50 protein-coding genes (1 of these 50 running past the window's edge) are annotated in these 57671 nt (G+C 58.8%); 6 read left to right on the forward strand and 44 right to left on the reverse strand.

The window, feature by feature from the left end:
* Positions 1-132: 132 nt before the first annotated feature.
* The 16 genes from ABEV74_RS09470 to ABEV74_RS09545 all read right to left on the reverse strand — a co-directional run bounded on the left by ABEV74_RS09470 (position 133) and on the right by ABEV74_RS09545 (position 19237).
* Positions 133-1686, reverse strand: coding sequence for an extracellular solute-binding protein (locus tag ABEV74_RS09470; protein WP_430145549.1), 1554 nt, complete (start codon positions 1684-1686; stop codon positions 133-135).
* Between the two features lie 243 nt (positions 1687-1929).
* Entirely contained in the window at positions 1930-2964 is a 1035-nt protein-coding gene (locus ABEV74_RS09475) for a glycoside hydrolase family 88/105 protein (RefSeq protein ID WP_430145458.1), read from the reverse strand.
* Between the two features lie 29 nt (positions 2965-2993).
* Positions 2994-3830: a carbohydrate ABC transporter permease gene (locus ABEV74_RS09480; protein WP_430145461.1), complete on the reverse strand. Its 837-nt coding sequence runs from the start codon at positions 3828-3830 to the stop codon at positions 2994-2996.
* Positions 3831-3833: 3 nt separating this feature from the next.
* A complete protein-coding gene (locus ABEV74_RS09485; RefSeq protein ID WP_430145463.1) occupies positions 3834-4730 on the reverse strand; it encodes a carbohydrate ABC transporter permease in 897 nt (298 codons plus the stop codon).
* Positions 4731-4816: 86 nt separating this feature from the next.
* Positions 4817-6124 carry an ABC transporter substrate-binding protein gene (locus tag ABEV74_RS09490; protein ID WP_430145551.1) on the reverse strand — a complete coding sequence of 436 codons (1308 nt, stop codon included), beginning with the start codon at positions 6122-6124 and terminating at the stop codon, positions 4817-4819.
* A 116-nt stretch (positions 6125-6240) separates the two neighbouring features.
* Entirely contained in the window at positions 6241-7800 is a 1560-nt protein-coding gene (locus ABEV74_RS09495) for a response regulator transcription factor (protein WP_430145466.1), read from the reverse strand.
* Position 7801: 1 nt separating this feature from the next.
* Positions 7802-9559 carry a cache domain-containing sensor histidine kinase gene (locus ABEV74_RS09500; RefSeq protein WP_430145469.1) on the reverse strand — a complete coding sequence of 586 codons (1758 nt, stop codon included), beginning with the start codon at positions 9557-9559 and terminating at the stop codon, positions 7802-7804.
* Positions 9560-9586: 27 nt separating this feature from the next.
* Positions 9587-10606 (reverse strand): 23S rRNA (cytidine(2498)-2'-O)-methyltransferase RlmM, encoded by a 1020-nt coding sequence (locus tag ABEV74_RS09505; RefSeq protein WP_430145471.1) that lies wholly within the window; start codon positions 10604-10606, stop codon positions 9587-9589.
* On the reverse strand, positions 10603-11388 hold the full coding sequence (locus tag ABEV74_RS09510; RefSeq protein WP_062492917.1) for an ABC transporter ATP-binding protein: 786 nt from the start codon (positions 11386-11388) through the stop codon (positions 10603-10605). The genes ABEV74_RS09505 and ABEV74_RS09510 overlap by 4 nt, the downstream gene beginning before the upstream one ends.
* Positions 11389-11754, reverse strand: a complete 366-nt coding sequence (locus ABEV74_RS09515) for a cyclic-phosphate processing receiver domain-containing protein (RefSeq protein WP_213528480.1) — start codon at positions 11752-11754, stop codon at positions 11389-11391.
* On the reverse strand, positions 11751-12587 hold the full coding sequence (locus ABEV74_RS09520; protein ID WP_430145474.1) for a deoxyribonuclease IV: 837 nt from the start codon (positions 12585-12587) through the stop codon (positions 11751-11753). Before ABEV74_RS09520 ends, ABEV74_RS09515 begins: the two co-directional genes overlap by 4 nt.
* Before the next feature lie 6 nt (positions 12588-12593).
* Entirely contained in the window at positions 12594-13412 is an 819-nt protein-coding gene (gene mutM, locus ABEV74_RS09525; protein WP_430145476.1) for a bifunctional DNA-formamidopyrimidine glycosylase/DNA-(apurinic or apyrimidinic site) lyase, read from the reverse strand.
* Between the two features lie 38 nt (positions 13413-13450).
* Positions 13451-14263: a TIGR01457 family HAD-type hydrolase gene (locus tag ABEV74_RS09530; RefSeq protein ID WP_430145479.1), complete on the reverse strand. Its 813-nt coding sequence runs from the start codon at positions 14261-14263 to the stop codon at positions 13451-13453.
* Positions 14260-15378: a Gfo/Idh/MocA family protein gene (locus ABEV74_RS09535; protein ID WP_430145482.1), complete on the reverse strand. Its 1119-nt coding sequence runs from the start codon at positions 15376-15378 to the stop codon at positions 14260-14262. The genes ABEV74_RS09530 and ABEV74_RS09535 overlap by 4 nt, the downstream gene beginning before the upstream one ends.
* Positions 15379-15497: 119 nt before the next feature.
* Complete coding sequence (locus ABEV74_RS09540; protein ID WP_430145485.1) at positions 15498-16955, reverse strand: ribonuclease H-like domain-containing protein; 1458 nt, start codon at positions 16953-16955, stop codon at positions 15498-15500.
* Positions 16952-19237: a DEAD/DEAH box helicase gene (locus ABEV74_RS09545; RefSeq protein ID WP_430145486.1), complete on the reverse strand. Its 2286-nt coding sequence runs from the start codon at positions 19235-19237 to the stop codon at positions 16952-16954. Before ABEV74_RS09545 ends, ABEV74_RS09540 begins: the two co-directional genes overlap by 4 nt.
* A 240-nt stretch (positions 19238-19477) precedes the next feature.
* Here ABEV74_RS09545 and ABEV74_RS09550 point away from each other — a divergent pair, with 240 nt between their 5' ends.
* Complete coding sequence (locus tag ABEV74_RS09550) at positions 19478-20080, forward strand: nitroreductase family protein (protein ID WP_430145489.1); 603 nt, start codon at positions 19478-19480, stop codon at positions 20078-20080.
* 109 nt (positions 20081-20189) lie between these two features.
* Entirely contained in the window at positions 20190-20408 is a 219-nt protein-coding gene (tlp, locus tag ABEV74_RS09555; RefSeq protein WP_062492909.1) for a small acid-soluble spore protein Tlp, read from the forward strand.
* A gap of 101 nt (positions 20409-20509) precedes the next feature.
* Here tlp and rnz read toward each other — a convergent pair whose 3' ends face one another.
* Both rnz and metH read right to left on the reverse strand, forming a co-directional pair.
* Entirely contained in the window at positions 20510-21439 is a 930-nt protein-coding gene (rnz, locus tag ABEV74_RS09560) for a ribonuclease Z (protein ID WP_430145493.1), read from the reverse strand.
* A 167-nt stretch (positions 21440-21606) separates the two neighbouring features.
* Complete coding sequence (gene metH, locus ABEV74_RS09565) at positions 21607-25020, reverse strand: methionine synthase (protein WP_430145554.1); 3414 nt, start codon at positions 25018-25020, stop codon at positions 21607-21609.
* Positions 25021-25197: 177 nt separating this feature from the next.
* Between metH and ABEV74_RS09570 the strand changes: the two genes are divergently transcribed.
* Positions 25198-25743 carry a 1,2-dihydroxy-3-keto-5-methylthiopentene dioxygenase gene (locus ABEV74_RS09570; RefSeq protein ID WP_213528474.1) on the forward strand — a complete coding sequence of 182 codons (546 nt, stop codon included), beginning with the start codon at positions 25198-25200 and terminating at the stop codon, positions 25741-25743.
* Positions 25744-25828: 85 nt separating this feature from the next.
* Here the strand turns inward: ABEV74_RS09570 and ABEV74_RS09575 are convergent, their stop codons facing one another.
* The 4 genes from ABEV74_RS09575 to ABEV74_RS09590 all read right to left on the reverse strand — a co-directional run bounded on the left by ABEV74_RS09575 (position 25829) and on the right by ABEV74_RS09590 (position 27935).
* A complete protein-coding gene (locus tag ABEV74_RS09575; RefSeq protein WP_430145496.1) occupies positions 25829-26617 on the reverse strand; it encodes an HAD family hydrolase in 789 nt (262 codons plus the stop codon).
* 25 nt (positions 26618-26642) lie between these two features.
* Positions 26643-27149, reverse strand: a complete 507-nt coding sequence (locus ABEV74_RS09580; protein ID WP_062492904.1) for a hypothetical protein — start codon at positions 27147-27149, stop codon at positions 26643-26645.
* A 42-nt stretch (positions 27150-27191) separates the two neighbouring features.
* Positions 27192-27389 carry a DUF896 domain-containing protein gene (locus ABEV74_RS09585; protein ID WP_062492903.1) on the reverse strand — a complete coding sequence of 66 codons (198 nt, stop codon included), beginning with the start codon at positions 27387-27389 and terminating at the stop codon, positions 27192-27194.
* Between the two features lie 165 nt (positions 27390-27554).
* Complete coding sequence (locus ABEV74_RS09590) at positions 27555-27935, reverse strand: LysM peptidoglycan-binding domain-containing protein (protein WP_062492902.1); 381 nt, start codon at positions 27933-27935, stop codon at positions 27555-27557.
* 191 nt (positions 27936-28126) lie between these two features.
* Between ABEV74_RS09590 and lexA the strand changes: the two genes are divergently transcribed.
* Entirely contained in the window at positions 28127-28747 is a 621-nt protein-coding gene (gene lexA, locus ABEV74_RS09595; protein WP_062496813.1) for a transcriptional repressor LexA, read from the forward strand.
* 1434 nt (positions 28748-30181) lie between these two features.
* Here lexA and glnA read toward each other — a convergent pair.
* The 21 genes from glnA to ABEV74_RS09700 all read right to left on the reverse strand — a co-directional run bounded on the left by glnA (position 30182) and on the right by ABEV74_RS09700 (position 56397).
* Positions 30182-31510, reverse strand: coding sequence for a type I glutamate--ammonia ligase (gene glnA / locus ABEV74_RS09600; protein ID WP_062492900.1), 1329 nt, complete (start codon positions 31508-31510; stop codon positions 30182-30184).
* 35 nt (positions 31511-31545) lie between these two features.
* Positions 31546-31953: a MerR family transcriptional regulator gene (locus tag ABEV74_RS09605; protein ID WP_062492899.1), complete on the reverse strand. Its 408-nt coding sequence runs from the start codon at positions 31951-31953 to the stop codon at positions 31546-31548.
* Positions 31954-32016: 63 nt separating this feature from the next.
* Positions 32017-33267 (reverse strand): methionine gamma-lyase family protein, encoded by a 1251-nt coding sequence (locus ABEV74_RS09610; RefSeq protein WP_244863296.1) that lies wholly within the window; start codon positions 33265-33267, stop codon positions 32017-32019.
* 80 nt (positions 33268-33347) lie between these two features.
* Positions 33348-34649 carry a GTPase HflX gene (gene hflX, locus ABEV74_RS09615; protein ID WP_430145502.1) on the reverse strand — a complete coding sequence of 434 codons (1302 nt, stop codon included), beginning with the start codon at positions 34647-34649 and terminating at the stop codon, positions 33348-33350.
* A 27-nt stretch (positions 34650-34676) separates the two neighbouring features.
* Positions 34677-35663 carry an AAA family ATPase gene (locus tag ABEV74_RS09620; protein ID WP_213528261.1) on the reverse strand — a complete coding sequence of 329 codons (987 nt, stop codon included), beginning with the start codon at positions 35661-35663 and terminating at the stop codon, positions 34677-34679.
* Between the two features lie 111 nt (positions 35664-35774).
* Positions 35775-36431 (reverse strand): YdcF family protein, encoded by a 657-nt coding sequence (locus ABEV74_RS09625; RefSeq protein WP_430145504.1) that lies wholly within the window; start codon positions 36429-36431, stop codon positions 35775-35777.
* Positions 36428-36985, reverse strand: coding sequence for a ribonuclease FAU-1 family protein (locus ABEV74_RS09630; protein WP_062492895.1), 558 nt, complete (start codon positions 36983-36985; stop codon positions 36428-36430). The genes ABEV74_RS09625 and ABEV74_RS09630 overlap by 4 nt, the downstream gene beginning before the upstream one ends.
* A 196-nt stretch (positions 36986-37181) precedes the next feature.
* Positions 37182-37847, reverse strand: coding sequence for a peptidylprolyl isomerase (locus ABEV74_RS09635; RefSeq protein WP_430145506.1), 666 nt, complete (start codon positions 37845-37847; stop codon positions 37182-37184).
* 30 nt (positions 37848-37877) lie between these two features.
* Positions 37878-40580 carry a PBP1A family penicillin-binding protein gene (locus ABEV74_RS09640; RefSeq protein WP_430145509.1) on the reverse strand — a complete coding sequence of 901 codons (2703 nt, stop codon included), beginning with the start codon at positions 40578-40580 and terminating at the stop codon, positions 37878-37880.
* 203 nt (positions 40581-40783) lie between these two features.
* Positions 40784-41023 carry an RNA chaperone Hfq gene (gene hfq / locus ABEV74_RS09645; RefSeq protein WP_062492892.1) on the reverse strand — a complete coding sequence of 80 codons (240 nt, stop codon included), beginning with the start codon at positions 41021-41023 and terminating at the stop codon, positions 40784-40786.
* A gap of 6 nt (positions 41024-41029) precedes the next feature.
* Positions 41030-42022, reverse strand: a complete 993-nt coding sequence (miaA, locus tag ABEV74_RS09650) for a tRNA (adenosine(37)-N6)-dimethylallyltransferase MiaA (RefSeq protein WP_430145513.1) — start codon at positions 42020-42022, stop codon at positions 41030-41032.
* The gene (locus tag ABEV74_RS09655) at positions 42000-42797 is read right to left on the reverse strand and encodes a class I SAM-dependent methyltransferase (RefSeq protein ID WP_430145516.1); all 798 of its coding nucleotides are present in this window, start codon (positions 42795-42797) and stop codon (positions 42000-42002) included. Before ABEV74_RS09655 ends, miaA begins: the two co-directional genes overlap by 23 nt.
* Entirely contained in the window at positions 42794-44917 is a 2124-nt protein-coding gene (gene mutL / locus ABEV74_RS09660; RefSeq protein WP_430145518.1) for a DNA mismatch repair endonuclease MutL, read from the reverse strand. The genes ABEV74_RS09655 and mutL overlap by 4 nt, the downstream gene beginning before the upstream one ends.
* A gap of 16 nt (positions 44918-44933) precedes the next feature.
* Positions 44934-47711: a DNA mismatch repair protein MutS gene (gene mutS, locus ABEV74_RS09665; RefSeq protein ID WP_430145521.1), complete on the reverse strand. Its 2778-nt coding sequence runs from the start codon at positions 47709-47711 to the stop codon at positions 44934-44936.
* Between the two features lie 325 nt (positions 47712-48036).
* Positions 48037-49815 carry a putative amidoligase domain-containing protein gene (locus ABEV74_RS09670; protein WP_430145523.1) on the reverse strand — a complete coding sequence of 593 codons (1779 nt, stop codon included), beginning with the start codon at positions 49813-49815 and terminating at the stop codon, positions 48037-48039.
* 222 nt (positions 49816-50037) lie between these two features.
* Positions 50038-50601, reverse strand: coding sequence for an outer spore coat protein CotE (locus ABEV74_RS09675; protein ID WP_062492886.1), 564 nt, complete (start codon positions 50599-50601; stop codon positions 50038-50040).
* Between the two features lie 62 nt (positions 50602-50663).
* On the reverse strand, positions 50664-51674 hold the full coding sequence (locus ABEV74_RS09680; RefSeq protein ID WP_213528249.1) for an aromatic acid exporter family protein: 1011 nt from the start codon (positions 51672-51674) through the stop codon (positions 50664-50666).
* Between the two features lie 41 nt (positions 51675-51715).
* Positions 51716-52726: an ABC transporter permease gene (locus ABEV74_RS09685; RefSeq protein WP_430145526.1), complete on the reverse strand. Its 1011-nt coding sequence runs from the start codon at positions 52724-52726 to the stop codon at positions 51716-51718.
* On the reverse strand, positions 52719-53510 hold the full coding sequence (locus tag ABEV74_RS09690; RefSeq protein ID WP_430145528.1) for an ABC transporter ATP-binding protein: 792 nt from the start codon (positions 53508-53510) through the stop codon (positions 52719-52721). The genes ABEV74_RS09685 and ABEV74_RS09690 overlap by 8 nt, the downstream gene beginning before the upstream one ends.
* A gap of 61 nt (positions 53511-53571) precedes the next feature.
* On the reverse strand, positions 53572-54597 hold the full coding sequence (locus ABEV74_RS09695) for an ABC transporter substrate-binding protein (protein WP_430145531.1): 1026 nt from the start codon (positions 54595-54597) through the stop codon (positions 53572-53574).
* A gap of 282 nt (positions 54598-54879) precedes the next feature.
* A complete protein-coding gene (locus ABEV74_RS09700) occupies positions 54880-56397 on the reverse strand; it encodes a carboxypeptidase M32 (RefSeq protein WP_430145534.1) in 1518 nt (505 codons plus the stop codon).
* A 95-nt stretch (positions 56398-56492) separates the two neighbouring features.
* Between ABEV74_RS09700 and ABEV74_RS09705 the strand changes: the two genes are divergently transcribed.
* The gene (locus ABEV74_RS09705) at positions 56493-56810 is read left to right on the forward strand and encodes an iron-sulfur cluster biosynthesis family protein (protein WP_430145536.1); all 318 of its coding nucleotides are present in this window, start codon (positions 56493-56495) and stop codon (positions 56808-56810) included.
* 91 nt (positions 56811-56901) lie between these two features.
* Positions 56902-57501, forward strand: coding sequence for a beta-class carbonic anhydrase (locus tag ABEV74_RS09710; protein ID WP_430145538.1), 600 nt, complete (start codon positions 56902-56904; stop codon positions 57499-57501).
* Position 57502: 1 nt separating this feature from the next.
* Here ABEV74_RS09710 and ABEV74_RS09715 read toward each other — a convergent pair whose 3' ends face one another.
* Positions 57503-57671, reverse strand: partial view of a DUF309 domain-containing protein gene (locus ABEV74_RS09715; protein ID WP_430145540.1) — the final stretch only. 377 nt of this gene lie beyond the right edge of the window; the window shows 169 of its 546 coding nt (coding positions 378-546); its start codon lies beyond the right edge, outside the window; it ends in the stop codon at positions 57503-57505.

Raw genomic sequence — 57671 nt, forward strand, 5'->3', positions numbered from 1 at the left:
GAAAACTTTTCACTGTCCAGAAAATACAGAAATCCCGGCAATATCATCAAATAGACGGCCCTGTTGCGAACGATGCGGCGAATCAATTCGTCATTCATAGCGTGCAACTTCCTTTCGCGGGGCTATAACCGGCTACGGTTTGGACTGCTGATACGATTCCGCCAGCTCCGTCATCATCTGCTCGCCGCCCTGCTTTTTCCACCGTTCGATCTCCTTGGCAAAGCCCGCTTCATCCAGCTGGCCGAGAATGAAATTATAGGTGGCGTCGGTTATCATTTGCTGCAGCTCTATACCTTTCTCGCCCATCGTCGCGGAATCGAGAGCGGCGGCGGGATCGTGGATCAGGATTTCGTTATTGTCGAGCACCAGCTCCTCGGCCTTCGCCTTTACAGGCAGCGGATGGTACGCCTTCAGCATGTCGATGGTGCTTTCACCGCCAATTTGCAAAATTTCGTAAGGCTTCTGCTCGCGGTCGGTCATTTTCGTGTCGCTGTTTTTGACGACCAGCCCGTTCTCCAGCGTATAATGCTTGCCTTCGATGCCCCATTTCACCAGATTGGCCAGCTCGGGAGACATCAGCTGATCGAAGAAGGACAGAATCTGCTTCAGCTCCTCTTCGCTTTTGACGGCGGACTTCGGGAACAGCACGATATTGCCGTAGCCGGGAATCGACCAGACCCCGGCGGCGCCGTCCGGTCCCGCAATCCGGTTTACGACGTCGTATTCCGCGTCCGGATCGATCTCCGCCGTCTTCGCATGCAGGCTCTGCACGTCCGGCATGGAACCGATATAGACCCCCGCCCTGCCCGTAATGATCAGGTTCTGCTGATCGTCCTTGCTTGTAACCGGAAAATCTTTGTTGATCAGCCCTTCGTCGTACAGCCGTTTGAAAAATTTCATCGTTTCCATATAACCGGGATGCACAAATTCCGGTTCCAATCGATCGCCGTCCAAGCTCCAGTTGTTCGGGGTGCCGAAATAGGACGCGACCGTCTTGAAGGCGCCGTATATGAGATCGCTCCGGTCGGTCAGGCCGATCGTGTCGCGCTTGTTGTTTCCGTCCGGATCTTCTTCGGTAAATTTTTTCATCATGTTGTACAGATCGTCGATCGTCTCAGGCTCCGGTATGCCGAGTTTGTCCGCCCAGTCCTTGCGGTAGATGACGCCCTGCCGGGAAAGCGGCCTTTCCTGGTACAGACCGTAAATTTTCCCGTCGACGGCCGTGTTCTTCAGCACGTTCTCATCGAGCCGGGACAGATTCGGATATTCGTTCAGATAGGGGCCGATTTCCCAAAACTGCCCGTTGCGTATCGCGTCGCGGAATATGATATAGGTCGCCTGGTTTTTCATGTAAACGGCCTGGGGCAGCGATCCAGTGGCAAACGAAGCATTCAGCTTCTCTTCGTAGCTTCCGTCCGGCACCCATTGAATGTCGAGCTGCGTGTTCGTCTTCTCTTCCAGCAATTTCTCGATTTCGTCGTGCGGCACCTCCGGCGTATGCAGGTTGGTCATAATCTTGAGCTGGAAAGGTTCCGGCTTTGCCGTCCCTTCACCGATTTCTCCCGCTTCGCCCCGGCTTGCCGTGTCTCCGTTCGAAGACGTTCTCCCGTCATCCGAACCGCATGCGGCGAGCAGAGCGCCGAGAACGAACACGGTACAAAGCCATACGGCCGTTTTTTTCCACATCTTTCTCATCGTTTCATGGGACCTCCTTATCGCTTGGGGATGGTTTTCTCTCCCATCGTAAGCCGCCCCGTGCCGTTACGTATATAATCCGCAGCTCATCACCCGTCCTTGGCAGCCCGGATCGCAGCGGCGCCCGCCCGCGTTGTGAGATCATGATTATGGGCGTTACGCCTGTACAAAAAAAGCTCCATGCCTGCCGCCGGACCGGCGACAGGCATGGAGCCTGCGTTTAGATGTTCTCGTTCAATGATATACGCGGTTTTTCGATTGCAGCAATTCCGCGAAGAAGGCGAGCGCCAACCCTTGCCCCCATCCCTGAATCCGCTTGCGGGATACGTTCTTGTAGCCTTCCGTATCGTGCATGACGGCGGTGCCGGCCGATACGTTCAGCACCGCGCCGTCAGCGGTCACTTGCTTCAGCAGCCCGCCGATCGATTTCTGAATGTACTTGTTGTACAGCGTACCGAACGCGAACAGACTTGCCGCGATGCCGGCCGACGCCGACGTCTCCAAATACGACTCCTTATCGTTCAGCACCGTATGCCACAGCCCTTCGTCCGACTGCAGACGGACGAGCGCGCTCAGCTGGTCGCGCAGCGACCCTTCGATAATCATATAGGACGGATGCTGCACTTCGATTTCCCGCAGCGCCCTGGCCATCGTGAGCGCCGCCCACGCATTGCCTCTCGCCCAATAGACGGCCGACATATGATTTTTCGCGACGTTGTCCCAGCCGTGATAGTACAGATTCGTCACCGGGTCCTGCAGCAGCTCTTCGTGGCCGTGATATTGCTTGAGGCCGAAATCCCGATAATCAGACCGGTCGAGCAGACGGCCCATCCGAAGCAGAAAATAGCCGGCCATCATCATCGTATCGACCCACGCCTGCTCCGGAAACACATCTTTCTCTGAGTTGACCGTATGCTGCAGCACATCATCGCCGAACCGCTCGGCGTCATGGAGCAAATAGTCGGCCATCCGGACGGCGATGTCCAGATACTTGCTGTCCCCGGTCGATTTGTACAGCGTAATCAGGGAATGGCCGATCGACACGCCGTTGACGGACAGCTTCGGCAGCCCGTCTTCCAGCTTCTCGTCCACCCACTGCTGCAGCAGCTCCATATATTGGCCGTTGCCGGTCGCCTCGAACGCTTCGCAAACGCCGTAAAAGGCGACACCTCCCGGCCAGTCCCAACCGAAATCCATCCGGAACGTGCGGTCCACGATCCGGTCGATCGTTTCGCGAATTTCATTTTCGTCATAGACAAGTTGCGGCATCTCCTGTCCCTCCTCCTGTTCATCGGGGATCACTTCAATCCGCTTGTGCTGATCCCTTCTACAATATATTTCTGAAACATGAAGAATACGGCCAATACCGGCAGCAGCGTCACGATCGACATCGCGAACATCGCGCCCCAGTTCGAGATCGTTTCGCTGTCGAGGAACATTTTCAGCCCCATCGACACCGGATACAGGCTCGGACTGTTCAGATAGAGCACCGGTCCGAGCAAATCCTCCCATCGCCAATAGAAGGAGAAGATCGACGCCGTAGCGAGCGCGGGCGCAACGAGCGGGAGAATGATCCGGAAGAAGAGGCGGAACTTCCCGCAGCCGTCGATCGTCGCCGCCTCGTCCAGCTCCGACGGAATCGTGCGGATAAACTGGACGAGCAAAAAAATAAAGAACGGGATGCCGAAATATTGCGGCACGACGATCGGCTTGATCGAATTCAGCCAATCGAGCTTCGAGAAAATGACGTATTGCGGCACGAGCACGACGTCATGCGGCAGCATAAGCGTCACCAGCATCACGCCGAACCAGAACGAGCGGCCCGCGAATTTCAGCCGTGCGAAGCCGAAGGCGATGAACGCCGACGAGAACACGGCGCCGATCGTCGACAGCACGACGATTTCCAGCGAGTTCATCATGAAGTCGGCGAACGTTTGACCGCCGATGCCTTGCCAGCCGATTTTGTAGTTTTCCCATGTCCACGGGTCCGGCAGCAGCCGGTGCGCCGTCGTAAAAATCGTATTGCTCACTTTGAACGAGCTCATCAAGAGCCAAATGACCGGGTACAGCAACAGCAGCGCCAAACCGCCGACAACGAGGTGATAGACAGGCCATTTCAGCGATTTCCCCTTCATCCGTCAGCGCCCTCCCGATTCATAATGGACCCAGAATTTCGACGTTTTGAAGACGAGGGCCGTCAGCACGGCGACGATAATCAGCATAATCCACGCCATCGCCGAAGCGTATCCCATGTTGTTGTAGATGAACGCCTGCCTGAACAGATACAGCGAATACATCAGCGTGCCGTCAAGCGGACCGCCTTCGCCTTTGGAAATAATATAAGCCGGCACGAACGTCATGAAAGCCCCGATCGTCTGCATAATCGTATTGAACAAAATGATCGGACTGAGCAGCGGCAGCGTAATCTTGAAGAAGCGGATAACCGGGCCCGCACCGTCGACGCTGCTCGCCTCGTACATTTCGCCGGGGATGTTCTTGAGACCGGCCAGAAAAATGAGCATCGAAGATCCGAACTGCCAGACCGAAAGCGAGATCAGCATGACGAGCGCCGCGTCGGGATCGCCGAACCAGCGGATGCTGTCGAAGCCGAGCGCGTTCAGCAGCCGGTTGATGATGCCCTCGTCACCGAAAATGTTGCGCCACATAATCGATACGGCCACGCTTCCGCCGATGATGGAAGGCAAATAATAGACGGTACGGTAAACACCGACCGCCTTCGACGCGGTGTTGAGAATCATCGCGACGAACAAGGCGAACGCAAGCCGCAGCGGGACGCCGATGAATACGTACAGAAAAGTGACCCGGAGCGAAGTCCAGAACTTCGGATCTTCCAGAAACATATGCCGGTAATTGTCGAATCCGATCCACGAAGGAGCGGAAAAAAGATCATAGTCCGTAAAAGACAAATAAAGCGACGTGAATACCGGGATCAAAGTAAAGGCAAGAAAGCCGATAATAAACGGTCCGATAAACGTATAACCGGTCAACGTTTGTTTCCATGCGCCGGATTTCATCTATCCATCCACTCCTGTCGGAAAGGGCCGGGCGCGCCGGGAGGCGGACGGCGGCCGGTGGCCGGCCCCGCCGCCATCCCGAATCGCTACTTGTTCTTCCCAAGTACGGCGCTCGCTTCCTCTCTGAATCTCTTGGCTGCCTCTTCGGCCGTAATTTGGCCGAACTGGAGCTGCTCGTTGTAATTTTTCAATGCGGCCATCACTTCGGCCGCCCCGACCGGCGCCGGCGGATCGATCGGCGAGCTGTTCTTCTCGGCCCAGGCGACATACTCGAATACTTGCTGTTGGGCGGGCGTCAGATCGGCTTTGATGCCTTCCTTGACAGCGGCCGAAATCGGAACGCCGCGCTCTCCGAGAATCAGCTTGTGCGCGTCGATGCTGTTCGTCAAAAAGTCGATAAACTTTGCCGCTTCTTCCTTTACTTTCGAGTTTTTGCTGATCGACCAGAACATGCTCGGCTGGAGGTACAGCCCTTTCTCCATGTCCGGCCCCATCATGCGGCCGATTTCAAGCGGCCGGTTCGCAATTTGCTGCAGGGCGACGAATTGGTTAGACCATTGCCAGATGCCGACCGCCTGCTCTTTCACGACCGGATCGTCTTCCGGACCTTTCACTTGCGCCAGCATGTCGGGAGTCGGAACCGCTTTCGCTTTTACAAGCTCGGCCAAACGTCCGAAATATTCGACAAAGAGTGCGTCGTCCTCGTAGCCGAGCGCATTGCCCTCCGCATTGTAAAGCGTTTCGCCGTGCTGACGCAGGAAGTAGCCGAAGAAAATTTCCGCCCGCATGCCGGTGTCGAAATACAGCCCGGCGTCCTTCGCCTTCATCGCCATCTCGACATAGTCGTCCCAGTCATATTGCTCGGGGAACGAGTCGATGCCGGCTTTCTTCAGCAGCGCGGGATCGTAATGGAAGCCGAGCGCATTGACGCCGGCTGTGATGCCGTACAGGCTGTCGCCGATTTTACCCGAATTCAGCACATTTTCGTCGATATCGTCGACCTTGATTTGCACGTTTAGGTAAGGGGTTAAATCTTCCAGCTGGCCCTTGCTGCCATATTGGCTGATATACGAAATATCCATCTGAAATACGTCGGGCAGCCGGTTGGCGGCTGCTTGCGGCGACAGCTTCTTCCAGTAATCGTCGAACGCCGCGTATTCCGGCTCGATCGTCACATGCGGATTCAGCTCCTCATACTTTTCAATGACTTTGAGCGTGTAATCGTGACGCGGCTGCCCGCCCCACCAGGCGACGCGAAGCGTCACATCCTTCGGCCCTCCCGCGCCCCCGCCGTCTCCGGTCACGCCTTCCTGTTCGGACGGCTGTCCGCAGGCGCTAAGGAGAAGCGCGGACGCGGCGAGCGCCGCAAGCGCTTTTGTCGTACGTCTCACGATTTCCAGTCCCCTTTCTGCTATAAAAAGATAACCGCTTACAAGTCGATTATAGAAGGAGCCCAATTGTGACCGGAATCCAAATAACCGCTTTCTTTGTTTAAAAAACAGAGATCGCGTCATGGCGATCTCTTGTATTCGGAAGGCGTGCAGCCGGTATATTTTTTGAACACTTGACTGAAGTATTGGGGGTTGTCCCCGAATCCGAGCATTTCGGCGAGCTCGAACACTTTCACATCGTCCGTTCGTTCCAATATGTCGGTCGCTTTGCGGATTCGCGCTTTCATCACATAATGGGAAAACTTTTCTCCCGTTTCTTTTTTAAACAACTTCCCCAGGTAATCCGCATTCATGTACAAAATTTCGTTGGCTACCCAGTTGAGCGACAGTTCCGGATTTCCGAGATTTTCTTCGATAACGCCGATCATTTTGCCGATAATGGTGGAATGCCTGTTGCGCAGCGCCTTGTAGTTGTCCGACGTAATATTCCGCGCCGTCTCCGTTATGAACGAGCGGAGCGACTGCAGCGTCTGGAGCGAGTCCATCCTGGCGATCGATTGCAGGTAACGGTTCATCTCGCCGGCGTCGCCGCTCTGCCGCGCAATGGCGACGAACAGCGGAATCAGATAAGACTTGGCCATCGCCATATCCATCCGCATATCCGCCAGCGACTCGAACACGGCATCGAGCTCGGCCTCGACGTCGGCCCAGTCGCCGGAGCGTATCATCATGCACAGCCGTTCCTCGTCGATCGTGAAGTTCGCCCGGGTTCCCGCGTCGTCGCGGGCGATATCCCGCTTCGTGATAATGCTGCCTTCACCGAGATAGAAGCGGTAGTTCAGGCATTCCTGCGTTTCCCGGTACATATGGCGGACGCCGGTAATGTCGCCCGCCTCGCTGATCGCGATCGTCGCGTCGATTTTGTACAGCTCGACAAATTTGCGCTTCACCGAAACGATTTGCGCAAACAGCTTTTCCGGTACGGGCGGTTCCTTCACCAGCAGCAGGACATGCTTGCCGATCGTCGTGCTAAGCAGCAGCACGTCGTGCCCGAGCTCATATTCCGCAATGTTTTTGAAAGCGAAGAGATGCTCGTAGTCGTACATCCCTTCCAGTTGAATGAGCAGAAGACGCACCTGCTGGATTTCGATCGGCATGCCGAACAGCTGACCGTAATCGTCCCAATCGCTTCGCCGGTACGTTTTGTTCGTGACGAGCTCCTTCAGAAACTGCTCTTTCGCGTGCGGCAGCACTTTCATCAATTCCGTCTCCATATTGCGCAAAAATTGTTCGCGGCTCCGGCGTCTGTCCAGCTCTTCCCTCACTTCGTCGAGCGCCTGCCCGATCACCGCCTCGTTGCACGGCTTCAGCAAATAATGCTTCACCCCATAGCTCATCGCGCGTCTCGCGTAATCGAACTCATCGAAGCCCGACAGCATGATGAAGGCGATATCGGGATATTGCTCCGCCGCTTTCTCCACCAGCTGCAGGCCGTCCATCCCGGGCATGCGGATATCCGTAATGACGATGTCGGGTTTGTCCGCCTCGATCATGAGCAGCGCTTCCACGCCGTTGCGCGCCGTGCCCGCAAGCGCCGTCCCGTGCAACCGCCAATCGACGATATGGGAAATGCCGTCCAAAATGATGCGTTCGTCGTCGACGAGCAAAACGTTGTACATGTCACGATCCCTCCTTCTTGTACGGGAAACGGAGATGGACCCGCGTGCCGCTTCCCCGCTCGCTCTCCACCGTTAATCCGTACCGTTCGCCAAAGAGCAGCCTGATCCGCTCGTCGATATTCGCAATGCCGAGTCCCGATCCTTTCGGTTTCACTTCGCCGGCCTTCAGCCGGGCAAGGTATGAGCCGTCCATGCCGGGACCGTCATCTTCCACCGATACAAGCACATCGCTTCCGTCCAGCCGGGCGGAGACCCGAATGACGCAAGTGCCGATCATTTGCTCGACGCCGTAATGCACCGCGTTCTCGACGAGCGGCTGGATCGACAGCTTCGGAATTTGCGCGTCGGTCAGCGCTTCCGGCACGTCCAGCCGAAAATCCAGCCGTTCCTCGAACCGGATTTGCTGGATCGTAACGTAATGGGAGACGATGTCCAGCTCATGCCGCAGCGAAATGAGCGGCTCCTTCAGGCTGATCGAGCTGCGCAGCAAAAAGCCGAGCGATTCCACCATTTGCGAAATTTGGCGCTGGCCGTTCATTTTGGCCGACCAGTTGATCGAATCGAGCGTGTTGTACAGAAAATGCGGATTGATCTGCGCCTGCAGCGCCTTGAATTGCGTCTCCCGGATCATCAGCTGCTTGACGTAGTTTTCGTTCACCAGCTCGCGAATCCGCTCCACCATCATCCGGAAATTCCGGTGCATCTGTCCCGCCTCGTCCATCGCGATCATCTCGTCGCCATCGTCCATATCCTGCGCCTCGAAGCCGGCGAGCTGAACCCGCTTCATCTTTGCGTTCAGCCGTTCGATCGGCCCGGTAATCGACCGGACGAACCGCATGGCGATGAACGCCGTCACGATGAAGACGAGAACGAACACAAAGACGACCAGCTTGCGCAAGTCCATAATGCGCTTAAATATATGGTCGTACGGAATGAGCGTCATATAATGCCAGTCCATATGCGCCGATTTGACATAGGTTACAAAATAACGCCGGCCGTCGACGTCGGTTATCCGGTAGCCCCGACCGTTGCCGGGAGCGGGGCCGAGTTCGGACGGATCGTGCAGCGGCTCTTCGGGATAAACGAGACGGCCGTCGTCGCCCCATATCAGAAACTGCGATTGGCGGGTATCCATTCCTTGGGCATAATTTCGAAAAAGCGCTTTCATATCTACGCGAACCGCGAGGTATCCGAGCAAATCCAGGCTCAAATTGACGGCAGAGCGCACTTCGCGTCCGGCCGCCAGGGCGAAATCGGACGGATCGGGCGGAACCCAGGCCACCCCGCCCTGCTGCATCACCGCTTTTTCGCGAATTTCGCGCATTCTTGCATCCGTCAAAGCTTCCCGTTTGGAGCCGACGGCATATTCCTGGCCGTTCACATCGTACAGATGGAGCGACAGCACATACTTCTCCAGGGCGCCGAGCGTCACGAGCCGCTCCGTCGTCATCGTCGTGATGACGTAGCGCTCGTATTCGGCCGCGCCGTCCCGGATCGCGGACAGATTTTTCTGGATGAGCGGATCGACGACGACGTTGTACGACATTTCCTCGATCCGCTTCAGCTCGTTCTCGATGCCGAACGACGTCAGGCTGAGCGCCTTTGCGGACTGCTGATAGATTTCATCCTCGTACACCCGAAGGGCGTACTGCAAAAGCAGCAGCGAAAGCATGCCGACGGCCGTGACGACGGACGACACGAGCAGAAACATTTTGTGCTTGATCCGCATGTTCGGCAAAACCGATTTGAAGACGGGCAAACGCGCTCTCCTCCCCGCTCATGCTTGTCAGAGCTTTCTGGCCAGATGCAGCGTCACTTCGTCGCGGTTGTGAAACAGCTGCTTGGCCCGCAGCACCCGATAGGCTTGCGACAGTCTGGCCGTCGTTTCGCGAATCGTCTGGAACGGCTTGCGGTGCATCAGCTTCACCGTCACGATCGCCGTCGCCCCTTCCGCCAGCGCATCGGCGAGATTGAGCACCAGCTTGCTCATGAGCGCGGGACTCCAGCTCATGTCGCAGACAAGCAAATCGAAGGTGCCCGGCGCATAACGGACCTCTGAAGCGTTTTTGCGTTCGTAGACGAGACGTTCGTGCTTCAAGAGCGACGGATGAAGTTCGGCCGGATCGACGGCCGTCACCGAAAGGCCGCGCTCCAGCAGCAGCGACGTCCATCCGCCCGGAGCGGCGCCGATGTCGAGCGCCCGCCGGAACGAAGCATAGTCGAGTCCGAAGACGCGTTCCGCTTCGAGCAGCTTGAACTTCGCGCGGGAGATTTGTCCCTCTTCGCGCTGAAAGCGGATGGCGCCGCCCGGCCAGTCGGAAAGCATTTCGCGCGCGGTGCCGATGCCGGCGTACAGCCCCGCCGTGCCGGCGTAGACGGCGAACAGCAAATCCGCATTCCGCACCTGCGGGATGGCGCCGGTCTCTTCGAGCGCCGCGTCGATCGCTTCTTTGGAATCGATCGCGGCGTACGGGTACGGCGTCCCCGGCATTTTGCGGATATGCGCCGCGACAGTGCGGCCGGCAAGCCTCGGGGCTTCGGCTCTGACGAGCTCCCCGAGCGCGGCCAGATCTTCGGCATTCCCGCGAACCGGAAGCGTGAATTCGACAGGCTGCATATGGCGGAGGAAAATGGGCGGCTGTTCTTCAAGCTCCCGCGTCACCTCGTCCCGCTTCCGGGGCAGCTCGGCCAGAAACGTCTCGCCCGGCGCCAGCGGCTCGAACGAAGCGCCGGGAAACATACGCCGCAGCTCTTCCATCGCGTAAGGCGAGTAGCCCTGGTTGGCCGTACCGATCCAGCGCGTCACCTTCGCACTTCCTCCCCGGACGGCACTTTCAGCCACGGCCGGCCGTACGCCCATTCCACCTCGACCGGCAGTTCGTATGCGGCGGCGAGCCGCTCGGGAGTCAATACGTCTTGCTTCGGGCCGGCAGCGATCAATGATCCGTTATGAATAAGTGCGACATGGGTGAATACCGGCACGATCTCTTCCATATGATGCGTGACGTATACGAGCGTCATGTTCCGGCTGCCGAGGCGGTCCAGCTGCGCGAGCAGCTTCTCGCGCTCGAACAGGTCGAGACCGGCGCACGGTTCGTCCATAATAAGCAAAGCCGGGTCGGCCATCAGCGCGCGCGCCAGAAGCGCTTTTTTGCGCTCGCCCTGCGACAGCGTTCCGAACGGCTGCTCCGCCATCTCTCCCAATCCGACCTCCCCGAGCAGGGAGCAAGCCTTGTCCTTCAATTCGGACGGAATGTCCTGATAAAACCGGAGAAACGCGTATTCGCCGGTCGCGACCACTTCCCATACCGGGTCGGCCAGCGTCAACTTCTCGATAAGCGATTGGCTGATATAACCGATCCGCTTGCGCACTTCCCGGACGTCGCATTGGCCGTACCGGTATCCGAGCACCTCGACCGTGCCGGAAGTCGGAAACATATATCCGGTCATCATTTCGAGCAGCGTCGTCTTTCCCGATCCGTTGCGACCGAGAATGACCCAGTGCTCGTCCTTTCCGATATGCAGATCGACGCCGTTCAATATGACGCGGTTTTCGCGCCGGAGCGTCAGACCGCTCATCCTGATCATTCATTCATCCCTCGATTCCATTGTCATATTGCCATCTCGTCCGTGTAGGCCGGCCGCAAGAGACGGCGGCATCGGACCGTAATGAAGCCGGGTCGTGTCGGGAACGTGCCCGGCGAGCAGATGATACATTTGCCGGCGTCCCGATTCGCTCGACGTATGCAGGTAAATTTCCCGGGGATAACGCCCGGTTTCCACCATATGGCGCGCGACGTCGAGCCCGGTGGGACGCCCCCAGCCGAGATCGTAATCGAGCGACAAAATGCCGATCGGTCCGTCGTCGATCAGCATGATGCATTCTTCGGCGCTTCTCGCCAATACGAACCCTTTCGGACAGCTTCGATAATCGTCCAGAAAAACGTGAATCATCGTTCTCCTCCCCATTGGGCGAGCAGGGCGAGCTGGCTGCGGTGCGTGCCGTCCGCATCCGGCGGCGTCTCCAAAATAAACGGGACGCCGCGGAGTACCGGCAACGTGAACAGCCAGCGTAGTCCGGCTTCGCCGATATGGCCTTTCCCAAGCGGCGCATGCCGGTCCCGGCGGGAACCGCCCGGATAAGCCGAGTCGTTCATGTGAACCGCCTCGATCAGACGCCATATCCCGAGCTTGTCCGCCTTTTCCGCCCATTCTCCGTCCGGCTCCCCGTTCCACATGCCGCTGGCGAACAGATGGCAGCTGTCAAGGCAATAGCCGATTTGCTCCGGGTTCCGGCACAGCTCGCGGATGCGCGCCAGCTCCTCGAACGTCGTGCCCATAAACGCGTGGTCGCCCGCCTGATTTTCCAGCAGCAGCTTCGCCCGCCCCGTCCACCGGGATGTGACGCGATCAATGCATTCGATAATGTTCCGGTACCCTTGCAGCGGATCGGCTCCTTTGTAAATGCCGAAATGGATGACAATGCCGACGGAGCCGCAGCTGTCCGCAATATCCAGATCGTTCAGCAGCGACAGTACGGTGCGTTCGCGCTGTCTCTCGTCATCAGCCGCCAAATTGGTCGGATACGGCGTATGGGCGACGGATACGGTACCGCTCTCCATGCATAACTCCGCGCAGCGGCGGGCGTCCTGCCGATCGAACGTCTTGATCGCCAGGCTGCGGGGGTTTTTCGGGAAATACTGAAACGCTTTCGTCCCCAGAGCGGCAGCGGCGCGCGCGGCGGCCGCATAGCCGCCGCGAATGCTCAGATGACAGCCGAATCGCATGGCCGCTTACCTGTCCTTCTGGCAGGACGGGCAGTAAAATACTTTTCGCGACGACAGCTGCTCCTGCACGATCGTTCCGCCGCAGCGGAAGCAAGGCTCGCCGGGACGGTCGTAAACCTTGCAGCGGTCGTTGAATCCGCCCGTCAGACTGTCGCCGGCAAACAACGGCTGCTCCATATAGCCGCCGGCTTCCACCGCCTCGCGCAGCACGCTGCGCATCGCGGCGTACAGCCGGTTCCAGGAGTCGGGCGCAAGCTCCGGGATGCGCGCGTCGGGTCTTACGGAAGCGGCAAAGGCAATTTCATCGGCATAGCAGTTGCCGATTCCCGACAGTACGGTTTGATCGACCAGCGCCGCCTTGAGCGTTCCGCGTCTGCCTTTGAACCGTTCGCGGAACCGCTCCTCGGCAAGCCGCTTGTCGAACGGATCGGGTCCGAGATTCGCCAGCCGCTCATCCGCTTCTTTGGCCGTCAGCAAATGCAAATAACCGAGCCGCAAGCCGATGAAATACAGCTCGCTGCCGTCCGCGAAACGGAGCGTGACCTGAACCGTCCGATCCGGACGGTCCGCTTCCGTACCGTAATGCATCCATCCGCCGAGCATCAAATGGAGCAAAAGCCTTTTGCCGTTGTCCAGATGAAACAGCAAATGTTTGCCCCTTCGTTCGATATACCAGATCGTCCGTCCGGTCAGTTCCCGGTCGAACAGGTGGGCCGGAACGTTGATGGACTTTTCTCTCGTGACTTCCGCACCGGCAATCCGCTTTCCGGCGATTTTTTCTCCTAGCAGCTTTCGGTAAGTTTCCATTTCGGGCAGTTCCGGCATTGCTTCCTCTTCCTTCCTGTCATATCCGCTTGCTTCTCTTATCTCCGAATAAAAGCTGAAATATACGAGCGAAGCTCGTGCAAATCGCCGCAGACGGCGTCGGGCCTGCAGCCTGCCTGCCCGGCGTACGCTTCGAAGTTGTCTGCCGTCGTCAGCCCCGTCAACACGAGCACGGTTCCGCAGCCGGCAGCCTTGCCTGCGGCGATATCCGTCGCCAGGTTGTCGCCGATGACCCATGCGTCTTCAGCCGCCAGTCCGAGGTCACGCAGCGCGTAATCCATCAGGATCGCCGACGGCTTGCCGATCAGCACCGGCTCCTGCCCGCTTGCCGCGCGCAGCATCGCGCCGATCGAGCCGGCTCCCGGCAGCAAGCCGTCATCGGAAGGCAGCAGCAAATCAGGGTTGGTCAATATATACCGCGCTCCCGCAAAAATATGGCGAACGGCAGCGGCGATCCGATCGTATGTCAGCTTGCGGTCGATGCCCTGCAGCACATAGTCGGGGTCCCGTTCCGTCAGGACCAGACCCGCTTCTTCGGCCGCTTCCCGCAACCCGTCCTCGCCGATGACGAACACCCGCGCGCCGGGGCGCTCTTCCGCAATATACCGGGCGGCGGCCTGAGCGGACGTGCATACGTCCCGCGCCTGCGCCGCAATTCCCATCGCCTCGAGCCGGCGGGCGACGACGTCAGGCGATGCCGACGAATTGTTCGTCACGAAACGGAACGGCAGTTCCGCCTTCCGCAGATCGGCGATGAACGCATCCGCGCCGTCGATCCGCCGTGCTCCATGGTAAAGCGTGCCGTCCAGATCGATCAGCAGCCCTTTCGGCGGTGCGTCCGGCTTCTTCACGTCCGTTCTCCTCCGGTCTCCGCCGCGTCGTTCCGCTTCGAGGCGGCCAATATTCGCTCGATCCAGTATTCGACCGTCACCCCGTCGCGAATATGCGGCGCCAGATCGGGCCAGCGGTCCTCTCCGGCAAGCCGCAGCAGGAAGTGATGCAGGGCGGCAAAATGGGCGTCGACCGCAATGCCCATCGTCGCCTTCTCGCCGGGCAGCAGCTCGAGCGCATCGGGCTGCGGCGGCGCGGCGCTTCCGCCCTTCAACAGATGGATGTCCGGAACCGTCTGCCGCTCCAGATCGCATGTCAGGCTTCCCCTCGTCCCGACAACCCGGATTTCATAAGCGTCGGAGCCGAGAGCAATGCGCGACACTTCAAGCGCGCCGCTCACTCCCGATGCCGTTTCGTAATGCATCATCGCCCAGTCATCCACATCGACGGCGACGCGCCGGTCGGAGCCGGCCTCTGCCGCCCGCTCCTTGACATACGTTCGGGCGATGCCGGAAACGTCCGACAGCTCGCCGAACCAGTGACGGATGAGATCAAGCACATGAACGCCGAGATCGCTGATCGCGCCGCCCCCGGACAAACCGCTTTGCACCCGCCAACTGACGGGACGCTCGGGATCGAGGTAGCCCGAACGGCGATACGATATGTTGCACTGCAGCGGCTCGCCGATCACGCCGGCCCGCACCCATTCCCGGATGCGCATAACCGCCGGATGGTAACGAAACGTAAAGGCAAGCTGTTCGGCCGGATTCGCCTTCTCGATTTCCTCCAGCAGCCGGCGGGAACGGTCGTAGCGATCGGTCACCGGCTTTTCGCAATAGATGCTTTTTCCCCCGCCAAGGGCGGACATCACATCGTCGTAATGGACGGCGTTCGGCGTGCAAATATCGAATACGTCGACCCGCCCGTCGCCGGCCGCTTCCGCGGCGGACGATACCGTACGGCGGAAGCCTATCGCCTCCGCCTGCAGCCGGTGCCGGTCGGGGTTCCGGGTAACAAGCGTATCCAGTACCGGAAGCGCCGGCAAACGTTTGACGACAGGAAGCGCGCGCAGCGCCGTAATATGCGTCTTCGCGATGTTTCCGAAGCCTAACACAGCAAAATGAATGGATTTCAAACGGATTCCTCCTAAAACTTTTCGCAGAAAAGTCGCTTTTGTAAGTATAGGGCAAAACTATCGATCAAATGCCGCACCTGCCGTACCAGCCGCACCGCAACCATTCGCTAACTTTCTTGTCACTGCGCCGTCGGCTTTGCGGCCTGCAGTTTGCGCCGCAGCCGGTCTCTGCGTTTGCGCAGCGCCTCCAGCTCGGCCCGCTGCCGGCCGCCGCGGTGCAGCAGCGGATGGCGCTGTATCAGTTCAAAGGCGCCCTCCGCGTAGGCGAGCGCCGATTCGTAGTCTTTCATCTTATGCTCGTAAAACATCGCAAGCTCGATATGCGCCTCGCATGAGAACATCGCGCCGCTCGCGGCTGCTAGTGCGGCCCTCTGCCACAATAACACAGCCCGCCGCCAATTTCCAGCCTTCTTATCCCTTGCCGCCAGCGCGATCAGCGTCGAATATCCGATGTCCTCGTTTCCGCTCGCCCTCTCGAACAGCGCTGCCGCCGCCGCGGCATGGCCCATCCGTTCCAGCCACAGTCCCGTCCGCACCATTTCCTCCGGTTCGTCAGGAAACGGAACGGCCGTCCCCAGTCCGCCGCTCAGCAAATGTCCAAAACGGATCGCCAGACAGGCAAGGGAAAGCATATCCGATTCGTTATGGTGAAACACGCCCGCAAGCGGGCGCGGGTCGCCGTCCGCCAAAAACTGAAAATAGATCGACGGCGCTAGCGAGCCCGGAACGTCATCCCGGCGGACGATGCCGAGCCGCTCCTCTTCCACGTGGCTCAATCTGCACGAGGCCAGCGTATTTCGCCAGACGCTGCGGGACGGGTGAAGAAAATCGAGATGAAGCGGCGTCCACACCGTTCGCCCGAAGCCGTTCAGAATAAAGCGGCTTTCCAGCACCGGCCAGTCGAACGTCCGTCCGTTGTAGGTGGCCAAAAAGCGGAATCTTGGCAATAGCCCGATCAACCGGGCCAGCATCGCCCGCTCTTCCGCCGGATGGCGGATGAGCGATTGCTCGACGACATAGCTTCCGTTGTCCCAATAGCCGAGACCGATCATGAACGGCACATTGCCCGCACCGGCCCCGAGTCCCGTCGTCTCCAGATCGAGAAACAGCACTTCTTCCGCCCCGATGCCTTCATCCGATACGCCTGGATGAAAGGCGGCAAGCCCGCGTACGGACGTCTCCCATTCGCCCAGCCGGTGCGTTCCGTGATAATGCGTTGGCGGATAGCGGGTTTCGCGCAGCAGAAAGCCGCCCCACTCATTCGTCACCAGCTTGACGCCGAGCTCCGTCCAGGCGGGATGCAGCGGCTCGCCTTCGGCATCCGGACCGTCAGCGTCACCGGCCGCATCCGAAACCGGTGGGACGGCATCGGCCGCCGCTGCGGCGCCGGTTCCGGGCCTGCCGGGTCCCCCGCCGGCTTCGTTCCTTCCGGCCTCGGAAATGTCCGCAGCCCGCATACCGGTTCCGTCCGGGGCCGTCGCTGCGTTCCGATCCGCATCGGTATCGACCGCTCCCGCTTCCCTGGCCGCGGCCGCGAGTCCCCGCAACCGGTTCATCCGCTCTCTGAGCCCGCTCATACGGCAGCCTCCACCGCCTGCAGCAGCTCGAGCGCATGCGACTTGCCGAGCAGCCCGACCTCTTCGATCGGCCCGACGCATGCCGGGCAGCCGCTCAGGCAAGTACAGTTTCGAATGAGCGATTTTGCCTTCTCCAGCAGCTCGTCATGTACTTCGAACAGCCGCTCGCTCAGCCCGATGCCGCCCGGATAACGGTCGTAAAAATAAATCGTCGGCCGCTGCGTATGTACCGATTTCACCTGCGGCACGACGCGGATATCCTGCGGATCGCACATCAGATAGAGCGGCGCGATATGCACGAGCACGTTCGCGATGCCGAGCAGCGCGCACTGCATATCGTTGGCGCTCCGTCCCGCGGCCGCCTCTTCGCCGAACCAGAACCAGTAGCCGCTCGTATGCAGCTCCTCTTCCGGCAGATGGATCGGCCCGGAGCCGATATTTTCGTGCGTTCGCAAGCGGATTTTTTTGAAAATCGTCGGTTTGGCGTTGACGGTCACTTCGCCATATTGGCGGAACAGCCCTCCAGACGAGCGCTCCTTGTCCACATGCAGCACCTTGAGCTCAACCGCCAAATTCGCGTCCGTGAAATAATCGACGCTCACTTCGCGAACGTAGGCTTTCTTCTCCGGGTAATCGAGTTTTTCGACCTGGTACTGGACGCCTTCGTGAATGTAGATCGCTTCCTCGTGGATAAGCGTCGGCGCGCTGAACCGGTCCACTTCGCCGAGCACGCGGCTGCCATGCGTCGTATCGATAATGATAAAATTTTCCTGGGCCGCCGAGCGCAGCGATATGTTATGAGCGGGAAACGACTGCTCCATCCAGAACCAGCGGTCGTTCACCCGGTGCAGCACTTTCTCCTCCGCCAAAAATTCGAGCATATCCTCAAGCGGTTCCCCGCCGAACTGTTCCCCTTTCGCAAACGGCAGCTCGTAAGCCGCGCACTTGACATGGTCGATCAGCACGAGCAAATTGTCCGGATGGATCAGCGCCCGTTCGGGCGGACGGTTGAAGAAAAAGTCCGGATTCTGAATGACGTACTGATCGAGCGGATTGCTGCTGGCGACAAGAAACGTAACCGAGCAGCCGCGCCGCCTCCCCGCCCGGCCGGACTGCTGCCAGGTGCTCGCCACCGTGCCGGGGTAGCCGTTGAGCACGCAGGCTTGAAGCTGGCCGATATCGATGCCGAGCTCGAGCGCATTCGTACTGACGACGCCGCGAATTTCCCCGCTGCGCAGCCCGCGTTCGATTTCCCGTCGAAGCTTCGGCAAGTAGCCGCCGCGATAGCCGCGAATCGTTTTGTCGCCCAGCTTGTCCTTCACCAGCTCCTGCAAGTAGGTGAGCAGCAGCTCGACGCGTACCCGGCTACGGGCAAAGACGATCGTCTGTACCCCCTGTTTCAGCAGCCGCGCCGCCAGCTTGCGCGTTTCGAGCACACTGCTGCGGCGGATGCCGAGCTGACGGTTCACAACGGGCGGATTGTAGAAAATAAAATGCTTCTCTCCCATCGGCGCGCCGTTATTGTCGATCAGCGTCACCGGTTCGCCGATCAGCCGCTCCGCATGTTCCCGCGGGTTGTCGATCGTGGCCGATGCGCAAATAAATTGCGGATTTGAACCGTAAAACCGGCAAATCCGCTTCAACCTGCGGATTACGTTGGCTACATGGCTGCCGAAAATGCCTCTGTAAGCGTGCAGCTCGTCGATAATGACGTAACGGATATTTTCAAACAGCTTGACCCATTTCGTATGATGCGGCAGAATGGCGGAATGCAGCATGTCCGGATTGGTTACGACGATATGCCCGGCGTTGCGGATCGCCTGCCTGACCGTCGGCGGCGTATCGCCGTCGTACGTATGCGTCTTGATATCGGCGCCCATCAAATCCGCGAGCTGCTGCAGCTCCGATACCTGGTCCTGCGCGAGCGCCTTCGTCGGAAACATATACAGCGCTCTTCCGTCCGGCCGTTCCAGAAGCGACTGCAGGACAGGCAAATTGTAGCATAGCGTTTTGCCAGAAGCGGTCGGCGTCACCGTCACGACGTGCTCGCCCCTGCGAACCGCATCGAACGCTTCCCCCTGATGGGTGAACAGCGACTCGATGCCTTTCGATCTTAGCGCCCCGGCCAGTCTGGCGTCGAGACCATCCGGCAGCGGCACTGTTCGGGCCTCGCGGGCCGGTATCGTCTGCCAATGCGTCACATTGCTCATAATCTCGGGGTCTTGGCGCAATTCGTTCAGCCACTCTTCAAGGCTGGCCGCTTTCCCCGTCCAACGGTTCATAACCGTCCTCTCCCTTATACCTAGAAAGTAAGCGCTGGTTTCAAGTACTGTCCGTACATGCTATAATTGTAAGTTGCAACCTATGTTTCTTTCCATTTTACAGAATGCATGTTCGCGTTGCAATTCCCTTTTTCCGGCACACCCGTCATATCGGCGCGCAATCTGTCGCATCGTGCGCTTTCCCGGGAAAAGCGGCAAAACCGCAAAACAATCAAGATTTTGAATGAAAGGTGGACATCCATGAGCCAGACCGCTGAACAATCCATCGCTCCGATTGTAGCCCAATATCGTCATCCGGAACAGCCCATCAGCCCGCTTTTCGTCAATCGCTGGTCGTCCCGCGCGTTCGACAGCCGTCCGGTCGACCGCGAAGACCTGCTGGCCGTGCTCGAGGCGGCCCGCTGGGCTCCTTCCAGCTTGAACGATCAGCCGTGGAGATTTTTAATCGCGGAGACGAAAGAACAGCTGGAAAAATTCCATTCGTTTATCGCGCCGGGCAACCTGACCTGGTGCACGAAGGCGCCGGTGCTGTTGCTCGTTATGTCCAAGACGACGAGAGCGGATGGCCAGCCGAACCGCGCCCACGTCTTCGATACGGGCGCAGCCTGGGGTTACCTCGCGCTGGAGGCGGCGCGCAGAGGGCTTATTACCCGTGCAATGGGCGGCTTCGATGCCGCCAAAGCGCGCGAAACGCTCGGCTTGCCGGACGATCTGGAGCCGCGGATCGTGGTCGCGCTCGGCCACAAAGGCAATCCGGCCGACCTGCCCGAACAACTGCAGGAACGCGAGAAGCCGACTTCGCGCCTCACTGTGGACGAACTGATCTGGTCTGCGGCTCCTTGACACATTCCGTATAATCGGGTTATCACGGCAGCATCCTAATGCGGGGAACTGCCGTCCGGCTGCCGCCGGGCGGCGGCCCGAAAACGCGACGGACAGGAGGATGCTGAAAATGACGCCGAAACCTGACAATCGGGAAGACAACGTCGAGCGCTTGCAGCAGGCGGTCCAAAATACCGAGGAAAATTTGCACGAAGCGGAAGACTACTTGAACGAGTTTGCGGACGAAATATCTTCCGAAGAGCGCGACGCGATACAAGCGAAAAACGAACGACGTAAAAACAGCATGCAGAGCATGAAAAACGAAATTCGCGACGAAGCGAACGATTGATTTCTCAAGCCGAACGCCAAGTTCAGTAACGACAATCGAGCCTGAAGGCCGGATTACCGGAAGCTTCAGGCTCGATTGTTGTTGCTAGCGTCCATTTCGAATCATTCGGATCGGAACGGAATATCGATCTTCTTCAGATCGTAGGCTGCTACCGTTTCGGGAAACACCTTTCGCGCCTCGTTTTCGAGAGACGCCAGATCCTCCATCCGGTACCGGTGACTGAAATGGGTCATGACGAGCCGCTTCGCCCCCGCCTTCTTCGCCGTCTCCGCCGCTTGCCCTGTCGTGGAATGACCGTACTTCGCCGCTTTCTCCTCCATGCCGGCGGCAAAGGTCGCTTCGTGAACGAGCAAGTCCGCCCCTTCTGCTAGAAGAACCGCTTCCGGACACGGCTTCGTATCGCCAAGCAGCGTCACGACCCGGCCTTTGATAGGCGGGCCGACGACATCGCGCGACCGGACGATCGTGCCGTCAGGCAGTTCGACGTCTTCGCCCCGCTTCAGAGCGCCGAACAACGGCCCGAACGGCACGCCCAGCTGTTTCGCCCGCTCCGAGTCGAGCCGTCCGGGCCGATCCCTTTCCTCGATCCGATAGCCGAGACACGGAACGCGATGATCCAGCGGTGCGCATCGCACCGACCATGTGCCGTCGTCCCATATCGGCCCCGCAACGGCCTCGCGTATGTCCAGGCGGTATTCGAGATGCGTGCCTGTAATGGCGAATACCGCGTCCAGAAACGACTTGATGCCGGGCGGGCCGAACAGCGGGAGATCGCCGGCTCCTTCATGGTACGACCGGCTGCTGAGCAAGCCGGGCAAGCCGAACATATGGTCGCCATGCAGATGCGTGATGAAGACCGCCTCCAGCTTGTTCAGCTTGAGCGGCGTGCGCATCAGCTGATGCTGCGTGCCTTCGCCGGCGTCGAACAGCCAGAACGCGCCGCCCCGTTCGGGGAACACGAGAGCTGCGGCGCTGACGTTGCGGTCTTTCGAGGGGCGCCCTGCCCCCGTACCCAAAAACAGCAGTTCCATCAGCCGTTACCCCCTCGCTCTAGCTTTTGCCAAATGGACTTTTGTTATTTTACCATCTCTGCCCGGACAATAAAACGAAAGCGGGAAGAGGAGCCCGATCCTTCTTCCCGCTTTCTGCCGCTCTCGCCGCCGGCCCGCAGCTTCGCCGGCCGGACGGTCTTCATCCGTTACACTTTCTCTACGTTGAAATATTGCGCTTCCGGATGGGCGAATACCATGGCCGATACCGACGCCTCCGGCTCCATCATGAAGCCGTCGGTCAGACGGACGCCGATATCTTCCGGCTTCATCAAATCGAACAACAGCGCCTGATCTTCCAGATTCGGACATGCAGGATATCCGAATGAGACGCGGATGCCCTGATACCGGGCGCCGAACCGCTGCTTCATCGTCATGTCCGGCGGATCGGGGAATCCCCATACGTCCCGCATCATGTGATGAACGCGTTCGGCCAACCCTTCGGCCACTTCCAGCGCCACAGCCTGCAGCGCATGGGAACGCAAATATTCGCCTTTATCTTTCCATTCCGAAGACAGCTCGCGAATCCCTTGTCCGGCGGTAACGACGAGGAAGCCGACATAGTCCATCACGCCGCTGTCCGTCGATTTCAGAAAATCGGCCAGACAGAGATAAGGCTCCGTCTGCTGGCGCGGGAACGCGAATCGCTTCAACACCTTCGAATGATCGGCCGGATCGTACACGAGAATGTCGTCGCCCGACGATTGCGCCGGGAAAAACCGGTACATGGCGTGGGCGCGGATAATGCCGTTCGCGTTCGCTTCCCGGAGAATTTCGTCAACCGTTTCCTTCAATTCCACCGTTTTCGGATCGCCTTCCTGCAGCAGCTGCTCGACCTTCCCGCGCACGCCGAGATGGTGGCCGAGCAGCATCTGCATATTGACATACGGTACGATGTGCGAAATCGGCACGTCGCGCAGCACATGGCGTTCGAAATCCGGCGGCACGAACACCGGGGCGTCCTGCGAAATGTTGGAGCGGACGGCCCGCGTCTGCTTCGGCAGCGCCGTTTTCTCCTCCGCTCCGCTTGCAATCGCCGCCATGGCTTCGGCATGTTCCCGCTCCAGCAAGCTTCGCTGCTCGCGATCCATCAGCTTGTTGGCGATATCGAGTCCGTCCATCGCATCCTTCGCGTACAAGACGAGCCCGTCGTATTCGGGCGCGATTCTCGTTTTCGTAAACTTCCGCGTCAAGGCCGCGCCGCCGACAAGAATCGGTACGTCGATTCCCGCATTGCGCAAATCCTGCGCGGTAACGACCATCTGCTGCGCGGATTTGACGAGCAGTCCCGAGAGCCCGATCGCGTCGGCCTTCTCGGCACGATACGCCTCGATCAGTTGCTCCGGCGGAACCTTGATGCCCAGGTTGATAATCTGATAGCCGTTGTTGGACAAGATAATTTCAACCAGGTTTTTGCCGATGTCATGGACGTCGCCTTTTACCGTCGCAAGAATGATTTTCCCTTTGACGGACGTTTCGTTTTTCTCCATGAACGGCTCCAGATAGGCGACAGACGCTTTCATTACTTCCGCGCTCTGCAGCACCTCGGCGACGATCAATTCGTTATTGTTGAACAGTCGGCCGACTTCTTCCATCCCTTTCATCAGCGGGCCGTTAATAATTTCAAGCGGACTATATTTGGTTAGCGCTTCGTCCAGATCCGGAATCAGCCCTTCCTTCGTTCCTTCGACCACGTACGAAGCGAGCCGCTCCTCCAGCGGCAGGTTGGCCGCCTTTTCTTTCTTCGCCACTTTTTTGTCGCGGAACGCGGCGACGAACGCTGCCAGCGTTTCGTCGTTCGTATCGTAGATAAGCGCCTCCGCCAGCCGACGCTCCTCCTCGGGAATAGAGGCGTAACGCTCCAGCTTCTCCGTGTTGACGATAGCGTAATCGAGTCCCGCCTTCGTACATTCGTACAGAAAGACGGAATTCAGCACCTCTCTGCCCGCTTCCGGCAGGCCGAACGAAACGTTGCTAATGCCGAGAATCGTCTGGCACTCCGGCATCGCCTCCTTGATAAGACGAATGCCTTCGATCGTCTCCTTGGCCGAACCGATATATTGCTCGTCGCCCGTGCCGACCGGAAAGACAAGCGGATCGAAAATAATATCTTCCGGCTTCATACCGTATTTTCCGGTCAGCAGCTCGTAAGAGCGCTTCGCAACCGCCAGCTTGTCTTCGCGGGTAATCGCCTGTCCGCGCTCATCGATCGTGCCGACGACGGCGGCAGCGCCGTATTTGTGAATCAGCGGCACCACTTTCTCGAATTTTTCTTCGCCGTCTTCCAGATTGATCGAATTGATGATCGCTTTGCCTTGCGAATAGGTAAGCGCCACATCGATCACTTTGGGATCTGTCGTATCGATAACGAGCGGCACTTTCACTTTTTTGACAACCAGTTCCAAAAACCGCTTCATATCGGTCATTTCGTCGCGATCCGGGTCCTGCAGGCAGACGTCGATAACATGCGCTCCGTTCTTCACCTGCGCCCGTGCGATTTCGGCCGCTTCTTCATATTTCCCTTCCGCGATCAGCCGCTTGAATTTGCGGGAGCCGAGCACGTTGGTGCGTTCGCCGACCATATAGGGTCGGTTGTCCTTTTCAATATATACCGTCTCGATGCCCGAGACAGCCGGCGGATGCTCGCCGCGGCGCTTGCGCGGCTCGTACTTTGCGAGCGTTTCGGCCAGCGCCCGGATATGCGCCGGTGTCGTGCCGCAGCAGCCACCGGCGATATTCAGCCAGCCTTGTTCCGCGAATGCGGCCATCTTGGTCGCAAGCGAAGCCGGCGATTCGTGATAATGGCCGTTCTCGTCCGGCAACCCGGCATTCGGATAGCAGCTGACCGCCGATTTTGCGATTTCGCTGAGCGTCCGGATATGGTCGCGCATAAATTCGGGGCCGGTCGCGCAATTCAGCCCAATCGATATCGGATTCAGATGCTCGAGCGAAATATAGAACGACTCGATATTTTGTCCCGCCAGCGTCGTTCCCATCGGCTCGATCGTCCCCGAAATCATCACCGGCAGTTCGCGCCCGGTCGCGGCGAACGCCTTGCGGATGCCTATGCTTCCCGCTTTCACGTTCAGCGTGTCCTGGCTCGTCTCGAGCAGCAGCGCATCGACTCCGCCTTCGATGAGAGCCAGCGCCTGCTCGTAATAACTATCCACCAATTCGTCGAACGTGACGCCTCCGGTAACGGACAGCGTCTTCGTCGTCGGTCCCATCGCGCCGGCCACAAAACGCGGCTTGTCGGGCGTCGAATATTTGTCCGCGGCTTCGCGCGCAATCGCTGCCGCCGCCAGATTGATTTCCCGCGCTTTCTCGGGAATATCGTATTCGCTGAGAACGATAGCCGTAGCCCCGAACGTATTCGTCTCCACAATGTCGGCACCGGCTTCCAAATATTGCTCATGTATCGAGCGGATGACATCCGGCCGCGTCAGTACGAGCATTTCGTTGCAGCCGTCAAGCGCTTCTCCGCCAAAATCGTCAGCAGTCAGATTCGCCTGCTGGATCATCGTCCCCATCGCGCCATCAAGGATGAGAATGCGCTGCCACATCAATTGTTGTAAAGTCAGTTTCGACAAAATTGCATAACATCCTTCCCGAAAATCGTTAACCATTAGTGTACCAGATTAATGATAAGGTGAAAAGGTCATTCTGTCGACAACCGCGCCTTTTTGAACTATAATGATGAAGTATAAGGTTAATTTCATATAGGAAAAGAGGGAATGAACATGGCAGAGATTCGAATCCGCAACACGGGCGAGCGCATTTCGGGCGAAGAGAACGTGCGCGCCTTTCTGGAAAAGCAGGAAGTATTGTACGAGCATTGGAATACGGAAAAGCTGCCGGACGAGCTGAAAGAAAAGTTCGTTTTGACCGATGAGGAGAAAAATCAGATTTTGTCGGCATACGACGAAGAAATTCGCGATTTGGCCGAGCGCCGCGGCTATAAAACGTGGGACATCGTCGCATTGTCAGATGCTACGCCGAATCTGGACGAGCTGCTCAAGAAGTTCGAACAGGTTCACACGCATACCGAGGACGAAGTTCGCGCGATTACGGCCGGCAAAGGCATCTTTGTTATTAAGGGTACCGAGGATGTCGGATATTTCGATGTCGAGCTGGAAGCTGGCGACGTCATTTCCGTACCGGAGAAAAAACCGCACTTTTTCACGCTGATGGAAAATCGTCAAATCGTCGCCGTCCGTCTTTTCATCGAACCGGCCGGCTGGATCGCCGAACCGTACGACGATCCCGCGTTCAGCAAAGAAGCTTAAAAAGCGTCACGCAATGACGTAACAGGCAGGCGCACCCGCTTCCGGCAAACCGGAGCGGGTGCGCTTCTCTATTCTGGCCAACCGTTTACGCCTTTAACAACGGCAGCAGCTCTTCCAGATTGCGGATTTCGTAATCCGGCACAATATCGTCTGCGGGCACCTTGTTGTCGCGGTTAATCCAGACGCTCGTGATGCCTGCGGCGTTGGCTCCTTTAATATCGGTCGTCAGCTTGTCCCCGACCATGACGCAATCTTCAGGCTCGTGGCCAAGAAGCGCCAACGCATGGCGAAAGATGCTGACGGCGGGTTTGCCTTCCCCGAATTCGCCAGAAATGACAATGTGGTCGAAATACGGTGCCAACTCCGGTACGCCAGCCAGCTTCTCTTTCTGCAAATCCGGCGAACCGTTCGTCAGCAGCAGCAGTCTATAGGAGCCTTTCAACATGTCCAGTACCCGGAACGTTTCATCGTATACGAGCGGACGAGCACGCCGCTCAGCCGGGAACCGTTCCGCCAGTTCGGCGCCGAGCTGCTCGTCGTCCACGCCGAGCGCTTTCAGCCCGCGCGTCCACGCCTGCTTTCGATATGTCGGAGCGATCCGTTCCAGCTTGCGAAATTCGTCCTGTTCTCCTTCACTGAAACGGGCCCACAACCCTTCGAACGGGTTAATGCCGATCATTTTCGTAAACGGGAACGTCTCATACGATTCGTACAGCGCTCGCGCCTCGCGCCTGACCGCCTCCTCCAGCGCATCCGGATCGACACCGCGCTTCTCCGCCGCTACCCGGCATGTTGCCTGAAACGCTTCCGCCACGCTCCGCTCGTCCCACAGCAGCGTATCGTCAAGGTCAAATAAAACCGCTTGTTTCGCCATTTCCCTTACTCCCCCAAATCGTCACCTACAGTTGTTTCATTTCGATCTTATGCTGCTGCGCAAACGTAGACAGCCTGGCTGCCATCTCATCGGTCGGATAACGGTTCATTACCCGCGAGAACACCCAGTTTCCTTTTTTGTGTTCGATCACGACATAGCCCGGCTGCACCCGGATGCTTCGGATATCGGACGCTTGCAGTCGTTTGTCGCCGGTCCATTTGCGCGTTTGGACATAATCTTTGCCCACCGCCAGGTACGGCCGCCGGAAAAAGAACAGCACCGCAAGCAGCAAATACATAACGATGACGAGCCAGTAGAACGTCCCGTCCTCCTGCATTGCCGTATTCGCCTGGCCGAGAATCGCATAGAACACGGTCAGCATGACGATCAGCGCCGGCCCGATATAATTGCGTCCGACAAAACGTTCGGCCTGATCGGCTGCGGGCGTCATTGCTTTAAGCCCCTGTTTTTTTCTCGCTTTGTTCAATTGCGCGGAATTTTTGCGCACCTTGCGCTCCCACGTTCGCGACACGAATCATTTCCTCCCTGTTATGGATGAAGCGGTTTCGGCGTGCTAATGCTTGACCGAAGGCCGGTCCTCTTCGTCCGCCCACTTGATCGAATCGAGCTGATTGCGGAAATTGCGTCTGAAGTTCGCAAGATATTGCTGCCTGAGCTTGTCCCGTTCCACTATTTCCTCTTCGCTCAACCCGACGCTTTTCTGTTTGCGGGACAGCTCGTTGATCCGGGCGATCAGTTTCTCCACCTGCACTCACTCCTCTCCTGCTTCGCCGGAACTATCTATTACTTTGACATCTTCTTATATCCATTGTCAAGGCAGCGGGAAAGCAAGGGCAATTAAAAACGACCGGTCTTCACACCGGCCGAATATTCCGCAGGTCCGGAGTCAGGGAACCGTCTGTCCCAAGCCTGCGGCTCATCGCAGATCGGGCACGATCAGCGACATTCCCGGCACGATGTTGGACGAATCCAAACCGTTGCGCTTCTTCAGTTCATAAATGCGCCTTTGAATGTCGCCGTTCCCGTCCGGATGGGCCAGCGCGATGCTCCAAAGCGTGTCGCCTGGAGCGACGATAATCGTCTTCTCTCCCGCACCGGCAGGCTTCGGGGATACGCCGGAAGCGTCCGATACCCAGAATGAAAAAGCAATGGACAAAAACGCCAGCAGCGCCAGCGCGGCGAGAAGCCGGACGAAGCCCTTGCCAACGGTTGCCGTACCTGTCCGGGAAAGCGCTACGCAATTCTTTTTCCGATCTCTGTCATATATGCTGCGGTACGTTGTCGTATGAATCGTCATCGTTCAACACCCCAAACATTTGTTCTGTAATCAGAATATATCACGAACATATGTTTGAGGTCAATCGGTTTTCAGAACATTTGTTCCTAATTTTTTATGAAAATGCGAACCCATGTTTCTCGAACTTATGTTTGTACGAACTCGGGTTCTATGTTAGAATAGTAACCAAATCAACTAATGGAGTGATGACGGTGTCGAAGATTTCCAACCGCCAGCAGGCAATTCTTGAGTTCATCAAGAACGAAGTACGGGAGAAAGGCTATCCGCCTTCCGTCCGTGAAATTGGCGAAGCGGTGGGACTAGCCTCCAGCTCAACCGTACACGGTCATCTGGACCGGTTGGAGAAGAAAGGGCTCATCCGCCGGGACCCCACCAAACCGCGCGCCATCGAAATTCTCGATCAGGACGAGAACGAAATTCCGTTTCCGGTCGCCGTGGCCAAAGTCCCCGTTGTCGGGAAAGTAACGGCGGGCGTACCGATTACGGCTACGGAGAACATTGAGGACTATTTTCCGCTCCCCGCCCATTTCGTAGGGGATCATGAAGTATTCATACTTAATGTCGTCGGTGACAGCATGATCGAAGCCGGCATTCACGACGGCGATTACGTCATCGTCAGGCAGCAATCGACGGCCAACAACGGCGACATCGTCGTGGCGATGAACGAAGATGACGAAGCGACCGTCAAAACGTTCTATAAGGAGCGCGATCATATCCGGTTGCAGCCGGAAAACTCGACGATGGAACCGATATTGCTGAAAAACGTCACCATTCTCGGGAAAGTCATCGGCTTGTTCCGGGACATCCATTAATCGGACCGCCGTCCCTCATCGGCTTGTTTCGGGACATCCATAACCGGACCGCCGCTTTTATGCGGGAATCCCGTTTACCGATTTTTAAATCGGAATCACTATCGAACACCAGACAACCACCATCACCGCTTTGGACGGTAATGGTGGTTGTCTTTTGTTTCGCGCCCATCGCATGTTCGGCAAAGACAACAGGATGGCGACCAGGCTTCCGCTGTGCGTCCGATTGCGAACCTCGAAGGCCCTATTCGCCAGCGTCACCCCCACCGTACGACTGATTGTGACCTCCAAGGCCTTATTCGCTCGAACTATCCTCGCTGTGCGTCCAATTGCGAACTTCCAGGGCTTTATTCGCTCGCGCCATTGCCACCAATCCTGAAATTGCTTGCTTTACTCCGGCTCCGCGGCTGCTGGAATCTGAAAGATACAAGCCTTGTAAAATAAGAAAAACGCCTGACGGCGTCTCTGTCTAAGGACGATACTGTTTCGCTATAAATGCTTATATGAACAAAAGACGACATGGCGGCCAGGGCTCAATTCGCCCTCGCCCCGCTGTGAACTGCCACCTGTCCCGAAATTGCTTTACTCCGGCTCCGCGGCGGCCAGCATCCGGAAGATAGAAACCCAATAAAAGAACAAAGCTGCAAAAGTGCAACTTTTTCAGGGATAAAATAACCAAAACAGGAAAATTTCTGCGATAATGCAGTTTTTTTGATCCGTTCAAGCCAGACAAGCGAAAATCGCCAAAAATTACTGTATTTTGGCAGGATTTTTCGCTATAGTCATCTATTCGGGCCCAAATTCCTGTACTTTTGCAGCTTTTTCGCCAAAGCAATCTGCCGGGAGACAGAGGCGCTGAAGGCGAGGCACACCGACGGACGTGCGACGATTTGACGGAAGGCGAGGCACACCGACGGACGTGCGACGATTTGACGGAAGGCGCGGACAGTTAGGCAGGCAAATAGGAAGTGAGTTTTATACTTTCTTTAATGTTTAAGAGAAACTCCAAGCGGAGTCTTTCGAGAATTATCGGCCATGTTTAAGCGGAAGTATATGGTCATTAACGTCATTAACGCTAGTAAGGCCATTAACGCTAATTACGTCAGTAACGCTACACCAGTAACACCTTACGCCAGTAACGCCAGTAACGCCAATTACGCCAACAACTATCAACGGGCATTTTGTGAGCCAATGCAGGTTATCCCGCACCAACTCCAAAATGCCCGCAAATGGTAAATCCGCAATCCCTGATGTTGATTCCGTAATGCCTGCAAATCCGTATGCCAAACGTTAGTCCCGCAAACCTTACACGTTGACTCCGTATGCCAACGTTGATTCCGCAAACCCTAAACGTTAAATCAAAGTATGCCCAAACGGTGTTTCCTAAAACCCTAAACGTTGAACCCTTAATCCCTAGCGAGACATGGCATTAGACCATCAATACAACGTCAAATATTGATCGCGTTCCCACTGATGCACTTGCGTGCGGTACATATCCCATTCGATTTCTTTCAGTTCGTAGAAATGGGCCAGAGCGTGGTCGCCGAGAGCGTCGCAAATGACTTCATCGCGCAGCAATTCGGAGAGCGCTTCTTTCAAATCGGCCGGCAGACTCGGGATCCCTTCTTCGATCCGCTCTTCTTCGGTCATGACATAAATGTTGCGGTCGGTCGGCGCAGGCAGCGGCAGCTTGTTGCGGATGCCGTCAAGCCCGGCTTTCAGCATGACAGCGAGCGCCAGATACGGGTTGGCCGCCGGGTCGGGATTGCGCACCTCTACACGGGTGCTGAGCCCGCGGGATGCCGGAATCCGGATCATCGGGCTCCGGTTGCTTGCGGACCAGGCTACATAGCAGGGCGCTTCGTAGCCCGGAACGAGACGCTTGTAGGAGTTGACCGTCGGATTCGTAATGGCGGCGATCGCACGGGCATGCTTCAAGATGCCTGCCATATAATGACGCGCCGTATCGCTGAGACCGAGCTTATCGTCCTTGTCGTAGAACGCGTTCGTGCCGCCGACAAACAGCGACTGATGGCAGTGCATGCCGGAACCGTTCACGCCGTAAAGCGGCTTCGGCATAAACGTCGCATGCAGGCCGTGCTGGCGCGCGATCGTTTTGACAACCAGCTTGAACGTTTGGATCTGGTCTGCCGCTTTCACCGCATCGGCGTATTTAAAGTCGATTTCGTGCTGACCGGGAGCCACTTCATGGTGGGACGCTTCGATTTCGAAGCCCATCTCTTCCAGCGTCAGTACAATTTCGCGGCGGCAGTTCTCGCCGAGATCGGTGGGCGCAAGGTCAAAATATCCGCCCTGATCGTTCAGTTCGGTCGTCGGATCGCCTTTCTCATCGGTTTTGAACAGGAAAAACTCCGGCTCCGGTCCGACGTTCATCGCCGTAAAGCCGAGTTCTTCCGCTTCCCGCAGCACGCGCTTCAGAATGCCGCGCGGATCGCCGGCGAATGGGGTGCCGTCAGGCATATAAACGTCGCAAATCAGCCGAGCGACGCGGTCTTCCGTCACCCACGGAAATACGACCCATGTATCGAGGTCGGGATACAGATACATATCCGACTCTTCGATCCGGACATATCCTTCGATCGACGAGCCGTCGAACATCATTTTGTTGTCGAGCGCTTTTTCCAACTGGCTGAACGGGATTTCCACATTTTTAATCGTGCCCAGCAGGTCGGTAAATTGCAAACGAATAAATCGGACGTTCTGCTCCTTGGCAATGCGCATGATGTCCTCTTTCGTGTAGCTCAAAATATCATCTCCTTATGACTGGATTACCGCATCTCTTACCGCTTATAGAAGTGGGACAACTGGCCTTGGATCATGGACGCTTTGCCAGGTCGTTTCTCGAGCAGCTCCCGCTTCAACAACCGATGCAACTGCGGCTCGGACAGCTCGCGACGTTTGACTTCGGATTGCTCGCTCAGGACGGTCGCTTCTTCCGACTCTTTGGATACCGGATTCATGACTTGCTTGATGCCGGCAATGTTGACGCCCTTCTCGATCAACGCCTTGATCTCCAGCAGCCGCTCCACATCGTTAAAGGAAAACAGCCGCTGATTGCCGGCGGTTCGCGCCGGAACGATCAGTTCGTGCTGCTCGTAATAACGAATTTGCCGGGCTGTCAGATCCGTCAGTTTCATGACGATGCCAATCGGGAAAAGCGCCATATTTCTGCGTATTTCGTCACCCATGTCGCATCAACCTTCCACCTCGCGGAGTTATTAATCCCATTGTAACCCTTTGCACAAAATGTGTCAAGGTGTGTTAGGTTTAATCACAATTAATTCACGATTTACCATGTTGGACAATGCGGTCAGAACGCCGAATTTGACGTGAGCGTAAGTCAGACCGCCCTGCATATAGGCGATATACGGCTCGCGAATCGGCGCGTCGGCCGACAGCTCCAGACTGCCGCCCTGAATGAACGTCCCTGCCGCCATAATGACCGGGTGCTCGTAGCCCGGCATATCCCAAGGCTCGGGAACGACATGGGCGTCGACCGCCGCCGCCTGCTGAATGCCCTGCACGAAAGCGATAAGCAGTTCGGGACTGCCGAAACGGACCGCTTGAATCAAGTCGGTGCGCGGCGACTGCCAATCCGGCCTCGTATCGAAGCCGAGCATGGAAAACAGCGCAGCAGCGAACACGCTTCCCTTCACGGCTTGTCCGACCAGATGGGGCGCCAAGTAGAGCCCTTGATACATCGACCGCAGCGTCCCCAGCGTTGCGCCGACCTCGCCGCCGATGCCGGGAGCCGTCAGGCGATATGCCGCCGCTTCCACCGCCGCCGCGGTGCCCGCGACATAGCCTCCTGTCGGGGCAAGGCCTCCGCCGGGGTTTTTAATGAGCGAACCGGCAATCAGATCGGCGCCGACCTCGGTCGGCTCGCGCTCTTCGGTAAACTCGCCGTAGCAGTTATCGACGAAGACGAGCGCCTCCGGCTTCAACGCCTTCACCCGGCGGACCATCTCTCCGATTTCCGCCACGGTGAACGAATTCCGCCAGGCGTATCCGCGCGACCGCTGAATGCCGATCACTTTCGTTCGCTCCCCGATTGCCGCCGCGACGCCGTCCCAGTCGACTCCGCCGTCCGGCGTCAACGCCACTTCGCGGTAACGGACGCCCCAGTCCTGCAAGGAGCCTGTCCCGTCACCGGGCTTGCCGATCACCTGATGAAGCGTATCGTATGGCGACCCGGTAATATAGAGCAGCTCGTCGCCCGGCCGCAGCAAGCCGAACAGCGCACAGCCGATCGTATGCGTCCCGGACACAAAATGCGGCCGCACAAGAGCGGCCTCTGCGCCGAACACATCAGCGTAAACGAGATCGAGCACCTCTCTGCCCGAATCGTTATAGCCGTATCCCGTCGAACCGTTAAAATGAAAATCGCTTACACGATGACGGCGGAAAGCGCGGATCACTTTCCACTGGTTTCTCTCGGCGATCCGGTCGATTTCCCGGAACCTCCGTTCGGCCATCCGCTCCGCGTCATCGGCAAGCTTCATCAGACTTTCCCATACATGATCGTTCATTCGTTCCTTATCGCTCAATCCGAAATATCTCCCTTGCTCATTTCATTCCTTATTCATGGACGCTGCTCCAAATATTCATGAAGCGGTCCGCCCAAAACTTCGAAATCCTGCTTGTTCAGCTCCACTCTCAGCAGCAGCTTGTCCCCTGCCGTCTCTCTGTCGACCACTTCGCCTATCCGGTACGCGAGCGCGATCAAATCGCCGCGTTCCGCCGGCAGCGCAAACGTGCGGGTGTCTCCGGCCAGCTTGTCCTGAATCTTCTGGCGCAGCCGCGCGAGATCTTCTGCGTCGTAGGCGCTGATCAGCATCGTATCGCTGTCCGATGGCAGCAGCCCGAACGAAGCCGCCCCCGCCCCGCCGCATAAATCTTTTTTGTTGAAAATCGTTAGCTGCGGCTTGTCCGCGGCGCCCAGTTCGGACAAAATCGAGCCGACGACGCGCATCTGCTCTTCCCGCATCGGCGAGGAGCAGTCGATGACATGCAGCAACAGATCGGCTTCGTTTACTTCTTCGAGCGTAGCCCGAAACGCAGCCACGAGATCGTGGGGCAAATTTTGAATAAAGCCGACCGTATCGGTCAGCAGCACTTCCTTGCCGCTCGGCAACGTCAACATTCTCGACGTCGGATCGAGCGTGGCGAACAGCCGGTTCTCGACGAGCACATCGGCGCTGGTCAGCTCGCGCAAGAGCGTGGACTTGCCGGCGTTCGTATAGCCGACCAGCGCGACCTGAACGACGCCGTTCTTGCGGCGCCGTTCGCGGTGCAGCTTGCGATGGCGCACCACATCCGACAGCTGCCGCTTCAGGTCGGCGATTCGTTCCCGAATATGCCGCCGATCCGTCTCCAGCTTCGTCTCTCCCGGGCCCCGCGTGCCGATGCCGCCGCCCAGCCGTGACAGATTGCGGCCCTGACCGGACAACCGCGGCAGCAGGTAGCTCAGCTGCGCCAGCTCGACCTGAATGATGCCTTCCCGCGTCTTGGCCCGCTGGGCGAAAATATCCAGAATAAGCTGCGTCCGGTCGATGATTTTGGCGTCGAGCGCCTCCTCCAGATTGCGCACCTGGGCGCCCGACAGCTCCTGGTCGAAAATGAACGTATTCGCGCCGCGCTCATCGCCAATCGCCTTCAATTCCTCCACTTTGCCTTTGCCGACGAACCACTTCGAATCGGGCGCATCCCGATGCTGCGTCACGGTCGCCGCCACATCGACGCCGGCCGTTTCCGCCAGGTTCACGAGCTCCTGCAAGGAATGCTCCGGATCGGCGGAGCCGCGGCGAATTTCGGGAGTGATAAGCGAGACCAAGACGGCGCGGTCTTGCACAAGCGTATTCGTTTCGTAAGTCGTTTGTCGCATAGACGGCTCCTTTACATCCAGGTTTCGTTACGTTTTGGCATCCCATTTCAAATCTTCCGGACGCAGCGACATCAGCTCCTGCCGGCCCGGCACCCCGCTCGAATATTGTCCGAGCAGCCGGACGGCCTGATGCCGGATCGATTTCTCGATGATATTGCGGACGTAGCGCGCATTGCTGAACGCGTACAGCGACGCGCTCTTCTCCTGCATCAAATGCTGGCGCAATTTAAAAACCGCCTGCGGAAGCATATAATAGTCCCGCTCTTTCGCCATCTGTTCCGCGATCTGGATCAACTGGTCGATCGTATAATCGGGAAAATCGATCTGGATCGGGAATCGGGACGGCAGTCCGGGATTGGTGAGCAAAAAGCGCTCGATCTCGGCCGGATACCCGGCCAAAATGAGAATGAATTGATTGCGCTGGTCCTCCATCGCCTTTACCAGCGTATCGATCGCTTCCTTGCCGAAATCTTTCTCCCCGCCTCTGGCAAGGCTGTAGGCTTCGTCCACGAACAGCACGCCGCCAAGCGCCTTCTTCACGAGGTCGCGCGTCTTCTGGGCCGTATGACCGATATATTCGCCGACAAGGTCTGCCCGCTCCACCTCGATCAGATGGCCTTTGCTCAATACGCCCATCTTCTGAAACAGCTTGGCGACGATGCGCGCGATCGTCGTCTTCCCCGTCCCCGGATTCCCTTTGAAAATCATATGATAGACATGCGATCCTCCGGCAAGACCCGCTTCGGCCCGCATTCGGCTGACATGGAGAAGCGCGTAAATTTCATAGATAAGCGACTTGACGTTCTCCATGCCGACCATCGTTTCCAATTCCTTCTGAATTTCGGCATAGTGATCGCCTCCCGGCAGCGGTTTGACCGCCGGCAGCGGCTCGCTCTCCGCAGCCTGCGCCGCCGCGACAGCCGCGGCAGCCTCATGGCTGCGCAGAACCACGTTGATCTGGCGGGACGGTCTGGCGTTGCCGTTCTTCGTTCCCGAGATGACAGGTCCGTTCATCCGTTGTATCACCCATCCTTCGCGCGTCGCTGCTGGCGCCTCTCGCGAAGCCGGGACAGTCCCGGCTCGTAAACGCCGCAATAACAGTGTATTCTAGCGGCGTCTTTCATATTAGAAGTTTTGAAATGCGGGAACGGGAGAACCGAGCCCCCAGCTCATCAGCAGCTTGTCCACATGCCATTTCGTCAAAGCGAGCACTTCCCTCGATTCGTACCGGGCGGCGGACAGAACTCTGGATTTCACCGCGGCGACCGTCGTATTCGTATATCCCAAATAATCGGCAATATCGCCGGATCGCTTCGCATGAAACGTATGCGTAATAATCAGTGCGCTTTTCCAGCCTTGCTTATCCATTATTTTCTTGCTGTACAACAAGTTTTCGTAAGTGTTCGTCGCGTCGTTTTCCAGCCTGATATGTTCCCCGGGAATTTGCTGTTTCACCAAATAATTGCGCATGCCTTCGGCTTCCGTCAACGCAGCGCCTTCGTAGTCATAGCCGCCGGATACGATGATCCGGGATATGTATCCCGACTTGTACAAATCGACGGCGTGATCGAGCCTTTCGCGCAGCGCCGGGCTCGGCTCGCCGTCCCACAGCGCCGCGCCCAGCACGATGCCGACGTCAGCGGTCGGCATCGGCTTAGGCGGCTTGTATTCGTGGATCGCCCAAAATTGATAGCCGATCCAGAACGCGGCGATCGCCACCGCCCAGGCGGACAGGCGCAGCGTGACGTAAAGCGGTCTTCTTTTTTTGCCCCGCCGCTTCATGATTCGCTCAGTTCCCCTGTCCGTTCGCCGAGCAGCTTGCGATGCTTCAGGCTGAGCGCGAAATACCGGAACCGCCCGTTGCGGATCGCCGACAGCAAACGGCCGGCCGTCTTGCGCGCGAGTGCCGCATCTTTCCCGCTTACTTCGCCTTGCCGAACGGCGTCTTCCAGTTCATCCTCGTCCATCAGGTACACTTCGCCTGACGGCAGCACAACGACATCCAAATACAAATCGTCGAACCAGGGAACCTGCTGATCGGTTAGCCCTTGCGTCTTGCAAACATCGATATACCACTGTACGACGCGTCCCTTATCGTCAAACATCGTCGTCACGACAAAGTGTTCTCCCCGCGGAAAATGCTGCATCCACAAATACCCTTTGTCCGCCAGACAGAGGCGCCTGCCGTTGTACTCTTTCCAGAGCGGCTCGCGCAGTTCGTGGATGCGGTAAAACGTCACGAGTCCTTTGAACTCTTCGCCGTCGATGGCCAGGCACGTATAACTTTTGCGCAAGATACGCCGCCAGTTGGCCCGATCTGAAAATTTACGTTTCATACGGCACGTACCTCTCCATTTAGGATGCGAAAAAGTCCGCCACAAATCGGTGACAGTTCTTCTCGAAAACAACATTTATTCATGTGAAAAGCTTACCACATCTTCACGCCCATCTCCAGCGACCGAAAAAAAATAAACCGGGCCTGCGAAAGCTCCGGATAAAACGGGAAAGGAGCGCGTTGCCGCGCCCCTCTCGTCACTCCTCGATGATCGTGACTTTCTCGATCTTCACTTCTTCCAGCGGCTCGGTCTGCGCCTGATAGACGTCGCTCCAGCCGACAGGCGTCCGCGCCAGCTCCAGCACCGTCTCCATGCCGCTTTCGACTTTGCCGAAAATCGTATAGTTCGGCATCTGGTTCAAGTTTTCCATATCCGGCCCGGTTCCGATGAAAAACTGGCTGCCGCCCGTGTTCGGCTTGCCGGTGTTCGCCATGGCGACGATACCGGGCTCATAACGAAAACCGGTGTCCAGCTCGTCGGGAATCGTGTAGCCCGGGCCGCCGGTGCCGGTGCCGTCCGGATCTCCGGTCTGGATCATATACGACTCGATGATGCGGAAAAAGGGAAGACCGTCATAAAACCCTTCGCGTGCCAAAAATACAAAATTGTTGACCGTCGTCGGCGCTTCTTCGGCAAACAGCTTGACGGTGAACTCCCCTTTGTTCGTTTGGAAACGGGCTTTGTACGTCTTGTTCAGATCGATCGTCATGTCCGGCATTTTGTCCCATCGCATGACGCGTTCATTCGGCTCTTCGCCCGTGACGGCCGAATTTGCATGTCGGGCTTGTCCGCACCCGGTCAACAGCAGCACGAACGCCGCTGCCGCCCCGATTATCGGCACAAGCCGCATTCGGTGCATCATTCGGATTCCTCCGTATCCCTTATTCCCGCTTTATTGGCGCTCGCGGCTCTGTCTGCCGCCATTGCCGCGCTCGGGCGCATCGGCGGCCGGACCGGGCAGGTTGAGACTCTGCACGCTTCCCGTCCCGAATCCGGCTTCATCGGCCGGCGGCATCTCCGTTCCCGGCGCGTTGCCGCCGTCGGTGCCCTGTGCGTTACCGTCATCGGTACCCGGCGGCTCATTTCCGCCGCCGTCGGTTGGCGGCGGCGTTACGCTGCCGTCAGGCTGCTGTCCTCCGCCATTCTCGCCCGGAGTCTGCGCACCGCCATCCGGCGGCGTACCGTCTTGAGACGAACCGTCCTCGCCTTGTCCGGGAGCGGAAGCGCCAGGCGTATTCGTATTGCCGTCATCCGGCGGGACGTCCGCGTTCCCGTCGTCCGTATCCGGCAGCTCGACCGGCGGCTCCTCGGTGATCGGCGGTTCCGGCTCTTCCGGAACGATGATCTCTTCATCGACCTCGACGGTGAGCCGGTCGGACGGCGAACTCTCCAGATTGCTCTGCGCGTCGTATGCCGTAATGTAGTATTGATAAGCCATTCCCGGCGCGACGTTCGTGTCTTCGGCCCCCGTCGCGCCCACCATGTCGAGCAGCCGGACGAACTCCGAGTTCGAGACGGCTTTGCGGTACACGCGGTACACGATATTGTCGCCGTCAACACCGTTCCAGGACAGCTTCACCGACTTCGATTCGGCGTCGTAGTACGCGGTCAATCCGCCCGGTCGCGAAGGCGGCGCCGCCTCCTTCACCCCTTCGGGCTTGCCGAAGCCGGAACTCGGTACTCCCCGGAGCGCCTCGCTCATTACGGTGCTGAACATGGCGGCCGCGGTGCCGCTGCCTTCCTTCAGCACATGTTCCCTGTCTGTTTTATCATAGCCCATCCAGACCGCCGCCGTCCACTCCGGCGTGTAGCCGACGAACCAAATGTCGCGGTTCGCGCTCGATTCGAAGCCCGGAATGCCGTGCTGCGTCGTGCCGGTCTTGCCGGCCACCGGACGGTCGATTCGCGCCCGGCGCCCCGTGCCGCCTTCCTCCTGCACGACGGCCTGCAGCATTTCGGTCATATACCAGGCCGTCTCCTTGCTCATCAGCCGCTTCGGTTCCGGCGCCTTATATTCGTAAATCGTCGAGTTGTTGCCGTTCACGATTTTGCGGATCGCATGGGCGTCGACTTCCATGCCTTCATTGGCGAAGGCGCTGTATCCGACCGCCATCTGCAGCGGGGTGACGCCATAAGTCAAGCCGCCAAGCGCGATCGACAGATTACGGTCCGACTCGTCAAGATTGAAGCCGAGCCTGTTCGCGAATTCAACGCCCTTCTCGACGCCGATTTCGTTCAGCAGCCATACGGCCGGCAAGTTCCGCGACTCCTTGAGCGCCTGCTTCATGCTGACCGGTCCGATATATTTCACCCGGTTGGAATCGGTCGGACAATAATTGCCGAAGCATTGCTTGTCGTCGCGCAGCGTCGACGTCGGCAGCCAGTCGCCCGTTTCGAGCGCCGGTCCATAAGACGTGATCGGCTTGAACGCCGAACCCGGCTGGCGCGGTACCGTGACGCGGTTCAGCCCTTTTTTGGCATAGTCCCGCGCGCCGGCCATCCCTTGAATCTCGCCGTTGCGGTGATCCATGATCACCATTGCTCCCTGCACCTTCAGGTCGTCAGGGCTTTTCTCGAAGTTGTCGTCATCGGCAAAAGCTTTCTCCACCGCCTGCTGGGCTTGCGGATTGACGGTCGTATAAATGTGGTAACCGCCGATGCTCAGTTCTTCTTCGGTCATGCCGGTCACCCGCATCGCCTCTTCGATGGCGTAATCGACGAAGACCGAATATTTCTCCTCCCGCTCTTCTTCCTTATGCTCGATCGGCGTATAGTCGACCGCTTTCGCTTCGTTCATTTCCTGCTCGGTAATGATGCCCTGCTCATACATCAGCTGCAGGACGACCGCCCGCCGTTCCTTGGACAGCTCCGGATTGCTGATCGGGTTGTAGCGCGATGGAGCCTTCGGAATGCCGGCAAGCGTGGCGATTTCCCACAGCTCCAGCTCATCCAGTTCTTTGCCGAAATAATATTCCGCGGCCGCTTTGACGCCGTATTGGCGTTTGCCGAAAAAGATGCGGTTCAAATACATTTCCAAAATTTCGTCTTTCGTCAGCTGGTTTTCCAGCGCCACTGCGATGGAAGCTTCCGTCGCCTTGCGCAGTATCGTCTTGTCCGAACTGAGGAACAGATTTTTGGCAAGCTGCTGCGTAATCGTGCTTCCGCCTTCGACCATCTCGCGCGCGAGAATGTCCTTGACAAGCGCCCGGCCGATCGCCCATACATCGATGCCGGAGTGCTCCTCGAAACGTCTGTCCTCCGTCGCGATGACCGCCTGCTTGAGCAGCTCCGGAATTTCGTCGAACGAGGCGTTTTCGCGATTTTCGTGAAACAGCGTGGCGATTTCGTTCCCGTTCGCGTCGTATACGACGGACGTTTCGGGCAGAACGAGCTTGTTCTGGTTTTCGGCCAAAATCCGCTCTCCGTTTAAAATAATGAGCAAATAACCGATAATACCGCAAATGATTCCTGCGGCGGCCGCAAAAAACAGAACGGTCAACAGTCTGCGCAGCGTCAGCCGTTTCTTCTTCCGACCCTTTTTCGTATTCGACTTTTTGGTGTCCGCAGCACTTCTGCCGCGCGGTTGATCAGCCATGGTGTCGACTCCCCTCCTGCTGATTCTAGTATTGGAAATAACGCGATTCGCCATTCCCGTTGCTGGGCCTGCCGGCATCTCCAACACTTCTTTATCTGCATCCGAGCGGATAAGAAAAGAACAACCCTGCGTGGAGCGGGTTGCTCTTGCATACCGCTATCAAGTTAAACGCGACAAAAAGCCAAAAAGTTTCAATGCCTGTTTCAGGCCTCCGCCGAATGATCTTGCGCAAGCGAAACGTTGCGCTGCGGGGTAAACGTGGAAATGGCGTGCTTGTATACCATTTGCTGACGGCCGTCGCTGTCGATGACGATGATGTAATTGTCAAACCCTTTAATGACGCCCCGGATTTGAAAGCCGTTCGTCAAATAAACCGTCACCGGCACGCTGTCTTTGCGCAATTGGTTCAAAAACGTATCCTGAATATTGATCGATTTGTTCATTGGACGTTACCCCCGTCGAAAAAAAGATTGGTAAGAAGTACATTCAAGATGGACTCCAAACTTTCCTGCTATTATAGCATGAATCATCTCCAAATTCTTGTGAAAATTTTCCCCCATATCGACCCAGTGAATATCTTTCATTCGCCGAAACCAGGACAATTGACGCTTGGCAAATCGTCTCGTATCGCGTTTGAGCAGGTACACCGCTTCGTCCAGCGTGCACGCGCCGTCGAGGTAGAGCGCGATTTCCTTGTAGCCGAGTCCCTGCATCGAAACGGCGTCCCGGGGAACGCCGGCGGCGAGCAGCTTCCGCACCTCGTCGACCAGCCCTTCCTCCAGCATCCGGTCGACCCGCTCGTCGATCCGCCTGTACAAGGCGGCGCGGTCCATCGTCAGACCTATCATACACAGTTCGTAGGGAGACTGCTTTTTTTGTCCTTCCAGCTGCTTGGACAAAGGGATGCCGGTCAAATGATGCACCTCGAGCGCCCGGATAACGCGTCTGATATCGCGCGGGTGAAGACGGTCCGCCGATTCCGGGTCGACCGCCCGCAGCCTTTCGTGCAGCGCCTGCTCCCCGAACCGTTCGGCGTAACGCCGCTGCTCCTCGCGGAACGCCTCGTCAGCGCCGGAATCGACGAATTCGTAATTGTAGCACACCGATTCCACATACAGTCCGGTGCCGCCCACAATAAACGGAAGGCGGCCGCGCGACGAAATATCGGCGATCAGCCCGCGGCATCTCCGCTGGAATTCGGCGACGGAGAACGGATAATCCGGTTCGTACTCGTCAATGAGATGGTGGGGAATGCCTTCGCGCTCTTCGGGCGCGATTTTCGCGGTTCCGATATCCATTCCCCGGTATACCTGCATGGAATCGCCGGAAATGATTTCCGCATTCCATGTTTTGGCGATCTCGATGCTTAATTGCGTTTTGCCTACGGCCGTCGGACCGACGAGGACGAGAAGCGGCGGTTTATATGCGGCGGGAACGGTCAATCCGAATCACTCCATAACCGATTTTCGATGTTTTTTTGACCGGGCAGCGCTCGAATCCGAGACGCTCGAATTCATCGCTTGTCCGGCTTTCTTTCATCATGACGCATTTGCGCGCGACGCGGATCGCGTGCCCGACCGTCTCCCGCTCGAGCGAACCGTAATTGGCAACCGGACGAATCGGTTCGAGGGCGCTCGATTCATAGACCGGCTCGCGAAACATCGGATCGAAATAGACGATGTCCACACTGTCGTCCGGCAGCGCGGCGAGATATTCCCGATGGTCGGCGAGACGAGCGTCGATCCGTCTCATCGCTTCATTCGCGTCGGGCAAATCGGTTTCATAATGCTTCCAACCTTCGCGGACAACGACATGCAGGACCGGCTCGCTCTCGAGCGCGGTGACGCGGCCGCTTTGCCCGACGGCATAAGAGAAGACGAGCGCGTCGGAGCCGAGACCGGCCGTACAATCGAGCACGCTGTCGCCCGGCTCGCACCCGGACAGCTCGATCATCGGGTCGGGCTCGCCGTTTCGCAGACGCTTCACCCGGACGAACGCCATGCTCGGATGAAAGTAGAGCAGCGTCTCGGTATCGCCGTCGTAATAGCGCAGCTCCTTGTCCGACACGACGAGCAGCCGGGGGTCGCGGTAATGCTCCATCAGCTGCCGCAGCGTCCGTCCGCGGCGGGCGACAAGACGGGCGCCCAGTTCCCGCGCCAGTCCCTCCGCGCGCGCCAGTACGGCGTCGGCTGGATGATGAGCGGTCGTGACGATCATGACATCACCCGTTTGAACATTTTTTCCAGTTGATAGGTCGACATATGAACGACGATCGGCCTGCCGTGCGGGCACGTATAGGGCTGCCGGCATGCGGCCAAGCGGCGGATGAGCGTTTCGCCCTCCTCGCGGGTCAGCCGCTGGTTCGCTTTGATCGACGCCTTGCAGGAACACATAATGGCGGCCTTCTCGCGAAGCTTGCCGATATCGATATGCCGCTTTTCCGACAGCACCCACTCGATCATCTCTTCGACGAGCGCCTGCTCCTCGCCTTTCGGCAGCCATTCGGGATGGTAGCGGACGAGAAATCCGTGCGGGCCGAACGGCTCCAGCCCGATCCCCGCCTCGGCGAGCGTGTCAAGCCGCTCCCGCAGCAGCGCCGCCTCCGCGGGCGTATATTCGAGCGTCATCGGCACCAGCAACGGCTGGCTGGCCGGTTGCGGGTTCGCGAATTTGCCGAGATAAAATTCGTAATGGATCCGTTCATGGGCGGCATGCTGGTCGATCAAATACAGTCCTTCCTCGTTCTGGGCCACAATATACGTCCCGTGCAGCTGGCCGATCCAGGAAAGCTCCGGGAACGCGTCGGCACGGGGACCGCCGGGCTCCGCGCCGCCGTCCGGCAGGCCCGCGCCGGCGGTTTCGGCTGCGTCGAGGCCGCTTTCGGCGGTGCCGCCCGAAGCGCCGGCCGCATCCGTGCCGCTGCTTGCTTCCGCGGCATAAGCTTCGGCCGCCGGCGCGGCTTCGCGCCAGGACGGCGCTGCGGGCGGTTCCGTCCGGCCGGGGGCGTATGTGCGAAGACCGTCGTCGTTGCCGCCAGCTGCCATCGTCTCCGCGCGCAGTCCGCCGCCGGCAGCGTTGTCCGCTTCTCGTACAGCCGCGGAGTCTTGGACCGCTCCGCCGCCATCGTCACGGCGCTGCGGCATGGCCGCCGGCGCGTAGAGCCGCTCTGTCGCATCGCGCGGAATGTTGCGGCTATCCGGACGGGAACCCGCCGCGCCGGCGGCCCCGGGCGCATACGTGCGCGGGCCGTCTCCGAAGCCGTCCTCTGCGCGGTGGAACGCAATCCGGCCTTGCACATAGACCGGCTTGGAACGGTCGCGCGCGCCCGCGTCCGGACCGGGGATGTGCCGGATGCCGCTCAGCGCGTCCCGCACGGCATGCTCGACAAATTCGCGCAGCTCCGCTTCCTTGCTGAATCGTACTTCCATCTTCGAAGGATGGACATTGACGTCGATCAACGACGGATGCATGCCGATTTCCAGCACGGCGAGCGGATAGCGGTTGATCGGCAGCAGCGTATGATACGCCTGAATGACGGCCTGATTGACGATATAGGAGCGAATCGTGCGTCCGTTGACGATGACCGTCAAGCCGTTGCGGTTGGCCCGCGTCAGCTCCGGCTTGCTGATGTAACCGTTTAGATCGTAATCGGGATGCTCGGCCGACACCTTCAGCATCGCCTTCGCCGTGTTCGTGCCGTATATGGCGGCAATAACCTGCAGACGGTCACCTCCGCCCGTTGTACGCAGCAGCAGATTGCCGTTGTGGCGCAGCGTAAACGCGATGCCGGGATGCGCGAGCGCGATCCGGTTGACATAATCGGACAGATGACCGAGCTCGGTCTGGATCGATTTCATATATTTCAGCCGCGCGGGCGTATTGTAAAACAGATCACGCACGGTAATATCCGTCCCGCGCGGCGCGTTAACCGGCTCCGAGGCGACGACCGTGCCGCCGTTCATCGCCAGACGCCTGCCGAGACCGCTGTCGTCGCTCGCGGACACGCATTCCACGCGCGAAACGGCCGCGATGCTCGGCAGCGCCTCGCCGCGGAAGCCGAGGCTGGCGATGCGGAACAAGTCGCTGCCGCTTGCGATTTTGCTGGTGGCGTGGCGCTGAAACGCGGTCTCGAGATCGTCCGGATCGATGCCGCTTCCGTTGTCGGTCACCCGGATCAGCGAGATGCCGCCTTCCTCGACGGCGATGTCGATCGCCGTACTGCCCGCGTCGACCGCATTTTCCACCAGTTCCTTGACGACCGAAGCCGGACGTTCCACCACTTCGCCGGCAGCGATCTGATTGGCGAGCTGCTCGTCCAGTATCCGGATTTTGCCCATCGTCCTGCCTCCCTTCCTAATCGCGATCCGCTAGCTTCATCTTCGCCTCGTTCAGCCATTGGATCGCCTGCAGCGGGGTCATATTGAGCAGATCGAGCTTGCGAAGCTGGTCGGCGAGCCGTTCTGCCGCCGTCGCGGCCTTGCGCCGGCCGGCAGGCTCGGAGACCGCCGCTTCCTCGAACATCGCCAGCTGCACGACGGAAGCGCCGCCCGCATCCGGCGCCGGTTCAAGCCGGACGGCGGAACCGTCTTCTTCATCCCGCGCTGTCTCGGCCCCGGCCGCCGCTTCGGCTTCGGCTTCGGCGAGAGCTTCCGTCCCGCCGACGATCCGCGTGTCGCCCGATTTCCGTCCGTCGAAAGCCGGTTCCGCCTTTGCTTCGCTCGCGATTTTGGCGCCCGCCGTTATCCGTTCCATGCCGGACAGAAGCTCGTAAGCTCTGCCGATAATCGAATCCGGCAACCCCGCCAGACGGGCACAGTAGATGCCGTAGCTCGTGCTCGCCGCTCCGGGCACGAGCCGCCGCAGAAACGTAACGTCGTCGCCGGACTCCTTGACGGCCATGCAGACGTTGGCCAGGGACGACATCGTCTCCTCCAGGTGCGCCAGCTCGTGAAAATGCGTCGACACGAGCGCCTTGCAGCGTATCGTATCATGCACGTACTCGATGACGGCCTGGGCGATGGCCATTCCTTCGCCCGTCGACGTGCCGCGGCCGAGCTCGTCGATGATGACCAGGCTTTGACGGGTCGCCTTTTCGGTCATCAGCTGAATATCTTTCATTTCAACCATAAACGTGCTTTGTCCGCCGATCAGATCGTCCGCCGCGCCGATCCGGGTAAAAATGCGGTCGACAAGCGGTATCGACGCCGACTTGGCCGGTACGAAGCAGCCGATCTGGGCCATAATGCAAATGAGCGCCACTTGCCGCATATAGGTGCTTTTGCCGGCCATATTGGGTCCGGTAATGAGCAGCATCGAAGCTTGGTCCGCCGTCAGTGACGTCCCGTTGGCGATGAACGGCACGCCTTCCATGACCGCCTCCACGACGGGATGGCGGCCTTCCTCGATCAACAGGTCGAACCCGTCCGTTACGGCCGGACGGACATAGCGCCGCTCCGCGCTGACGGTCGCGAGCGACTGCAGTACGTCGATCGTCGCGACCGTTTCCGCCAGCTTCTGCAGCCGGTGCAGCTGCGCGGACAGATGATCCCTCAGCTCCAGGAAGCGCTCGTACTCCAGATCCACCATTTTCTCCTCGGCTTCCAGAATGAGCCGTTCCTTCTCCTTCAATTCCGGCGTGACGAAACGTTCCGCCCCCGCCAGCGTCTGCTTCCGCTCGTACCGCCCTTCGGGAAGCATATGCAGATTCGCTTTGGTCACTTCGAGATAATAGCCGAACACTTTGTTATATCCGATCTTCAACGATTTGATCCCCGTCGCCTCGCGTTCCTGCCGCTCAAGCTCGGCCAGCCATTTTTTGCCGTTCGCGCTGGCTTCGCGCAGCTTGTCGAGATATTCGTCGTAACCCGGTCGAATCAGCCCGCCTTCGCGGATGGATACCGGCGGATCGTCGACGATGACGGTATCGATCATATCCGCCAGATCGGCGCAATCGTCGAGCCCTTCGACCAGTTTGCCGAGCGTCTTCGACCCGGAAGACGCACACAGCGCGGCAAGGGCGGGAATGCGCCGGACAGACGCCTTGAGGGCGTTCAGATCGCGTCCGTTCGCGGTGCCGAAGGCGACTCTCCCGACAAGCCGCTCGAGATCGTAGATGCCGCCGAGCTGCTCCCTCACATCTTCGCGGATAATGAGATCGCGGTGCAGCTTGTCCACCGCCTCCAGCCGCTCTTCGATCGCAGCGACGTTCAGAAGCGGCTTGTCGATCCAGCGGCGGAGCAGACGGGCGCCCATCGACGTTTTGGTCCGGTCGAGCAGCCACAGGAGAGAACCCTTCTTGCTTCGGTCCCGCACCGTTTCGGTCAGTTCCAGATTGCGCCGCGTATAGTGGTCGAGCACCATGTACTGGCTCGGCTCGTACGCGCGAACGGTGCGGACGTGACCGAGCGATCGCTTCTGCGTCTCCTCCAAGTAACCGGTCAGCAGGCTGACCGCCCGCAGCCGGACCGGCGGCAGACGCTTCAGCTCCGCTTCGCCGAATTGGGCGGCAAGCCGTTCGTGCGGGATCGGCTCGCGGGGCGTAAACAGCACCGGCCGGTTCCAGGCAGCGGCGCCGCTGTGCTGCAGCTTGTCCAGCAGCCCGGCATCGCCGACGATTTCCGAAGGCCGGTACACGTTCACTTCGTCGAGCAGCATATCGTCGCGTGCCGCGAACGAAGTGACATACAGCTCGCCTGTCGTCAAATCGCACGAAGCGACCGCATATTCGCCGTCGCCGGCGGCGACGCTGACGATGAAGTTGTTCGCCTTGTCCGACACCGATTTCGCTTCCATGACGGTGCCCGGCGTGACGACGCGGACGATCTCCCGCCGCACGACGCCTTTGGCCGCCGAAGGGTCTTCGACCTGTTCGCAGATGGCGACTTTGTACCCTTTTTCAATCAGCCGGGCGATGTAGCTGTCGGCGGAATGGTACGGCACGCCGCACATCGGAATGCGCTCGTCCCCCCCGCCGTCGCGGCCGGTCAGCGTAATGTCCAGCTCGCGCGATGCCAGTATCGCGTCGTCGAAAAACATTTCGTAAAAATCGCCGAGGCGGAAAAACAGAAACGCGTCCTTCGCTTCCTCTTTAATGGCGAGATACTGCTGTATCATCGGAGTATATGTAGCCATAACGTCCTCCCGTTGGCCTTTATTGCATGCGAATATGTTTTAGAAAGAAGTTGAGAGCTTCGAAGAAACGTCAGATTCTTATTATAGCAGAAATCGGATGGACGGTGTCGGCCATTGTCCGGGTGGCGCGCAGCGCCCTGTCCGGCGGAGAGGTCTGTACGCACGGGGCGCGGGGAATCGTGCAACGAGCTTGGGAATAGAGCACCGTGCGTGGGTGTAGTACACGGGCGGGTAGCGAACCTGTGAGGCTTTATTTCCAGCCACGCCGTCGAGCGCACGGGAAATTGTGCATTTGCAAGGCTTTATTTCAAATCAAGCAAGCCCGCTAGCGCGGGCTGCCCCGATACGGCCGTTCTCCGCCTTCACGTTTGCCGACGCTCGCTTTGCCTACGCTCGCTTTGCCATCACTCAGTTTGCCGACGCTCGCTTTGCCATCGCTCAGTTTGCTGCCGCTCTGTCTGCCGCCGCCATCTTTACCGGCGCTCGCTATGCCGCTGCCCCGTTCCTCGCCGTTCCGCTTTCCGCCGACCGGAACGGCACCGCTGCCGGCGAACGGCGGAATCCGCCACTTCGCGCGAATATCGGCGCGCTCGTCCCATGTCTTGCCGCTTCGCGCGGCGCCGAGCAGCGGCTCGATCCAGCGCGAGAGCGCCGCATAGCTGTCCGTCTTGGCCATCTCCGCGGCCAGACGGTCCAGACAGCCGGCGAGCTCCGAACGGTCGCCGGCGTAATACGCTTGCACCCACCGCTCCTCCTCGGCCGGAGCGTAGGCAAGCGTCCAAGCCTCGCGCGCGCACAGGAGCGCCAGCGCGAAGGCGGCGCGGGCGGCTGCCGGCGATACGAGCCAGCTCGGCAGCGTCCGGTACTCGAACCCGCCATGCGGCTGCAGGCGGAAGTCCCCGAGCGCGCCGTATCGGGGACGGCGCTTGCGCCCGGCGGGGTCCTCCACCATCGCGAGCGGAAATGCCGCGTAGCTGTCCAGCAGGCGCAGCAGCCGGCCGGTCAGCGGCACGCCGCTCAGATGGATATGCCCGCCGAGCGCCAGTCCCGGCACGGGCATGCCGCCTGCGGCCCAGCGCAGCCGGTCGGTGCCGGGGCGGGACGCCGCATAACGCAGCAGCCGGCGAAGTTCCGCCGCCAGCGCTTCCGGGTTGTCCTGCGGCTCCGGGCGCAGCTCCGCGACCGGCCGCAGCAGCCGGCGGCGGACGAGCACCGCGTCCGTGCCGGCTTCGGCGGCCCGGAAATACCGGTCGGCCGACGCGATCGTGCCGTCGGCGCGCAGCAGCACGAACTCGGGATCGGCGCCGATCAGCAGCGGCTGCTCCGTCGAACCGTCCCCCAAGCGGACGGTTCGGTGCCAAGCAGCGAAACGATCCAGCGCCGTTCCCCATAAGCCCCCGGCATACAGCCGCTTTCCCGGGAGCTGGACGGAACGGATGGCAGCGCGTCCGCCTCCGTCGACCGCGACCAGCACCTCGCCAAAGTCAAGCCCGAGCGCATACAGCGCCTTGACCGCGGCCGCCGCGGCACGGCGAAGGAGCGGGTCCTTGAGCCGGCCCGCCTCTTCATCGCGCGGCGGCAGCTCCGTCGCCGCGCCGCCGCCGTAACGCCAGTGCGCGCCGTCATCGGCCGGGCCGTACAATCGTCTGACGGCAAGCGCCTGAAGATGAAACACGGGCACGCGATAGACCCGCTGATCGTCCGAACCGTCGCTCACGGAAAGCCCCGCCCGCTTCAGCCTGCGACGCCATTCGCCGTCGGGAAGCCGGGCCAGATCGCCGGCGTGGGCGTTCAACACCCACCCCGGGTGCATGCCGCGTTCCCGGTAAGCGGGATGGCCGGGCTGCGGACGCCCTCCGCCCCATACGACAATAGCGTCGTCCGGCCCCGGTCCATCGGCCATCGCCGCATTACAACCGCCGGACGCCCGCCCGCCGGACAAGCTTGCCTTCCCGTCTAGCTCCTCAGACCGCCCGCCGGACAGGCTTGCCTTCCCGTCTAGCTTCTCCGCTCGCCCGCCGGTCGGGTTGGTCGAATCCGCGGACGAACACGCCTTTCGCCAGCCGCCGCTGTCGCCCAGCCATATCCAGACGTCGCCCGCCATCGGACGCCCCCCTTTTTGTCAGGACGATTATGCAAGTTCACCGCCGTCATCCGGCACCGCAACGCTTAGACGCACACGAAGGCGCCGCAAATGCCGCAAATGCCGCGAATCGGGCAGGGGACACGCGTTCAAGCCAAATAAAGAAAAAGAAAGAGGGCTCCCGCCCTCGAATCTTTCCCCTCCCGCGCATACGATACAGTAACCCGAACGACATCGCCGAAGTTACAGTTCGTCGTCCAGCAGATCCGGGTCCAGATCCTCGAAGTCGTCGTCGCCGATGCCGAATTCGATGTCCTTGCCGTCCAGGTCATCGCATCCGTTCGGGTTTACCGCCACGCAAACCTTCGTTTCCGCAACCAGTTCCACCGCAAATTCGCGCTCCACCCGAATGGCGACGCTCGAACCGTTCGAGGAGATGTTAGCCTCGATGCAGTTCGGTTCCTGGGTCGCATCGGCGGACACTTCTTCGGTCGAAGCTCTATGTTTCGGATCTACATACGAAAGCGGTACGTTTTCGACGTACGACACTGTCTCCTTGGCTACGTCCGTTTGTGTGTTTTTGTTGTAGGAATACCAGATGTTAATATCGTAAGTACCGATCACCTCAATGCCGTCGCCCGATCGCACCGCTTCATACTGATGGTTGATAATCCATGCGCCCAGGATGCTGGTCGGATGGTGAGGCGGCGTAACGGTATGGGTCACGGTGGAAAACTTACGACCTTTGCCGCAAACAGCTTTCGTTATAATCTCTCTAAATTGAAGCTGTTTATCTGCTAATGCCATCGCTATAACCTCCTCCATACAATCATTCATTAAAGTGTATGCAGGACATTCGTCTAGGGTGACTAGTTTCTTTCCCCGGGCGGCAACGAATTTTCCCGTTCTATTCTATGCAGATGCGGCTCGCCCGAATGACTTTTCTTTTTCCAGCGTCTGGCTATCGCAAGACAACGCTCCAATTCATGGCACAGCTGCAGGATTGCCGCCCGCACTTCGAACTCCTCGCGCGTTCGCGGCAGCTCCATTCTTTTAAAACGCTCTTTCAAACGATGCAGCTTTTCTTCCACTTCCCCCTTGTAAACGTCGGATTTTACATCGTCGGCCAGATGGTCGAACAGCTTCGCCACCAGCTCCCCTTGCGGCATCTTTTCATAGACAAAAGCAAGCTGGACAAGCATCTGCTGAATCGCCTCGAGCTGCTGTCTGCGCATCTCGAAATACGTTTCCCAGTAAGAAGGCGCGCCCCACAGCCGGTTCTCCCGGCTCAGCTCCGCAAGCCTCGCGCCTTCCTCGCACGCCGCATGCGCCTTCAACAGCTCCTGTCCGTCCCACAGACGGGCGGGATTGCGCAGCGTCGCAGCCATCTCGCGCAAAATGCCGCCGAGCGACTCCTCCAGCTCTGTCCGGCAACGGACAAGCTTGTTCTCTTCCCTCGGCATGTAGATCATATTAATGACGGTTGCCCACCCGAGACCGGTTACGAGCAGCAATATTTCGTTGGCGATCACCCCGGCCGTCACCTCTTCCTTGGCGAACACATGAAACACGATGACCGAGCTCGTCACGATGCCGTCCTTCAGGCCGAGTCTGGAAAGCACCGGAAAGACGATCAGGATGAACAGGGAAACCGCGGGCAAATGAAAGCCCAGAACGATGAAAATGATCGATGCCAAAAAAAGCCCCAGCACCGAAGCGACAAATCGGGCGAAAGAGCTTTTCAGCCCTTTCATCCGGGTCGCCTCGACGCCGAGGATTGCCAGCAGTCCTGCCGAAACCGGCGGATCGAGTCCGATGGTAAGTGCAGTATAGATAGCCGCCAGCGCGGCAATGGCGGTCTTGATTACACGCATGCCCATTGTTGTACCTTCCGTTCGGATAAGTCGTTTTCCTTCTTATCCTAACGTTCCCGCCACCCCGCCGTCAACTTGCGCTCCAACGCCGCCACGAGCTGGTACATCACCGTCGCTACCGCGGCGATGACGACAAGGCTCGACAGCACCAGCGTGAAATTGAAAACCTGAAAGCCGTAGATGATCAAATAGCCGAGTCCGAGCTTCGCCACCAGAAACTCGCCGACGATTACGCCGACCCACGCCAGCCCGACGTTCACCTTCAGCGTCGAAATGATGACGGGGAACGAATCCGGCAGCACGACAAGCCGGAACAGCTGCGCCCGCGTCGCCCCGAACAACCGCACCACTTTGACGAATCCGGATTCGACATCCCGAAAACGGTTGTAAATATTGATCGTCGTTATGATGACCGTCACCGACAGCGTCGTCGCCACGATCGACATAAAACCGGGACCGAGTCCGACGATAAAAATCGGGCCGAGCGCCACCTTCGGCATGCTGTTCAGCACGACCAGGTACGGATCGAGCACCCGGGACAGGAAAGGCGACCACCACAGCAGCACGGCGAGCGCGGTGCCGAGCAGCGTTCCGAGCAGAAATCCCGCCGCCGTCTCCGCAACCGTCACCGCGATATGCGGCCAAATCGTGCCGCTCGCCATCGTGGAGACGATCTGCTCCAGCAGCCGGCTCGGATAACTGAACAGCAGCGGGTCGATCCAGCGGAGCCGGCCGGCCGTCTCCCACAAGCCGACGAACAGTGCGAGCAGCAGCGCCTGCATCCCCCATACCGCAAAGCTGATCCGACGCTGCCGCGCCAGATGCCGGCCATGCAGCGCCGACAGCAGCTTCTCCCTCTCTTCGACAACGCCGGATACGAGAGCGGCCGTTTCGTCCTGTCCGGCATGATGCCCGGAGACAGAGACGCCGGCCGCGCCTTTCATGCCGTCTCGCGGCAGCGGCACTTGACCGGCCTTCCGCCCGACCGCCGAAAATGCCGAACGCTCCGGCCGAACCTTGCGCAGCCGGCGCGGCTTCCCGTTGTTCCGTTCATCCATGGCGCTCCCCCTCCTCCGTCCGGTTCAGCTCGCTCCACAGTTCCTCGAACACCTCTTGAAAGCCGGGCTGCTTGCGCGCTTCCGTCGGGCTCGCCGAACGGAGCTCTTCCGGAATGTCCAGCTCCCGCAAAATGCGGCCGGGCTGTTTGCCGAGTACGATGACGCGGTCGCTCATCGCCGCCGCTTCGGCCAGATCGTGCGTGACGAGCACCGCGGTTTTGCCCCGCCGGCGCAGCGTCTCCTGCACCAAATCCTCGAGCTGCAGCTTGATGTGCAGATCGAGCGCCGAGAACGGCTCGTCGAGCAGCATCACTTCCGGCTCGGTGGCTAGCGTGCGGGCGAGCGCCACCCGCTGCCTCATGCCGCCGGACAGCTCGTGAGGGTAGCGTCCGCCCGCGCCGGAAAGACCGAGTTCCTCGAGCAGCCGGTCTACGGCTTCCAGCGCAGCTTTCGTGCGGCGGCCGGCAATTTCCAGACCGATTGCCGCATTATCCCGAATCGTCCGCCAGGGGAACAGGTAATCCTGCTGCAGCATGTACCCGACCTGCGGCGACGGACCGGTGACCGGCACGCCCGCCAGCAGGACGGAACCTCGCGTCGGAAAGAGAAGACCGGCGAGCAGGCTGAGAATGGTCGTCTTGCCGCACCCGCTCGGCCCGACCAGCGCGACAAATTCGCCCGGACGAACGGCCATATTCAACTGTTCGACCGCCAGGGACGCTCCCTGGTCGTTTACGTATACATGGGACACGTCAATGAGCTCCAGCATATTCCCGGTTCGCATTCCGCACCTCCCCTTTCTGCAGCCCTAATGCCGCGGGCCTCATCAAGTTCCCGGTAACGTTCTAATCGCCCTGGCCCGCAGCTTTCCCGATCGCCGTCTCCGCGAAAGCCGTATCGACCAGTTCCTGATGTTCCGTCCGCTTCGCCAGCTCGCCGGCCGAAGTCATGACATCGAGCAGATTGTTCCATTCGCTCTCGTCGACGATCGGATCTTCGGCGAACGATCCCTGGCTCTTGTACCGGTCGATCGAGCTGACGACGATGTCGCGGTCGACATCTTCAAAATACGGGAGCACGACGTCCGCGATCGACTCCGCATCGTTGTCGCGCACCCACTGCTGCGCTTTGTAAACGGCATTCGTAAACTTTTGGATCGCTTCCCTATTCTTGTCGATATAGCTCTGTTTGGCCATAAATACGGTGTACGGCAGCTTGCCGCTTTCCACTCCGAACGACGCGACGACGCGCCCTTTGCCCTCCCGCTCGAATATCGACGCCTGCGGCTCGAACAGCTGCACGTATTCGCCGGTGCCCGAAGCGAACGCCGCCGCAATGTTCGCAAAATCGATGTTTTGAATCAAATCGAGATCCGCATGCGGATCGATGCCGTTCTTCTTCAGCGTAAACTCACCGGCCATCTGCGGCATACCGCCTTTGCGTTGACCGAGAAAAACGCTGCCCTTCAGCATGTTCCAGTCGAATTCGCCGTCCAGCTTGCGCGCGACGAGGAATGTGCCGTCCGTTTGCGTCAGCTGAGCGAAATTGATAACCGGATCATCCGCACCCTGCTGGTACACATAGATGGACGTCTCCGAACCGACAAGCGCCACATCGATCGTGCCCGACAGCAATGCCGTCATCGTCTTGTCGCCGCCGAACGTCGTGGTCAGCTCGACCTCCAGTCCTTCTTCCTCAAAAAAGCCTTTCTCGATCGCCACATATTCCGGCGCATAGAACAGCGATCGCGTCACTTCCCCGATCCGAATCTTCGTCGCGCCCTCATTCCGGCCGCATCCGGCCAGCAGCGCCGCGAATAACAGCGCGACCGCCAATGCGGCCGGCAACCATATTTTTCTACGTCTTTTCAAAGTCATCACCCTTTGCTTGATAGCGTAGTTTACCGTATATCATCGTATGCCGGGCGTTTGCAAACCGTGTATGGCCAAGGATCGAAGAAGCTGCCGGCCAGGGCTTGACTCAAAAAAAAGCAGACCGCCCGTAGGCGACCTGCGTTGCATTCTATTGGATTCCGACAGGGTGGCGCAGCCGATCATGCTCCTCCTGGAACGCTGCTGCGATCCGGCCTGCACGCTGCGGCGTGAGGCAAGCCGGATCGCGTATGAAGCGCGTTGTCCCGCAAGCGGCCGCACTCAACCCAACCGGTAGATGTCGGAATATTTCCGCCGCAAATATTGGACGAGATAATCCGGATCGAGCGGCTTGCCCGTCACCCGTTCGATAATTTCCGACGGTTCAAGCAGCTTGCCGTGCCTGTATATGCGCTCCGTCAGCCACTCCTTGATCGGCAGCAGCTCGCCCCGCCCGACCAGCTCCCACATGCCGTTCAGCTCGCGTTCCATCGTATCCGCGATTTGGGCGGCGTACATATTGCCGAGCGAATAGGACGGGAAATAGCCGAACGAGCCGCCCGACCAGTGCACGTCCTGCAGCACTCCTTCCGCGTCGTTATCCGGCGCAACGCCGAGATATTCGCGGTATTTGGCATTCCATGCTTCCGGCAGATCGGCGGCTTTCAAGCCTTCGTTAAATATTTGCTTTTCCATCTCGTACCGGATAATGATGTGCAGATTGTATGTCAGCTCATCGGCTTCGATGCGGATCAGCGACGGGCGTACGACGTTGATCGCCCGGTAGAAATCTTCGACCGGCACGTCCAGCTGTCCGGGAAAACGCCGCTGCAGCTCGCCGTAATACCGTTCCCAGAACGGACGGCTGCGGCCGATCACATTTTCCCAGAAGCGCGACTGGGATTCGTGAATGCCCATTGACGTGCCGGTGCACAGCGGCGTGCCGGCCAGCTCCGGATCGATGTTTTGCTCGTAAAGGGCATGTCCGCCTTCGTGAATCGTGCCGAACAGCGCGCTGGTCACGTCGTCCGGCAAGTAGCGGGTCGTAATGCGGACATCGCCGGGGCTCAGTCCGATGGCGAACGGATGGACGCTCTCGTCGAGACGTCCGGCGGAAAAATCGTAGCCCATCTCTTTCAGAATAAACAGACTGAACGCTTTCTGGGCGTCCTTGTCGAACGACTGCCGCAAAAACCGTTCATCCGGCTGATGCGGCGACTCCGCGATCGCCGATGCGAGCGGCACAAGCTGTTCCCGCAAGCCGCCGAACACACGATCGAGCTCAGCGGTCGTCATGCCCGGCTCATACTGGTCGAGCAGCGTATCGTAGCGGGTCCCGCGGACGCCCCACAGATCAATGAATTGCCCGGTGTACCCGATGATCCGGTCCAGATAAGGCTGAAAACGCTTGTAATCGTTATTCGCTTTCGCCTCTTCCCAAACGGATTCCGCCTGCGACGTCAGCACGACGTATTCCTCGTACAGTTTGGGCGGAATTTTGACGCTGCGGTCGTATTCCTTGCGCGTTTCCGCGACAAGCTTGCGCTGCACCGGCGACAGCGACTCCTGCGCGCGGGGTTCCTCCAGCGCGGCCAGCAGCTCGCCCATCCGTTCGGACACCGACAGCTTGAACATCTCGGCCGACAGCGCCCCGATCGCTTCCGAACGCCGTTCGACCCCTTTGCGCGGCGCGCCGGTTCTCAGGTCCCAGTACAAAACGCCGAGCGCCTCGTCATAGCTTTTTATTTTGCGGATCAGCTCGTCGAACGATTGCCATGTCTCTTCCGTGTTTGCCGTCATCCCGCTCGCCTCCATCTTATATTTTCTTCAACTTGATCATACTTTTTGCAAAACGTATAATCAATATGAAAGTCAACGAAGGAGAAATGGCGATCATGAACATTCAATTTACCCCCGCCGCGGCGGAAGCGATCCGTCCCGAGCTGGCCGGCGGGCTGCGCCGTCTCAAGCTGCTCTACGATACGGAAGGCTGCGGCTGCGCCGTCAGCGGCGTTCCCGCCCTGCAGTTCGTCGATCGGCCGGGCCCGGACGACCGGGAAGGCGAAGGCGATCCGTTCCCTTTCCTGTACGAGCCGCGGCATGAAGTGTTTTTCGAGCCGAAGATGAAGATCGATTACGACGCGGAGCGCGGCGCTTTCGTATTGAAGAGCGACGGGCAGATTTATACGAATCATCTGCGGTTGCTGCGCTGACGGTTGCGCCGGCGCTTCATGAGCGCGATTTCGCATGCAAACGCAAATCGGCTTTCACGTTTTGCTTTGCCCAGACAGAAGGAGTGGAAATATGGCAGAAGGAAATATCGGGAAAATTTTGGAGTTTAATGAGAGATTCGTAGAAAACCGCGAATACGAGGCTTACTTGACAGACCGGTTCCCGGACAAAAAAATGGCGATCGTGACCTGCATGGACACGCGGCTGACGGAACTGCTGCCGAAAGCGATGAATCTGCGCAACGGCGACGCCAAAATTATTAAAAACGCAGGCGCGATCGTCACCCAGCCGTTCGGCAACATTATGCGCAGCATCCTCGTCGCCGTCTATGAGCTGGGAGCGAAGGAAGTGCTGATTATCGGGCATTACGACTGCGGCATGACAGGCATTGATCCCGAGAAGGTCGTCACCCATATGAAGGAGCGCGGCATATCCGAAGAGACGATTCAAACGCTTCGCAACTCCGGCATCAATCTGACGCGCTGGCTGGTCGGCTTCGACAATGTGAAGGAAAGCGTGGAGAACAGCGTCGGCATTGTGCGCAACCATCCGCTGCTGCCGGTGGAGGTGCCGGTGCATGGCCTGATCGTCGACCCGACGACGGGCAAGCTCGACCTGGTCGTCGACGGCTACGAGGAGCTACGCAAGCGCCAAAGGTCGTCGGAGCGCTAATCTAGCGCGCTCCTTCGTTCCTTGCGCGGGCTTTCGCCTCGGCGGCAGCGGCGCGCGCGGCGATGACACCGCTGCGGTCGCGCAGCTTGTGGCGGTGGACGACCGCCGCTTCAGGCCGGGGCTCTTCTCCCCAGACAAGCCCCCGGAGCCGGCTCGCTTCGCGGCACATC

This window comes from Paenibacillus cisolokensis (genome assembly GCF_050481165.1).
GTDB classification, from domain to species: domain Bacteria; phylum Bacillota; class Bacilli; order Paenibacillales; family Paenibacillaceae; genus Paenibacillus_AH; species Paenibacillus_AH cisolokensis.

Coding starts and splice junctions, on each gene's coding strand:
- ABEV74_RS09470 (WP_430145549.1), bottom strand. CDS start 1,686: ATGTGGAAAAAAACGGCCGTATGGCTTTGTACCGTGTTCGTTCTCGGC.
- ABEV74_RS09475 (WP_430145458.1), bottom strand. CDS start 2,964: ATGCCGCAACTTGTCTATGACGAAAATGAAATTCGCGAAACGATCGAC.
- ABEV74_RS09480 (WP_430145461.1), bottom strand. CDS start 3,830: ATGAAGGGGAAATCGCTGAAATGGCCTGTCTATCACCTCGTTGTCGGC.
- ABEV74_RS09485 (WP_430145463.1), bottom strand. CDS start 4,730: ATGAAATCCGGCGCATGGAAACAAACGTTGACCGGTTATACGTTTATC.
- ABEV74_RS09495 (WP_430145466.1), bottom strand. CDS start 7,800: ATGTACAACGTTTTGCTCGTCGACGACGAACGCATCATTTTGGACGGC.
- ABEV74_RS09510 (WP_062492917.1), bottom strand. CDS start 11,388: ATGATCAGGATGAGCGGTCTGACGCTCCGGCGCGAAAACCGCGTCATA.
- ABEV74_RS09515 (WP_213528480.1), bottom strand. CDS start 11,754: ATGATTCACGTTTTTCTGGACGATTATCGAAGCTGTCCGAAAGGGTTC.
- ABEV74_RS09520 (WP_430145474.1), bottom strand. CDS start 12,587: ATGCGATTCGGCTGTCATCTGAGCATTCGCGGCGGCTATGCGGCCGCC.
- mutM (WP_430145476.1), bottom strand. CDS start 13,412: ATGCCGGAACTGCCCGAAATGGAAACTTACCGAAAGCTGCTAGGAGAA.
- ABEV74_RS09540 (WP_430145485.1), bottom strand. CDS start 16,955: ATGAGCGGGCTCAGAGAGCGGATGAACCGGTTGCGGGGACTCGCGGCC.
- ABEV74_RS09545 (WP_430145486.1), bottom strand. CDS start 19,237: ATGAACCGTTGGACGGGGAAAGCGGCCAGCCTTGAAGAGTGGCTGAAC.
- ABEV74_RS09550 (WP_430145489.1), top strand. CDS start 19,478: ATGAGCCAGACCGCTGAACAATCCATCGCTCCGATTGTAGCCCAATAT.
- tlp (WP_062492909.1), top strand. CDS start 20,190: ATGACGCCGAAACCTGACAATCGGGAAGACAACGTCGAGCGCTTGCAG.
- rnz (WP_430145493.1), bottom strand. CDS start 21,439: ATGGAACTGCTGTTTTTGGGTACGGGGGCAGGGCGCCCCTCGAAAGAC.
- metH (WP_430145554.1), bottom strand. CDS start 25,020: ATGTGGCAGCGCATTCTCATCCTTGATGGCGCGATGGGGACGATGATC.
- ABEV74_RS09570 (WP_213528474.1), top strand. CDS start 25,198: ATGGCAGAGATTCGAATCCGCAACACGGGCGAGCGCATTTCGGGCGAA.
- ABEV74_RS09575 (WP_430145496.1), bottom strand. CDS start 26,617: ATGGCGAAACAAGCGGTTTTATTTGACCTTGACGATACGCTGCTGTGG.
- ABEV74_RS09590 (WP_062492902.1), bottom strand. CDS start 27,935: ATGACGATTCATACGACAACGTACCGCAGCATATATGACAGAGATCGG.
- ABEV74_RS09605 (WP_062492899.1), bottom strand. CDS start 31,953: ATGGGTGACGAAATACGCAGAAATATGGCGCTTTTCCCGATTGGCATC.
- ABEV74_RS09610 (WP_244863296.1), bottom strand. CDS start 33,267: ATGAAGCTTGCCGATGACGCGGAGCGGATGGCCGAACGGAGGTTCCGG.
- hflX (WP_430145502.1), bottom strand. CDS start 34,649: ATGCGACAAACGACTTACGAAACGAATACGCTTGTGCAAGACCGCGCC.
- ABEV74_RS09620 (WP_213528261.1), bottom strand. CDS start 35,663: ATGAACGGACCTGTCATCTCGGGAACGAAGAACGGCAACGCCAGACCG.
- ABEV74_RS09625 (WP_430145504.1), bottom strand. CDS start 36,431: ATGAAGCGGCGGGGCAAAAAAAGAAGACCGCTTTACGTCACGCTGCGC.
- ABEV74_RS09630 (WP_062492895.1), bottom strand. CDS start 36,985: ATGAAACGTAAATTTTCAGATCGGGCCAACTGGCGGCGTATCTTGCGC.
- ABEV74_RS09635 (WP_430145506.1), bottom strand. CDS start 37,847: ATGATGCACCGAATGCGGCTTGTGCCGATAATCGGGGCGGCAGCGGCG.
- ABEV74_RS09640 (WP_430145509.1), bottom strand. CDS start 40,580: ATGGCTGATCAACCGCGCGGCAGAAGTGCTGCGGACACCAAAAAGTCG.
- hfq (WP_062492892.1), bottom strand. CDS start 41,023: ATGAACAAATCGATCAATATTCAGGATACGTTTTTGAACCAATTGCGC.
- ABEV74_RS09655 (WP_430145516.1), bottom strand. CDS start 42,797: ATGATCGTCACGACCGCTCATCATCCAGCCGACGCCGTACTGGCGCGC.
- mutL (WP_430145518.1), bottom strand. CDS start 44,917: ATGGGCAAAATCCGGATACTGGACGAGCAGCTCGCCAATCAGATCGCT.
- mutS (WP_430145521.1), bottom strand. CDS start 47,711: ATGGCTACATATACTCCGATGATACAGCAGTATCTCGCCATTAAAGAG.
- ABEV74_RS09670 (WP_430145523.1), bottom strand. CDS start 49,815: ATGGCGGGCGACGTCTGGATATGGCTGGGCGACAGCGGCGGCTGGCGA.
- ABEV74_RS09675 (WP_062492886.1), bottom strand. CDS start 50,601: ATGGCATTAGCAGATAAACAGCTTCAATTTAGAGAGATTATAACGAAA.
- ABEV74_RS09680 (WP_213528249.1), bottom strand. CDS start 51,674: ATGGGCATGCGTGTAATCAAGACCGCCATTGCCGCGCTGGCGGCTATC.
- ABEV74_RS09685 (WP_430145526.1), bottom strand. CDS start 52,726: ATGGATGAACGGAACAACGGGAAGCCGCGCCGGCTGCGCAAGGTTCGG.
- ABEV74_RS09690 (WP_430145528.1), bottom strand. CDS start 53,510: ATGCGAACCGGGAATATGCTGGAGCTCATTGACGTGTCCCATGTATAC.
- ABEV74_RS09700 (WP_430145534.1), bottom strand. CDS start 56,397: ATGACGGCAAACACGGAAGAGACATGGCAATCGTTCGACGAGCTGATC.
- ABEV74_RS09705 (WP_430145536.1), top strand. CDS start 56,493: ATGAACATTCAATTTACCCCCGCCGCGGCGGAAGCGATCCGTCCCGAG.
- ABEV74_RS09710 (WP_430145538.1), top strand. CDS start 56,902: ATGGCAGAAGGAAATATCGGGAAAATTTTGGAGTTTAATGAGAGATTC.